Here is a 42,041-nt window from a genome sequence, read left to right as displayed (position 1 = left end):
ACTTGCTTCGCCAAGTCTACGGCTCGCGTTCTTCGGCTACGCCGAAGGTGCTGCGCACGGCCCCTCCAGGCACCTCCGCTCGGCCTCCTGAAGTCGCATTCTGCGGCGCCTGAAACAATGCGCATGAAGATCAAGAGCAAGAGTAGGAGCGGGCTTGCCCCGCGATACGATGTAGCTGATGCCCCGCAATCGCGGGGCAAGCCCGCTCCCACCGCTGCAGGGTTATTTACGCGCCTTGAGCACCACGAACTTGGGCGTCGCCGCCACTTGATCGACACCACGGAACAGGCGCGCCAGCTTGCTGTGATAACCCAGGTGGCGGTTGCCGACGATGTACAACGCGCCACCGACCACCAGGGCTTCGCGCGCCTGCTGGAACATGCGCCAGGCGAGGAAGTCGCCGACCACCTGTTGCTGGTGGAAGGGCGGGTTGCACAGCACCACATCCAGCGATTGCGCCGGCTGGCCGGCGAGGCCGTCGCCAGCCCTGACATCGACTTCACGATCACCCAGCGCCGCCTGCCAGTTCTCCAGCGCCGACTGGGTGGCCATGTAGGACTCGTCGACCAGGGTGTAGTGGGCTTGCGGGTTGGCCAGGGCGTTGGCGATGGCCAGCACGCCGTTGCCGCAACCAAGATCGGCTACCCGGGCCGAGCCCAGGCCGGTGGGCAGGTGCGGCAGGAATGCGCGGGTACCGATGTCCAGGCCTTCGCGGCAGAACACGTTGGCGTGGTTGAGCAGTTCCAGGCGCGGCGTATCCAGCTGATAGCGGGTCGGGTAGGGCGAGGTGAACGGCCCCTTGCCCTCGGCCGTGGCAATCAGCAGGCGGGCTTTCTTGCGGGCCAGTGAAGCCTGCACCGGGCCGATGTATTTTTCCAGCAGGTCGCCCGCCGCGCGCGGCAGGTGTTTGATCATCGCCCCGGCGATCACCTGGGCTCCCGGGGCCAGATGCCCCTGCAGGCGGATCAGTTGCTCTTCGAGCAGCGCCAGGGTCTTGGGCACGCGCACCAGGACCCGGTCGTAGGTGCCTTGCCAGGGGAGGCTGGCCGGTGTGAAAGGCACGGCGTCGAACGCCTGGCCGTTGCGCACCAGGTTTTTCTCCAGGCCCAGGCGGGCCAGGTGCGAGTCGCCGCTGCTGTGCACCGCGAGCTTGCCACTCAGGCTGATCGCCAGGGCACCGAAGCTGTCATTGAGCACCAGCACGCGGGTAGCGGGCGCCGGGGCCTGTTCGGCCAGGTGCTCCAGCAGGTATTCGTCGGCCGCATCGAAGGCTTGCAAGGGATCGTTGGCTTGCTCGGGCTGGCGGAGCAGGTCGAGTTCGGCGAAAGGGCTGGTCAGCAAAGGCATGGCGTAAGGCTCTGGGGCATGGGCACGCGGCGCATCTGGCGGGCGTTCTACAGGGCCGGGATTCTACAGGGCTTTGCCGGGCAGGGGTTATTCCAGCAGTCCGTTCATGGCGGCAATGGCAATGGCGCCGGCCTTGTTGCTGGTGTTCATCTTGGTGATGATGCTGCGAATGTGGAAATTCACCGTGCTCTGCGACAGGCTGAGGATGCAGGCGATGTCGGCGGCGGTCTTGCCGGCGGCCGACCACTTCAGCACTTCGGTTTCTCGGTCGGAGAGGTGGTAGGAGGGCGTGGCGCTGGCAAACTGTCGATCGAGCATCACGGTGTGCATCAGGTTGCACAACCAGATCGTCTGGCCCGCCTTGTCGTAGAATTCATCGAGCCCGACGGGGGTGTGGCTGCGAACCACGCTCAACATGCTCTGGTTATGGCGCGCGTCGTGGGCTGCCTGGCTCCAGCCGTGTCGAAGTCCATGGGAGCGCGCCTCCTCCCAGAACTGCGGTGTCTCTCGGAAGACTTCATCGTGCCAGAGAATCGGCAGCAGGGAGTGGTGGCAATGGGCGGCGATCGGGTCGATCTTCATGTAGTCGCCGCTCTGGTAGCGCTCATTCCAGGCTTCGGGGTAGTTGTTGTAGATCCTGACCTGCGGGCGCTGGGTAGCAACCTGCACGCGCATACCGAACGACAGGTATTCCATGTCCAGTTGTTGTACCAGGGAAACGGCTACGTCGAATAAACGGTGCTCGCAGGTTTCACTCAGCAACTGTTGTAGTTGTTCCTCTTTCCAATGAGGCATGGCGAAAATCTCGCGCTGAGGTGGGTCCATACTCCGATCAGGTGAATTGCATTGTAGGAAATGCCTGACAATTTTGTTGGGTTTTTTTGCTATAGATTTGTCAGTCTTTCTGTCAGACCTGTTCTTGATTTCGAAGCTGGGCAGATCGGCGCCGGGCGAAGCCATTACAATCCGGTGGTGTTTATCCCGGCCCGTTTGCGCGACACTGTGCGCATCTGATTTTTGGAGCACGTCATGACTGCCAGCGCTGAAAAGTTCACCCGCCAGACGTTGCTCGACGTCCAGCCGCTGACCCCCAGCCTGTTCAGCCTGCGCACCACTCGTGATCCGGGCTTCCGCTTCCGCTCCGGCCAGTTCGCCCGCCTGGGCGTGACCAAGGCCGATGGCAGTGTGGTCTGGCGCGCCTATTCGATGGTCTCGGCGCCCCATGACGAGCACCTGGATTTCTTTTCCATCGTCGTGCCGGGGGGCGAATTCACCAGTGAGCTGAGTCGCCTGAAGGAAGACGACAGCTTGCTGATCGATCGCCAGGCCTTCGGCTTCCTCACCCTCGATCGCTTCGTCGACGGGCGTGACCTGTGGTTGCTGGCCACCGGTACCGGCATCGCGCCGTTCGTGTCGATCCTGCAGGACTTCGAGGCCTGGGAGCGCTTCGACTCGATCAAGCTGGTGTACTCGGTACGCGAGGCGAAGGAGCTGGCCTACCTGGACCTGATCGCCGGCCTCGAACAACGCGACTACCTGGCCGAATACGCGGGCAAGTTGCAGTTCATACCGGTGGTCACCCGTGAACAGCACCCGGGCGCCCTCACCGAGCGCATCACCACCCTGATCGAGAATGGTGAACTGGAGCGCGCCGCGGGCCTGGCACTGACACCGGAGCACTCGCGGGTGATGCTCTGCGGCAATCCGCAGATGATCGATGACACCCGCCAGGTGCTCAAGCAGCGCGGCCTGAACCTGAGCCTGAGCCGCCGCCCGGGGCAGGTGGCGGTGGAAAACTACTGGTAGGAGCGGCGGTGCGACGATTCGACTTGCCCCGCGATTGCGGTGTGTCTGTCGCAACGCATCGCGGGACAAGCCCGCTCCTACAGGTGAATTCAGGGTTGCCGGTTCTGCGCCTTGAGCAGGTCGCGGATTTCGGTCAGCAGCACTTCTTCCTTGGTAGGGGCCGGTGGCTCGGCCGGGGCCGCCGCTTCTTCGCGCTTGAGGCGGTTGATCGCTTTCACACCCATGAAGATCGCGAAGGCGACGATCACGAAGTCCAGCACGGTCTGGATGAATTTGCCGTAGGCCAGCACCACGGCGGGTGCGTCGCCTTCGGCGGCCTTGAGGGTGACCGCCAGGTCACTGAAGTCCACGCCGCCGATCAGCAAACCGATCGGGGGCATCACCACATCGCCTACAAAGGACGAAACGATCTTGCCGAAGGCCGCGCCGATGATGATACCGACGGCCATGTCGACCACATTCCCTTTGACCGCGAAGGCCTTGAATTCACTGAGCACGCCCATGGTTTATTCCTTGTAACAGATGAGGTTGGTAAACGCAGTGTAAATCAGCTACGCGCTTCATGCGCCGCGCAGCGGCTACAGACCGCGGTTATATCGAATAGTTTTGTCGATTTGAGGGGCCGTGGAGGTTACCCGGGTCAGTTATCATGGTGCCTTTTTGCAGAGGACCGTCCCCATGGCCAAGGCCAAGCGCATGTACGGCTGCACCGAGTGCGGCGCGACCTTCCCCAAGTGGGCCGGGCAGTGCGGCGAGTGCGGTGCCTGGAACACCCTGGTCGAGACCGTGGTGGAAAGCGGTGGCGCCGCGGCGCCCAGCGGTCGCACCGGCTGGGCCGGGCAGCAGGCACAGATCAAGACCCTGGCTGAGGTCAGTGTCGAGGAAATTCCCCGCTTCACCACCGCCAGCGCCGAGCTGGACCGGGTGCTGGGCGGCGGTCTGGTTGACGGCTCGGTGGTGCTGATCGGGGGCGACCCGGGCATCGGCAAGTCGACCATCCTGCTGCAGACCCTGTGCGCCATTGCCTCGCGCATGCCGGCGCTGTACGTTACCGGCGAGGAGTCCCAGCAGCAGGTGGCGATGCGTGCACGGCGCCTGGGCCTGCCCCAGGACCAGCTGCGGGTGATGACCGAAACCTGCATCGAGGCGATCATCGCCACCGCCCGGGTGGAGAAGCCCAAGGTCATGGTCATCGACTCGATCCAGACGATCTTCACCGAGCAGTTGCAGTCGGCCCCCGGTGGCGTGTCCCAGGTGCGCGAAAGCGCCGCCTTGCTGGTGCGTTACGCCAAGCAGAGCGGCACGGCGATCTTCCTGGTCGGCCATGTCACCAAGGAGGGCGCGCTGGCAGGGCCGCGGGTGCTGGAGCACATGGTCGATACCGTGCTGTATTTCGAGGGCGAGTCCGATGGTCGTCTGCGCTTGCTGCGGGCGGTGAAGAACCGTTTTGGTGCGGTCAACGAACTGGGCGTGTTCGGCATGACCGATCGCGGGCTCAAGGAAGTCTCCAACCCCTCGGCGATCTTCCTCACCCGTGCCCAGGAGGAGGTGCCCGGCAGCGTGGTCATGGCCACCTGGGAGGGTACCCGGCCGATGCTGGTGGAAGTCCAGGCGCTGGTCGACGACAGCCACCTGTCCAACCCGCGCCGGGTGACCCTGGGCCTGGACCAGAATCGCCTGGCCATGCTGCTGGCGGTGCTGCATCGCCATGGCGGCATCCCGACCCACGACCAGGATGTGTTCCTCAACGTGGTGGGTGGGGTCAAGGTGCTGGAAACGGCCTCCGACCTGGCGCTGATGGCGGCAATCATGTCCAGCCTGCGCAACCGACCGCTGGACAATAGCCTGCTGGTGTTCGGTGAGGTCGGCCTGTCCGGCGAGGTGCGCCCGGTGCCCAGCGGCCAGGAGCGCCTGAAAGAGGCGGCCAAGCACGGCTTCAAGCGCGCCATCGTGCCCAAGGGCAACGCGCCCAAGGAAGCCCCGGCGGGCCTTCAGGTAATCGCCGTGACCCGGCTGGAGCAGGCCCTGGACGCCTTGTTCGAGTAACCGGCAACTAAAAAAGGGCCGATGCATGTGCATCGGCCCTTTTTCATTTACTACGGCTGACTCAGTGTTCGGCGGCGGCCGTCTGGCGCCTGGCCGGCGGGTTGTCCTCACTCTCGTCGAGCAGCGGTACCTCCTTGCCCTCGGCGTCGAACAGCTTGCCATCCTTGAAGTAGTCGCCATCACGCAGGGCCGAGATATCGGAATACTGGATGGTGCGTTCGTAGGCGGCGGCGAACACCGACTGCTGGTCGGAGTTACCGGTGGTGAAGTGGTTGAAGATCAGGTTGAGGAGAATGGCCATGATCGCCGCCGAGCTGATGCCGGAGTGGAAGATGGTCTCGAACCAGTTCGGGAAGTGGTGGTAGAAGTTCGGTGCGGCGATCGGGATCATGCCGAAGCCCAGCGAGGCGGCGACGATGATCAGGTTGACGTTGTTCTTGTAGCTGACCTTGGACAGGGTGCGGATACCGCTGGCAGCCACGGTGCCGAACAGCACGATGCCGGCGCCACCCAGTACCGGGGTCGGCACGGCGGCGATGACCCGGCCCATGATCGGCAGCAGGCCGAGCACCACCAGGATGACCCCGCCGGTGGCGACCACGTAGCGGCTCTTGACCCCGGTCACGGCCACCAGGCCGACGTTCTGGGCGAAGGCGCTCTGGGTGAAGGAGCCGAAGATCGGCGCCAGGATGCTCGACGCCATGTCGGCGCGCAGGCCGTTGCCCAGGCGCTTGGAGTCGACCTTGGTGTCGATGATCTCGCCCACCGCGAGGATGTCCGCCGAGGTTTCCACCAGGGTCACCATGATCACGATGCACATGGACAGGATCGCGGCGATGTGGAAGGTCGGCATGCCGAAGTGGAAAGGCGTCGGGAAGGCCACCAGCGGGCCTTCGGCGACCTTGCTGAAGTCGGTCATGCCCAGGGCCCAGGCGATCAGGGTACCGACCACCATGGCCAGGAGGATCGACAGGCGCGAGATGGTGGCGCTGCCCAGCTTGCTCAGCAGCAGGACGATGGCGAAGGTCATGGCGGCCAGGCCGATGTTGGCCATGCTGCCGAAGTCCGGCGCCTGGCTGTTGCCGCCCATCACCCAGCGTGCGGCGACCGGCATCAGGGTCAGGCCGATGGTGGTGATGACGATACCGGTCACCAGGGGTGGAAAGAACTTGGTGATGCGCGAGAACACCGGGGTGATCAGCAAACCGATCAACGAGGCTGCCATGACCGCGCCCAGTACGCCGGGCATGCCGCCGCCACTCTCGTTGCTGAGGATCGCGCCCATGGTCGCCACCCCGGCAAACGAAACCCCTTGCACCAGCGGCAACTGGCAGCCGAAGAACGGCAGGCCGAGGGTTTGCAACAGGGTGGCCAGGCCACCGGCAAACAGTGACGCGGCGATCAACAGGCCGATGTCCGCAGGCGTCAGCCCCGCTGCCTGCCCGAGAATCAGGGGTACGGCGACAATGCCGCCATACATGGTCAGAACGTGTTGCAGGCCATACGCCAGGTTGGCGCCCAGGCCAAGGTTCTCGTCTTCGGGACGTGCTGCTGAAGACGTGCTAGAGGAGGACGTATTCATGAGGCGGGGTCTCTGTTTTATTGTTGTGGCGCTACTGTAGACAAGTCCTACATCCCGACGCTAGAAGAATTGTATACAATTTTTAGATCGGCGTAGGAACAGTATGACAGCCAGTTTGGGTGCCAGGCTGGATGCAGTTATCGTTCCAACGTGCGCACGCAGGCCTCGCAAGGCTGCGTGAAAACTGACGAGAGGGGTAAAAAAGCTGTCCGAATGGACAGAAACGTGACGAGGAGGAAAGTAGGTAGGGGGCTAACTTATTTTATTCTTCGATCAATTCGCGCAGTTCACGCATCATTTTGGGGTCGTCGGCCAGGTTGAGCTCCACAAGGCGGCGCAAATGGCACGATGAATCGAGATCGGTGTGCAGGCACACAAAACCCAGGCGGTTGCCTTCCTCATGGCGCAATTCCACCTGCATCCACAGCGTTACCTGCTCCCCGAGGTGGACGAGGGCCTCGAAATCCTGGGTCAGGTCGGGGTCCCAGGGTTGCGGACATTTGATCAGCAAGCCCTTGAGGGACAGGTCAATCAGCTCGACCGGCCAGCACCGATCGCCCTGGCGCAGTTCGGTGGGGCTATCGAAGGCAATACGCTGGAAACGTCGACGTTCTTGATGGTCGCTCATGATCGGGCACTCCGGGGTTCTTCCTGACTATAGCTCAGGCCTTGCCAAGGACTGCGCAAGGGCGCATAAGGACTGTTGTGCGTACCGCGTTGAAGGCTCTAGACCAACGTGGGGGCTGGTCTTTCCTGCCAGTATCGCTAGACTTCAAGGGCTGTCTTTCATCCATTAGTGGAAGCAAACCATGAACAACAATAATAGCCTGCTACGCCACATTCCGTGGCTGGCGCTGGCAGTCATCGGGGCCTGCGCGCTGGGTGTGGTCGCCCTGCGTCGTGGCGAGGCCATCAACGCCTTGTGGATCGTGGTCGCGGCGGTGGCCATCTACCTGGTCGCCTATCGCTACTACAGCCTGTTCATCGCCACCAAGGTGATGCAGCTGGACCCCCGTCGGGCCACCCCGGCGGTGCTCAACAACGATGGTCTGGACTACGTGCCGACCAACAAGCACATCCTCTTCGGTCACCACTTTGCCGCCATCGCGGGCGCCGGCCCCCTGGTCGGTCCGGTGCTGGCCGCACAGATGGGCTACCTGCCGGGCACGCTCTGGCTGATTGCCGGCGTGGTGCTGGCCGGTGCGGTGCAGGACTTCATGGTCCTGTTCCTGTCCACCCGTCGCAACGGTCGCTCCCTGGGCGACATGGTGCGTGAGGAAATGGGCCGGATCCCGGGCACCATCGCCCTGTTCGGTTGCTTCCTGATCATGATCATCATCCTCGCGGTGCTGGCGCTGATCGTGGTCAAGGCCCTGGCCGAAAGCCCGTGGGGCATGTTCACGGTCATGGCGACCATTCCGATCGCGATGTTCATGGGCATCTACATGCGCTACATCCGCCCGGGCCGCATTGGCGAGATCTCGGTGATGGGCGTGGTGCTGTTGCTGCTGTCGATCTGGCTGGGGGGCCAGGTTGCCGCAGATCCGGTCTGGGGCCCGGCGTTCACCTTCACCGGCGTGCAGATCACCTGGATGCTGGTGGGCTACGGCTTTGTCGCCGCGGTACTGCCGGTGTGGCTGGTGCTGGCACCACGGGACTACCTGTCGACCTTCCTCAAGATCGGCACCATCGTCGGCCTGGCCATCGGTATCCTGATCATCGCGCCAGAGCTGAAAATGCCGGCGCTGACCCAGTTCACCGACGGCACCGGCCCGGTCTGGAAGGGCACCCTGTTCCCGTTCCTGTTCATTACCATCGCCTGTGGCGCGGTCTCGGGCTTCCACGCCCTGATCTCCTCGGGTACAACGCCCAAGCTGCTGGACAACGAAACCAACGCCCGTTACATCGGTTACGGCGGCATGCTGATGGAGTCCTTCGTGGCGATCATGGCCATGGTTGCCGCCTCGGTGATCGAGCCGGGCGTGTACTTCGCCATGAACAGCCCGGCCGCGGTGGTCGGCGCCGACGTCGTGTCGGTGGCCCAGACCGTCAGCAACTGGGGCTTCACCATCACCCCGGACGCCCTTGAAGCGGTGGCCAAGGACATCGGCGAGCACACCATCCTGGCCCGTGCCGGCGGTGCGCCGACCCTGGCGGTGGGTATCGCGCAGATCCTGCACCAGGTGCTGCCGGGTGAGAACACCATGGCCTTCTGGTACCACTTCGCGATCCTGTTCGAGGCGCTGTTCATCCTCACCGCAGTGGACGCCGGTACCCGTGCCGGTCGCTTCATGCTCCAGGACCTGCTGGGCAGCTTCATTCCGGCCCTCAAGCGTACCGAGTCGTGGGGCGCCAACCTGCTCGCCACCGGCGGCTGCGTGGCCCTCTGGGGTTACCTGCTGTACCAGGGCGTGATCGATCCGCTGGGCGGCATCAACACCCTGTGGCCGCTGTTCGGTATCTCCAACCAGATGCTGGCCGGTATCGCCCTGATGCTCGGCACCGTGGTCCTGATCAAGATGAAGCGCCAGCAGTACATCTGGGTCACCTTGTTGCCTGCGGTGTGGCTGCTGATCTGCACCACCACTGCCGGTTTCATCAAGCTGTTCGACCCGAACCCGGCCGTCGGCTTCCTGGCCCTGGCCAACAAGTACAGCGTGGCGCTCGACGCCGGGCAGGTACTGGCGCCGGCCAAGGACATGGGGCAGATGCAGCACGTGATCTTCAACGCCTATACCAACGCCGGCCTGACGGTTCTGTTCCTGTTCGTGGTGTTCAGCATCCTGTTCTTCGCCCTCAAGGTCGGCGTCGCCGCCCTGGGCAAGAAAGAGCGCACCGACAAGGAAACCCCGTTCCAGGCGCTGCCGGACGCGTAAACCAGGAGTACAGCCGTCATGTTCAACGACCTCGGTCGACTGGGTAAGTACCTGGGGCAGGCAGCCCGCCTGATGGTCGGCATGCCCGACTACGACACTTATGTCGAGCACATGCAGACCAAGCACCCGGACAAGCCGGTGATGAGCTACGAGGCGTTCTTTCGCGAGCGCCAGGAAGCCCGTTACGGTGGCAAGGGTGGGCCCAAGTGCTGTTGAACCACAGCTACTGACGGCGCTTTAACCTGTGGGAGCCCGGCTTGCCGTGCTCCCACAGTCATTTTCAGTTGAGGAGATTTTCGTTTGCACGCGCCCATTCCCGTCACAGTGCTCAGCGGTTTCCTGGGGGCCGGCAAGACCACCTTGCTGCGCCACATACTCAAGGCCGAGCATGGCCTGAAGATCGCCGTGATCGAAAACGAATTCAGCGATGCCGGCATCGACACCCAGCTGCTGGGCGATGAGCCGGTGCAGGTCATGACCCTGGCCAACGGCTGCGTCTGCTGCAGCATCCACACCGACCTGACAAAGGCCCTGTTCCTGTTGCTCGAACGCCTGGACAGCGGCGAGATCGCCTTCGACCGGCTGGTGATCGAGTGCACCGGCCTTGCCGACCCCGCGCCGGTGGCGCAGACCTTTTTCATCGACGAGGAACTGCGCGAGCGCTATATCCTCGACGGCATCATCACCCTGGTCGATGCCGCGCACGCCGACCAGCACCTGACCCAGGCCATCGCCCAGGCCCAGGTGGGGTTTGCCGACCGCCTGCTGGTGAGCAAGACCGACCTGGTCGATGCCGCCAGCTTCCAGGCCCTGAGCGAACGTCTGGGAAGGATCAACCGCCGGGCGCCGATCCGGGTGGTCGAGCACGGCCGCATCGAGCTGTCCGAGCTGCTCGATGTGCGTGGCTTCAACCTCAATGCCGACCTTGGCGGTGGCTTGAGCCTGCGTCCGGTCAGCACGCCCGCCACCCCCGACCGGATCTCCAGCCTGGTGCTGCGCAGCGAAGTGCCGCTGGATATCGACCGGCTCAGCGACTTCATGAACCAGTTGCTGGAGGAGCATGGCAAGCAGCTGCTGCGCTACAAGGGCGTGCTCAACATTGCCGGCGAAGAGCGGCGGCTGGTGTTCCAGGGCGTGTTGAAGCTGTATGGCTTTGACTGGGATACCGAGTGGCAAACCGGTGAGGCGCGGGAGAGTGTGATGGTGTTTATTGCCGACGAGTTGCCGGAGGCGAAGATACGGGAGGGCTTTGAGGCTTTGTCGCAAGCGTAGCCCGCTTGTGCCTTGAGGGGAGGGGCGAAGCCCTTGTGGGAGCCGGCGAAGCCTGCGATCGACTGCGCAGCAGTCGCAGTAGTTAGCCAGATGGCTCAGGAGGCGGCGGTTCTACGACCGCTTTGCGGTCGATCGCAGGCTTCGCCAGCTCCCACAAGGACAGTTGCTCCTGCAGGCGATGCGCTCCAGGCACATACAAAAAAGCCCGGCTCAAGAGCCGGGCTTTTTCATCTCACCGAACTGAAATCAGTTGCCGTACACCGGCAGCTTCTTGCAGATCGCCTTGACCTTCTCGCGAACGGCATCGATCACCGCTTCGTTGTTCAGGTCAGCCAGGATGTCGCAGATCCAGCCGGCCAGTTCTTTACACTCGGCCTCTTTGAAGCCGCGAGTGGTCACAGCCGGGGTGCCGAAGCGCAGGCCGGAGGTGACGAACGGGGAGCGTGGGTCGTTCGGTACGGAGTTCTTGTTGACGGTGATGAAGGCCTTGCCCAGGGCGGCGTCGGCGTCCTTACCGGAGATTTCCTGCTTGATCAGCGACAGCAGGAACAGGTGGTTCTGGGTACCGCCGGACACCACGTCGAAACCGCGCTCGATGAACACGCCGGCCATGGCCTGGGCGTTTTTCACCACTTGTTGCTGGTAGGCCTTGAACTCAGGCTGCAGTGCTTCCTTGAAGCAGATGGCCTTGGCGGCGATCACGTGCTCCAGCGGGCCACCCTGGGCGCCCGGGAATACCGCAGAGTTCAGTTTCTTCTCGATGTCGGCGTTGGCACGGGCCAGGATCAGGCCGCCACGTGGACCGCGCAGGGTCTTGTGGGTGGTGGTGGTAACCACGTCGGCGAATGGCACCGGGTTCGGGTACACGCCAGCGGCGACCAGGCCGGCAACGTGGGCCATGTCGACGAACAGGTAGGCACCGACCTTGTCGGCGATTTCGCGGAAGCGGGCGAAGTCCAGGACTTGCGAGTAGGCCGAGAAACCGGCAACGATCATCTTCGGCTTGTGCTCGACGGCCAGGCGCTCGACTTCGTCGTAGTCGATCAGGCCGTTGGCGTCGATGCCGTACTGGATGGCGTTGTACAGTTTGCCCGACGAGCTCACGGCAGCGCCGTGGGTCAGGTGGCCACCGTGGGCCAGGCTCATGCCCAGGATGGTGTCACCGGCCGACAGCAGGGCCAGGTAGACGGCGCTGTTGGCCTGGGAACCAGCGTGCGGCTGGACGTTGGCGTAGTCGGCGCCGAACAGTTCCTTGGCGCGGTCGATGGCCAGTTGCTCGACGACGTCGACGTACTCGCAACCACCGTAGTAGCGCTTGCCCGGGTAGCCTTCGGCGTATTTGTTGGTCAGAACCGAACCCTGGGCTTCCATGACGGCCGGGCTGGTGTAGTTTTCCGAAGCAATCAGCTCGATGTGCTCTTCCTGACGCTGGGCTTCTTGCTCCATAGCGGCAAAGAGATCGGCGTCGTACTTGGCAATGGTCAAATCACGGCTGAACATGGCGGTCCTCAAGGATCGTGCTGAAATAGGCCGGCATTCTACCTCATCAGCTTTTGTCTGGCATATGAAAGGGCGTCATGTCGCAGACAAGTGGGCTTCATTCTGAGATAGGTGGCGAATTTTCGCGCTGTAGGAGCGGGCTTGCCCCGCGATTGCGGCGGGACGGGCAATCGCGGGGCAAGTCGAGTCGTCGCGCCGCCGCTCCCACAGGTGATTACTCGAACATGAACAGCGTTTCGTTGCTGAACTGCGCCTCGAACTGGGTCGCCGGCATCGGCCGGCCGAACAGGTAGCCCTGCACCTCGTCGCAGCCGTGCTCACGGAGGAACTCCAGCTGCTCGTGGGTTTCCACGCCTTCGGCGATCACCGCCAGGTTCAGGCTGTGGGCCATGGCGATGATCGCCCGGGCGATCTGGGCATCCTGTTCGCCTTCGGGCAGGCCGTCGACGAAGGTGCGGTCGATCTTCAGCACATCGATGGGGAACTGCTTGAGGTAGTTGAGCGACGAATAGCCGGTGCCGAAGTCGTCCACCGCAATGCTCAGGCCGAGGTTCTTCAGGCTGTCGAGGATCACCATGGCTTCGTTGACCTCGCGCATCAGGATACTTTCGGTCAGCTCCAGCTCAAGGCACGCCGGCGGCAGGCCGGTGTCCTTGAGGATGGTGGCGATGCGTTCGCCCAGTTGGCCGTCGGAGAACTGCCGGGCCGAGATGTTCACCGACACCTTGGGCACCCGTACCTTGTCCTGATGCCAGGCCTTGAGCTGGCGGCAGGCTTCCTTGAGCACCCAGTCGCCGACATCCACCACCAGGCCCAGTTCTTCGATCACCGGAATGAAGTCGCCCGGCGGCACCAGCCCGCGCCGTGGATGGCGCCAGCGCAACAGGGCCTCGGCACCGGTCAGGCGCTTGCCGTCGCCGCTGAACTGCGGCTGGTAATAAAGAATGAACTCGTTCTGCTCCAGGGCATGGCGCAGGTCGCTTTCCAGTTCCAGGCGCTCCAGCGCACTGGCGTTCATGTCGGCCTGGTAGAACTGGAAGTTGTTCTTGCCGCGCTCCTTGGCGTGGTACATGGCGGTGTCGGCGTTCTTCATCAGCTGGCTGAGTTCGCTGCCGTCCTGCGGGCTCAGGGCGATACCGATACTGGCGGTGACGAAGAATTCGCGGTTTTCCAGGACGAAGGGGCGTACCAGGCTGGCCAGGATCTGCTCGGCGACATGGATGGCGCGGTTCAGGGCCATCTCGCGGCTGGCCCGGGGTTGCAGCAACAGGGTGAACTCGTCGCCGCCCATGCGCGCCACGGTGTCGTCGTTGTCGACGCAATCGAGCAGGCGCTCGGCCATGTCCTTGAGCATGCGGTCGCCCGCGGCATGGCCCAGGGAGTCGTTGATCGGCTTGAAGCGGTCCAGGTCGAGGAACATCAGCACCACCCAGGCCTTCTGCCGCTCGGCTTGTTGCAGGGCGGTGTGCAGGCGGTCCTGGAACAGGGAGCGGTTGGGCAGGTGGGTCAGGGCGTCGTAATAGGCCAGGCGATGAATGCGCTGCTCGCTGGCCTTGCGCTCGCTGATGTCGGTGAAGAAGCACACGTAACTGGCCAGGTCGCCTTCGTCGTCGAGCACGGCGGTAATGCCGACCCAGGCCGGGTAGTGTTCGCCGTTACGGCGCTTGAGCCAGACTTCGCCTTCCCAGGTGCCACGGTGGTTGAGCTGCTTGAGCACATAGCGCAGGTGGGCTTCCTGGTGCTCGTCCACCGTCAGCATGCCGGGCAACTGGTCGAGCACGTCGGCCACCGCGTGGCCACTGACGCGGCTGAAGGCCTCGTTGGCCTGGACGATGTAGCCGGCCGGGTCGGTGATCAGGATCGCCGAGGTCGAGTGCTCGAATACCGTGGCGGCCATGCGCAGGTCTTTCTCGGCGCGGCGCTGCTGGCTGATGTCGCGGCCGACGCCGAGGATGCCCTGGAAGCGTTCCTGCTCGTCCCAGACCAGCACCAGGCGCAGCTCGATGGGGATCTTGCGGCCGTCGGCGCGCAGGCAGTCGAAGAGAAACAGCTGGCTCGGCAATTGCGCACGCAGCTGCGCCAGTTGCTCGGGGTCGCTCATGGCCCGGTTGACCCGCTCGATCAGGGCGTAGATACCGGAAAGCTGCGCCGGGTTGGCGATGGTCGAGTTCCAGCCGTTGTCGAAGATCCACTGCACTTCGTAACCCAGCACCGACTGCACCGACGGGCTGACGTAGTTGAGTTGCAGCTGGTTGTCGGTGGAGAAAATCACGTCGCTGATGCTTTCGGCGAGCATGCGGTAGCGCTGTTCGCTGTCGCGCAGGGACTCGCTGGCCTCGATCTGGTCGGTGACGTCCTTGCCGACGCCGATGATCCGCGTGACCAGGCCATTGGCGTCGCGGGTCAGGGCCTGCTCGCGGATGTCGAAGCGCCGCCAGCTCAGGTCCTGGTGGCGGAAGCGCAACTGGCAATGCAGTTGTTCGGCATGGCCGCAATCGCGCTGCTGGCGGCGCATCTGGCGGTACAGTTCGGCGTCCTCGGGGTGCAGGAGGATCTCCCAGAAGCGTTCGCCCATCTGCGCCAGGCGCGCACGGTCATAGCCCAGGGTCTGGCCCAGGTTGCGGTTGCTGAAGATCATCCGCTGGCTTTGCACGTCCTGGACATACAACTGGTCGGGGACCGTGCGCACCACGTCCGACCAGAAGCTCTCGCGTTCGAGCAGCGACAGTTCGACCTGCTTGCGGCTGGTGATGTCACTGATGCTCAGGATCACCGCCTGGTAGTCGCGGCGCTGCTCGGGGAATTTGACCATCAGCCACAGGTGCAGGTGCTGGCCGTCGGCGACGGGCAGGCGGACCTCCAGCTCAAGTTGGGACTGATGGTCCAGCACCGCTTCGAGCAATTGCACGCCGATGCCTTCGATAGCGTTGTCGGAACCCTCGATCAGGCGTTGCCAGGCGCTGTTACAGCAATTCACCCCCAGCAGTTCGAGGGCCACCTGGTTGACCTCGGTGACCTTCAGCTCCTGCAACAGGGTACGGCGCAGCGGCAGGTCGTAGGCCAGGCGCTGCTGCAGGGCCTGGCGACTGCGCAGGCGATGGCGCTCCAGTTGCCCCGGCAGGCCGGAGAGGTCGAGCACGCACAGGGCAACCCCGGTGCCTTCGAAGATGTCGTGATAGCGCCGGCGGCTTTCATGCAGCATGCGATGGCGCCTGCGCATGTTGATCAGCGCCAGCAGCGGGAGCAGGGCGCAGACCAGGCCGAGCAGGCACTTGCCGATCAGCGCTGGCAGCAGTCGCTCGCGGGCCTGCCCGGCATCGAACAGGCCACGCAGTTGCCAGCTGCTGTTGTCGAGGAACGCCAGCATGACGCTTTGCAGCGGCTCGTCACTGCCTTGGGTGGGCTGGTGGCGATTGATGACTTCACCGGTGCGGCTGTTTTCCAGCAACCACAACGGATGGTTGGGGCGGTCCAGGTGCGAGGTCAGTTCGGTGTAGTAGCCGGGTCCCAGGCGCAGCAGCCAGTAGCCGGGATGGTCGCCGCTCTGGCGCAGCAACAGATAGATGTGCCGGTTGTCCGGGCTATTGCTGAAGAAATGGTCGCGGCCCTGGTTGAGCCGCAGCAACTCGTCCAGGGCGCTGCGGTCCGGGGTGGTGCCCAGGCTGTCGACCTGCACGGCACCGTCGGCGTCGAGCCAGGCCAGGCTTTGCAGGGCCGGCAGCTGCGCCTGCAGGTGAGCCAGGATGTCGGGCACCTGCGCAGGCTCCGGCGACGAGCGGTAGGGCAGCATCCGGTTCTGCGCTACCTGCGCCTTGAGCGCCATGTTCAGGGTCATGTGGTCGGCCAGTTCGGCACTGGCATTGAGGCTGTGCCGATGCTGGTCGGCCTGGGTATGCCGATACTGGTCGACCAGTTGCCAGAGCAGCAGGCCGAGCAACAGCAAAACCAGCAGGGCCAGGGCGCTTTTCAGGGAGCCGCGCAATAGCGAGCCGGACGCGCTGGACGGTGTGCGCAAGGGTGTCGGCTGATTGAGATCGGTCAAACGGTGGTCCTGCGGTATGACGGGATGGCAGGTTTAGAGCTGCTGGCTGGCAAATGCCGCGGTCCTGGCGGCGGCTCCGGTGACGCATCATAAGGCCGACGCCCGAAGGGCGGCTAGCATGCCCGCAAACGTGGCAAAGTGCCAGCCCTGTTCGTCGGCGGTTTGCCCAACAAGGCGCATTACGGTAGCTTTGGCCCTTTCCTGGAAGCTGCGGCTTCCTTCATCTGCATCACACCCATTATTTCGTCTCTGACGCTAGGTTTTTCCATGGCTCAATACGTCTATACCATGCATCGGCTGGGCAAGGTTGTCCCGCCGAAGCGGGAAATCTTGAAGAACATCTCCCTGTCGTTTTTCCCGGGCGCCAAGATCGGCGTGCTGGGCCTGAACGGCTCGGGTAAATCCACCTTGCTCAAGATCATGGCAGGCGTGGACACCGAGTTCGACGGCGAAGCCCGGCCGATGCCGGAGCTGAATATCGGCTACCTGCCGCAGGAACCACAGCTCGATCCGACCAAGACCGTGCGTGAAGTGGTCGAGGAAGCGGTCAGCGTGATCAAGGACGCCCAGGCGCGTCTGGACGAGGTCTACGCCGCCTACGCCGAGCCGGATGCCGACTTCGACAAGCTGGCCGCCGAGCAGGCCAAGCTGGAAGCCATCCTGCAGGCCGCCGACGGTCACAACCTGGAGCGCCAGCTGGAAGTCGCCGCCGACGCGCTGCGCCTGCCGGCCTGGGAGGCCAAGGTCGAGCACCTGTCCGGTGGTGAGAAGCGCCGCGTGGCCCTGTGCCGCCTGCTGCTGTCGGCCCCCGACATGCTCCTGCTGGACGAACCGACCAACCACCTGGACGCCGATTCCGTCGCCTGGCTCGAGCACTTCCTGCACGACTTCCCGGGCACCGTGGTCGCCATTACCCACGACCGTTACTTCCTCGACAACGTCGCCGGCTGGATTCTCGAGCTCGACCGCGGCGCCGGTATCCCGTACGAAGGCAACTACTCCGGCTGGCTGGAAGCCAAGTCCGAGCGTCTGGCCCAGGAATCCAAGCAGCAGTCGGCCCATGAAAAGGCCATGAAGGAAGAGCTGGAGTGGGTGCGCAAAGGCGCCAAGGCCCGCCAGTCCAAGTCCAAGGCTCGTCTGCAACGCTTCGAGGAAATGCAGTCGCAGGAATTCCAGAAGCGCAGCGAAACCAACGAGATCTACATCCCGGCCGGTCCGCGCCTGGGTGACAAGGTCATCGAGTTCAAGAACGTCACCAAGGGCTACGGCGACCGCGTCCTGATCGACAACCTGTCGTTCAGCATGCCAAAAGGTGCGATCGTCGGCGTGATCGGTGGTAACGGTGCCGGTAAATCGACCCTGTTCCGCATGCTGATGGGCAAGGAGCAACCGGACTCGGGCAGCATCGAGATCGGCGAAACCGTGCAACTGGCCTGCGTCGACCAGAGCCGCGAAGACCTGGACGGCAACAAGACCGTGTTCCAGCAGATCTCCGACGGTTCCGACCAGCTGCGTATCGGTACCTACGAGATTCCGTCGCGTACCTACGTCGGCCGATTCAACTTCAAAGGTGGCGACCAGCAGAAGTTCGTCAAGGACCTCTCCGGTGGTGAGCGTGGCCGCCTGCACTTGGCCCTGACCCTCAAGGAAGGCGCCAACGTCCTGCTGCTCGACGAACCGTCCAACGACCTGGACGTGGAAACCCTGCGTTCGCTGGAGGAAGCCCTGCTGGACTTCCCGGGCGCCGCCATCGTGATCTCTCACGATCGCTGGTTCCTGGACCGCGTGGCTACCCACATCCTGGCGTACGAAGACGATTCGCAAGCGGTGTTCTTCGAAGGCAACTACACCGAGTACGAAGCCGATCGCAAGAAGCGCCTGGGCGAAGCGGCTGCCCAGCCGCACCGGGTACGGCACAAAAAACTGGCATGACCTGCCGGGTTTTGCACTGAAACGGGGCCTTCGGGCCCCGTTTTTTTGCCTGGGTATTGTGTTGGCCATATCGCAGGCTACGCCAGCTCCCACAAGGTTTTCTGTGGGAGCTGGCGTAGCCTGCGATGCTTTTCAATTTGTATACACTTATACAAATGCACCGTTTAATTTCATAAAAACGACATATTGCCCTGTCGCGGTGCGAGCAGTTCTTGGTAAAGTCTGGAAAAAACACAAAGTCCAACTCTATCTGGTGAATGTCTAAATGCTCGAATCCGTCGAAGACTTCCTCGCGCGCCTCAAACAACGCGACCCTGCCCAACCCGAATTTCACCAGGCTGTCGAAGAGGTGCTGCGTAGCCTCTGGCCATTCCTGGAAGCCAACCCGCATTACCTCAAGGCCGGCATTCTCGAACGCATGGTCGAGCCTGAGCGGGCGATCCTGTTCCGCGTCTCGTGGATGGACGATGCCGGCAAGGTCCAGGTCAACCGCGGCTACCGCATCCAGATGAGCAGCGCCATCGGCCCGTACAAGGGCGGCCTGCGTTTCCACCCGTCGGTGAACCTGGGCGTGCTCAAGTTCCTGGCCTTCGAGCAGGTGTTCAAGAACTCCCTGACCTCGCTGCCCATGGGTGGCGGCAAAGGCGGTTCGGACTTCGATCCCAAGGGCAAGAGCGATGCCGAAGTCATGCGCTTCTGCCAGGCCTTCATGAGCGAGCTGTATCGCCACATCGGTGCCGACCTCGACGTACCGGCCGGTGATATCGGCGTGGGCGCCCGCGAAATCGGCTACATGTTCGGCCAGTACAAGCGCCTGGCCAACGAGTTCACCTCGGTGCTGACCGGCAAGGGCATGACCTACGGCGGCAGCCTGATCCGTCCGGAAGCCACCGGCTACGGCTGCGTGTACTTCGCCGAAGAAATGCTCAAGCGCCAGGACAAGCGTATCGACGGTAGCCGCGTGGCCATCTCCGGCTCCGGCAACGTGGCCCAGTACGCGGCGCGCAAGGTCATGGACCTGGGCGGCAAGGTGATCTCGCTGTCCGACTCCGAAGGCACCCTGTTCTGCGAAGCGGGCCTGACCGACGAGCAGTGGGATGCGCTGATGGAGCTCAAGAACGTCCAGCGCGGTCGCATCAGCGAACTGGCCGAGCGTTTCGGCCTGGAATTCCGCAAGGGCGAGCGCCCCTGGAACCTGCCGTGCGACATCGCCCTGCCATGCGCGACCCAGAACGAGCTGGACGCCGAAGACGCCCGCACCCTGCTGCGCAACGGCTGCATCTGCGTGGCCGAAGGGGCGAACATGCCGACCACCCTGGAGGCTGTGGATATCTTTATCGATGCGGGCATCCTGTTCGCGCCGGGCAAGGCCTCCAACGCCGGCGGTGTTGCGGTGAGTGGCCTGGAAATGTCGCAGAACGCCATGCGCCTGCTGTGGACCGCCGGCGAAGTGGACAGCAAGCTGCACAACATCATGCAGTCGATCCACCATGCCTGCGTGCACTACGGTGAGGAAAACGGCCGCATCAACTACGTCAAGGGTGCCAACATCGCCGGCTTCGTGAAAGTCGCCGACGCCATGCTGGCCCAGGGCGTGGTCTAAACCTCGGGTGTGATGGCGACGATCTCGATCGACTGATCCCCTGCCGGTCGTCGCCACAGCACTTCATCCCCGGGCGCTGCACCCAGCAGCGCCCGACCCAGGGGTGATCCCCAGTTGATCAGGCCATGGGCGGCATCGGCCTGGTCTTCACCGACCAGTTGCACCTGATGCTGCCGGTTCTGTTCATCGATATAGGTCACCCGGCTACCGATCTGCACCTTGTCCGTGGCACTCGCCCTGGGCACCACCTGGGCGCTCTGCAGGCGGGCGCTGAAATAGCGCAGGTCGCGTTCGCTGTCCGCCAGGCGCTGCTTGTCGGCCTGCTCGCCCTGGGCTTGCAGTTCGGTGCGCAAGGCATTGAGCTCGGCGACCCGCTGTTGCAGCTGGGCCAGGCCCTGGGCGGTGACGTAGTTGGGCTGCTCGCTGACCCTGCGCTCCACCGGCTGGTCGGCCTGGGCGGCGGCCTGGTCTTCGTTGACGAATGCTCGGCTCATGAAGGTCTCCTTTCACTGAAGACCATACTGACATGCCGGCAGTTGCCTGGGCTGCCCGTTTGCGACCTATTTGCGTCGGTAGGCGCGGGCGGTGTCACGGTCCTTTTCTTCCTGCCACTGTTCGTCGCGTTCATCCCAGTGGCGGGCGCGGTAGTCCTGCAGGTCCTGGTTCTCCTGCATGGCGTGGCACTGGCGGAAGCCGTCGTCCCAGCCGGTCTCGTACTGGCGGTTGTGCAGATAGCGCGGAACGTCCTTGCGAAAGTCTCCCTCCATCACCCCGGCGGCCTGGCGCCCGCTGCTGCAGCCGTCCTGGAAACCGTCGGCATAGGCCGGCGGGTAGCCTTGGTTGATCAATTGTTCGTGGGTCGATTCGCAACCCGTGAGTGTACCCATTACCACCAACAGCCAGCCAAACCACCGCATGTCCAGACTCTCCGCGTGCCAGGGAAAGTCTAGGGGGTGGTTTGTCGCTGCTTTGTCAAAATGATGTGATCGGCACCTTGCGTTACTGCGGGGGCTGTGGGAGCGGGCTTGCCCCGCGATTGCGTACAGTCAGACCTAGAGCATCGCGGGGCAAGCCCGCTCCCACAGTGAAGCCCTCAGTAGTGATACCACTTGAGCTCCAGCATCACCTCGTTCTGCGCCGACGCCAACTGGCTGAACTCACGCTTCGCACTCAGGCGCAGCCCCAGGTTCTGCGACAGTTCCCACTGCTGGTTCAGGCTCAGGCTGCGGCGCACCTCGCCATTGGTGAAGTAGTCGCCCTTGGCTTCCAGGCTCAGGTTGCCCAACGGGTTTCGCCACAACAGGCCGGTGTTGAAACCGGCGGCCGGGGCGATGAACTGGGCGAAGTCGTTGTTGTGCTCGACCCGCACGGTCCCCAGGGCAAAGCCGAGCATGCCGTCGGCCAGTTGCCAGGTACCGCCGGCACCGCCATTGACGTGGCTGACCAGCACATCGTCCTCGTGCTTGCCGAGCACCCGTTCAAGACCACCGGTTACCTGCCACGACCAGGGCTGCAGCAGGTCGTTGCGCGGGGTCAGCGAGCGGATGGTGGCCAGGTCCAGGCGCTGCACCTGCCAGTCGTTGGTCTCGTACTGGCGCAGCTTGAGCTGGAGGATTTCGATCTGCGCCCCCAGCGGGAAGCCATAGGCATTGTCGTTGAGGTCGTGATAGGCCATGCGCAGGCCGTACTCGGCAAAGGCACGGTCTTCGCGGCTACCCACGCCCAGTTGCCAGGTGCGCGACTGATGGCCATCCTCGGGCAGGCCGGGGCGTTCGATGTCCAGTGCCGGCGGCGGATTGCGGTTGATCGCCCGCAACAATTCGAAGCTGCGTTTGCTGCGCGCCGGGTCACGTTCCTGGCCGTTGGCCCGGTAGCGTTCCAGGCGGTAGGCGGCGTCCTGGATCAGCGCCTGGCGCTCGCGTGGCCGGGCGATGAATCCGGGGCTCTGCAACTGCGCCGTATCGGCACTGAGTGCCAGCACCTGCTGCTGCTCTTCCTGGCTCAGGGGCTTGGCACGTTCAAGTAGCTCGCGTTCTCGCGAGGGGCGATAGTCGATGCGTTCGACCAGCCCCGCCTGCTTGACCGCCTTGACCGTGTCGGTAGGGATCGCTGTCAGCGGGAACTGTGAGGTCAGGTCCAGGCTTGGGCGGGCCACTTGCAGCAGCTCCAGCAGGCGGTAGGAGCAGTTTTCATCGAAGAAGAAGTAGTCGAACTGGATCTGCTTGAGCTCCCAGACGTGTTCGACCATGCGCCCGGTTTCTTCCGGGGTCAGGTTCAACTGGTATTCCCACAGATCGCGGTTTTCCAGGCTGCGGTATTCGGAGAGCTTTTCCTGGTAGGGCACCAGCGCGAACAGCCCGGGGTAGCCGCCCATGAGGCCTTTCCAGGCGTAGAGAATGCTGTTGTCGTTGCCTTCGATATAGGCACCGAAGTTGATCGCGTAGCTGAGCAGGGTGGTCCCGTTGCGCTGCACGTCGGCCTGGTCGATACGCAGCAGGGTATGGCCGAACATCGACGAGGGACTGTTGAGGTAGGCGGCCGGGAAGATCATCGCCGCGCTGTGCGGCGCGATATCCTTGAACCACTGGGTGTATTGCGTGCAGTCCGGCGCAGGCAGGTCATCGAGCTGCAGTTGCTCGCGCAGCCAGCGGGTGCGCGCCGGGAACACGCATTGGGCATGCTGGTCGCCCAGGCTTGCCGGCGCATACAGGGCCTGGACAGTGGCGCGCAGTTCCTGGTCGGGGTGGTGGGCACCGTCTTCGGCGAGGAAGAAGCGCCGGTCATCCACATAGCTGCGCCAGCCGCCGAGCTTGGCGGTTTCGTAGTGCCCAAGGGCGATCCAGTAACGGTCGGCGGCCAGTTGCGCAAGGCGCACATCATCGAGCGAGGGCGCAGCCTGTAGCGGGGCACAGGCACAGAGCGCCAGGTAGGCAAAGCGTTTGAGCATGTCGGGCAACTACGTCTGAATGATGCCGATAGAGGCAGGAAACAACCCGCCCCCGCGCGGGGACGGGCGGACCGGACTTAAGCCTCGGTAGCGTATTTGGCCAGGCGTGGATCGCCTTTCAGTACGGCCAGGGTGTTGCTGTGGACATCTTCTGCGGTGACGTCCGCGGTCTTGAAGATTTCCTGGAAGTGCTGGTGAGTGACGGCGGCGAAGTGGGCGCGGTCTTGCGGGGCGACACCGAGCACCACGGCATAGGTGGTCAAGGCTTCGCCCTGGCCTTTGGCCATGTCTTCGGAGAGCTCGTTCATCATGCCGTTCATGGCGAACCAGGATTTGCCGCCATAGGTCAGCGACGCGTTGGTCGAGCAGCCGTTGGTGCCCGAGGTCATGCCGAAGGTGGCGTTGCCGGAAGTACCGTTGGTGGTGGACGCAAGGAAGTGGGCCGGTGTGCCGCGCTGGCCCTCGAACAGCATGTTGCCCCAGCCGCAGTCCGGTCCGCCGGGCGCCTGGGCCATGGCATTGAGGGAAACCGCGGTGAACAGAGTACCCAGAAGAATCCGTTTCATAGCAATGTTCTCGTTCTAATCGTGCAAACCAAAGGTCAGGGTTGTCTGGCATCGCTGTCGCAGCGTGCCAGGGGCGGGTCGGTGTATACCCAGCCGCGCAGGTTGGAGTTTAGGCACGATCTAAGGCTTGCGTGATTAATTGCCAAAAATTGCTTGAAAAAGTTGACGTAGAGCGGGTTTTGGACACTGCGACATATTGTAGCGATGAGCCTTGCAAGGCGCGGCCGGGCGGCGCCAGAATGCTTTCATCTGCCCCGCCGAAGTAAGGAAGCCCGATGCCCGATCCTGTCGCTGCGAGCCTGCGTCTTGCGCCAGAAGCCTTGACCCGGCCGTTTTCCGCCGAACAGTTCGCTTTTTCCACCACCAATGATCTGGAGCCTTTTCGCGGTGTGCTTGGCCAGGAACGTGCCGTCGAAGCCTTGCAGTTCGGCGTCGCCATGCCACGTCCCGGTTACAACGTATTTGTCATGGGCGAGCCCGGCACCGGGCGTTTCTCGTTCGTCAAACGCTACCTCAAGGCCGAAGGCAAGCGCCTGCAAACGCCGTCGGACTGGGTCTATGTCAATAACTTCGAAGAGCCTCGCGAGCCGCGGGCCCTGGAATTACCGCCCGGCAGCGCGGGTGTGTTCGCCAGCGACATCGGTCACCTGATCGACAACCTGGTCGCAACCTTTCCCGCGGTGTTCGAGCACCCCTCCTACCAGCAGAAGAAGAGCGCCATCGACCGCGCTTTCAACCAGCGCTACGACCGTGCCCTGGATGTGATCGAGCGGGCCTCGCTGGAAAAAGACGTGGCCCTGTACCGCGACAGCAGCAACGTCGCGTTCACCCCGATGCTCGACGGCAAGGCCCTGGACGAAGCCGAGTTCGGCCAGTTGCCGGAGTCCGAGCGCGAGCGCTTCCACGAGGACATCGCCGCTCTGGAAGAGCGCCTCAATGAGGAGCTGGCGAGCCTGCCGCAATGGAAGCGTGAGTCGAGCAACCAGCTGCGTCAGCTCAATGAAGAAACCATCACTCTGGCGTTGCAGCCATTGCTGGCACCGCTGTCAGAAAAATACGCAGAAAACGCCGAAGTCTGCGCCTACCTGCAGTCCATGCAGGTCAACCTGCTGCGCACCGTGGTCGAGCAGCTGGTCGATGACAGCAAGGTCGACGCGGTGGCGCGCAAGCTGCTCGAAGAGCAGTACGCACCCAGCCTGGTGGTCGGCCACCATGCCAGTGGCGGTGCGCCGGTGGTGTTCGAGCCGCACCCGACCTACGACAACCTGTTCGGCCGAATCGAATACAGCACCGACCAGGGCGCGCTGTACACCTCCTACCGGCAGTTGCGCCCTGGTGCCCTGCATCGGGCCAATGGCGGCTTCCTGATCCTTGAAGCGGAGAAGATGCTCGGCGAACCCTTCGTCTGGGATGCGCTCAAGCGCGCGCTGCAGTCGCGCAAGCTGAAGATGGAGTCGCCGCTGGGCGAGCTGGGCCGGGTAGCGACCGTGTCGCTGACGCCGCAGATGATCCCGCTGCAGATCAAGGTCATCATCATCGGCGCCCGCCAGCTGTATTACGCGCTGCAGGACCACGACCCGGACTTCCAGGAGATGTTCCGGGTGCTGGTGGACTTCGATGAAGACATCCCGATGGTCGACGAGAGCCTGGAGCAGTTCGCCCAGTTGCTCAAGACCCGCACCAGCGAGGAGGGCATGGCGCCCCTGAGCGCCGATGCGGTGGCACGCCTGGCGACCTACAGCGCGCGCCTGGCCGAACACCAGGGGCGGTTGTCGGCGCGTATTGGCGACCTGTTCCAGCTGGTCAGCGAAGCGGATTTCATCCGCCACCTGGCCAATGACGAAATGACCGATGCCGGTCATATCGAGCGGGCGCTCAAGGCCAAGGCCACCCGCACCGGGCGGGTGTCGGCGCGGATCCTCGACGACATGCTGGCCGGGATCATCCTCATCGATACTGAAGGCGCGGCGGTGGGCAAGTGCAACGGCCTGACGGTGCTGGAGGTCGGTGACTCGGCCTTCGGCGTGCCGGCACGAATTTCCGCCACGGTCTATCCCGGCGGCAGCGGCATCGTCGATATCGAGCGTGAGGTCAATCTCGGCCAGCCGATCCACTCCAAGGGGGTGATGATCCTCACCGGCTACCTGGGCAGTCGCTATGCCCAGGAATTCCCCCTGGCGATTTCGGCGAGCATCGCCCTGGAGCAGTCCTACGGCTACGTGGACGGCGACAGTGCGTCGCTGGGCGAGGCCTGCACCCTGATCTCGGCGCTGTCGAAGACACCGCTCAAGCAGTGCTTCGCCATTACCGGTTCGATCAACCAGTTCGGCGAAGTGCAGGCGGTCGGTGGGGTCAACGAGAAGATCGAGGGCTTCTTCCGCCTCTGCGAGGCCCGGGGCCTGACTGGCGAGCAGGGAGCAATCATCCCGCGCGCCAACGTTGCCACCCTGATGCTCGATGAGCGGGTGCTGCAGGCGGTGCGTGCCGGCATGTTCCATGTCTACGCGGTGAGCCAGGCCGACGAGGCGCTGAGCCTGCTGGTCGGCGAACCGGCGGGTGAGCCGGATGCCGACGGGCAGTTCCCCGAGGGCAGCGTCAACGCCCGGGTGGTGGAGCGTCTGCGGGTGATCGCCGAGATGATCGGCGAAGAAGAGCTCAAGGAGGCCGAGAAGGAGCACGCCGAACAGCCTCTGGCCCAGGTCAAGCTGTCCTGAGTCAAATTATCGGCGTCCCGGCGGCCTTGACCACCGGGCGCCGGTTTTTCTACACCCGGGTGGATTTCTTCTATTCTTCAATTCAGGGAGCGTAGCAACCACAGGAGTGAATCAGCCTTGCCTGCAGGGCTGAAACACAGGGTTTACCGAGGATCGTCGCCATGCCGCGCAGCCTCAGCCTCACCCGCCAATGCCTGGGCCTGGTGACCCGCATTGAATGCAGCATCCGCCCACTGGCCGGCGACAACGGCATGTGGACCCTGCTGTTCGCCGCCGGCATGGCTGGCGAACAACCTTCCGCCATCAAGGCCCAGGGGCCGTTCCATGGACCCTTCGTGGCCGAGTCGGTGCTCAACGCCATTGTCGATAGCCTGACCCTGCACGGTTACCAGCTGGCCGACGATCCGCAGATCTGGAGCGTGCACCTGCAGGCCCAGCTGCGCCGGGTCAATGGTGAGCGTGTCCATCACGTCGGCGACATTCAGTTCCACCCGGAAACCTGACGCCTCCGGGGGCCTGATCATCGCGCCTGTGGCAGCGTGCCACGGGCTTTTCCTGTCATGACTGGCTGTTATACTCGCGCTCGCTTTTTTGCCACCTGACGGGTTTTCAATGGAACGTTTTATCGAAAATGCGATGTATGCCTCGCGCTGGCTGCTCGCGCCGATCTATTTTGGCCTGTCGTTGGGCCTGCTGGCACTGGCACTGAAGTTCTTCCAGGAGATCTTCCACGTCCTGCCCAACATCTTCTCCCTGGCCGAGGCCGACCTGATCCTGGTGATCCTGTCGCTGATCGACATGGCCCTGGTCGGTGGCTTGCTGGTGATGGTGATGATCTCCGGCTACGAGAACTTCGTCTCGCAGCTGGACATCGACGAAGACAAGGAAAAGCTCAACTGGCTGGGCAAGATGGACTCGTCTTCGCTGAAGATGAAAGTCGCTGCCTCCATCGTGGCGATCTCCTCGATCCACCTGCTGCGGGTGTTCATGGATGCGCGCAACATCGAGACCGAATACCTGATGTGGTACGTGATCATCCACATGACCTTCGTGGTCTCGGCCTTCGCCATGGGGTACCTGGACAAGCTGACCAAGCACTGATCGTCCGCCAGGCGCGTTAAATCACCGCCCGTCCGTTGCAAAACGGACGGGCGGTTGTGTTTCTGCCTTGTGCTTTGCGCAGTGCTGTAGAAAAAATGAGCAGTCACTCGAAGTGCCAGTAACGAGGTGTCGCAATGAACCTGCACGAACTGAACACCGAGGCCAAGGCCGGTCATGTCGAAGAGCTCAACCTGATCGCCATCGAAGGCGGCGACTACATTCTCGAAGCCCGGGTCAAAGGCCACGCCTACCCATTGTCGGATCCCCGTGGAAAGCGTCTGCAAGTGCACTCGGTGGTCGATGCACAGCGCTTGCTCAGTGGTTTGCCTGCGGTGCCGCTGCACCTGGTGCACTGGTCGATGGACGACGAGATGTGCGGCGGCAGCAACGCCGGTGACGGCGACATGAAGATACCGATGCCGCGCCGTTCCGCCTGGTAGCTGATCTGCCTCGTCGCAGTGTGCTAGGCTGCTCGCCCTTTTCATAAAGGGCGCGGTTGTCGTGCGCCCTGCTGCGGAGCAAGCAAATGTCCGAAATCAATCTGTCTACCGACGAAACTCGCGTCAGCTACGGCATCGGCCGCCAGCTGGGTGGCCAACTGCGTGACAACCCGCCACCGGGCGTGAGCCTGGAAGCGATCCTGGCCGGCCTGACCGACGCCTTCAATGGCCAGGACAGCCGCGTCAGCGAAGAAGACCTGTCGGCCAGCTTCAAGGTCATCCGCGAAATCATGCAGGCCGAAGCCGCTGCCAAGGCCGAAGCGGCCGCTGGCGCCGGTAAAGCTTTCCTGGCTGAAAACGCCAAGCGTGACGGCATCACCACCCTGGCCTCGGGTCTGCAATTCGAAGTCCTGACCGCAGGTGAAGGCGCCAAGCCAAGCCGCGAAGACAGCGTGCGCACCCACTACCATGGCACCCTGATCGACGGCACCGTGTTCGACAGCTCCTACGAGCGCGGCCAGCCGGCCGAGTTCCCGGTCAGCGGCGTGATCGCCGGCTGGACCGAAGCCCTGCAACTGATGAACGCCGGTAGCAAATGGCGCCTGTACGTGCCGAGCGAGCTGGCTTACGGCGCCCAGGGCGTTGGCAGCATCCCGCCGCACAGCGTGCTGGTGTTCGACGTCGAGCTGCTGGACGTTCTGTAATACCTGTCGCGGGGCAAGCCCGCTCCCACAGGGTCATCTGTGGGAGCGGGCTTGCCCCGCGATGCTTTCAATGCCACTCGGCTCCCCCGGGGCGCAACGCCCGGGCATAGCAGAACAGGAACAGGTTCCTCACCAGTTCCTTGAGCACGACCGGCTCGCTTGAATTCAAACCATTGAGATCCAGGTCACCCTGGTCGCGCAGTTCGTCCAGTGCTTCTTCTTCAAGCACGGCACACACCTCGCCGGTTTCCCGGTGCAGGATGCGCAGGTACGGATGGGGGCGGTCAAGCCAGGCGTCTATCAGATAAGTCATGGCTATTCTCCTTGGAAGCGCCCAATGAGAATAATTCTTATTATCAAAATAGCAAGGGCCTATTGGCAAAAAAATGCCGGAGGGTGCAGCGTGCCGTTCCGAGGCTGGCGGCCAGCCCCGGAACCACAGAAGTCAGACCTTGCGGACGAACTCCGACTTCAGCTTCATCGGGCCGATGCCGTCGATCTTGCAGTCGATGTCGTGGTCGCCATCGCACAGACGGATATTCTTGACCTTGGTGCCGACCTTGACCACCAGCGAGGTGCCCTTGACCTTCAGGTCCTTGATCACGGTGATGGTGTCGCCGTCCTGCAGGACGTTGCCCACCGCATCCTTCTTCACCGTCTCGTCGCTGGTCGCTTCGGCTTCACCGCTGGCCGACCACTCGTGGGCGCACTCGGGGCAGACCAGCTGGGTGCCGTCTTCGTAGGTGTATTCGGAGTTGCATTTGGGGCAGGGTGGCAAAGTGCTCACTGGGGTTCCTCAAGACAAGCGGGTACAAAACCTACATTGTATAGGGTTTTGTTGCGAGAGGGGGAATGCAATCGCGGGGCAAGCCCGCTCCCACAGGGTCAACTGCTGTGGGAGCGGGCTTGCCCCGCGATAGGGGAGGTGACGTATCAGTGGGTACGAGCGACCGCGAACTCGCTCAGCTCCACCAGGGCATCGCGGTATTCGCTGGCCGGCAGCACGTCCAGGCAGGCGATGGCGCGGGCCACGTAGTCGCGGGCGAGCTGGGCGGTGTAGTCCAGCGAACCTGAGGCTTCGACCGCGGCGCGGATGCTTTCCAGGTCCTCGATGCCGCCTTTCTGGATCGCCTGGCGGACCAGGGCGGCCTGTTCGGCGGTGCCTTCGCGCATGGTGTAGATCAGCGGCAGGGTCGGCTTGCCTTCGGCCAGGTCGTCGCCGACGTTCTTGCCCAGGGTCTGGGCATCGCCCTTGTAGTCGAGCAGGTCGTCGACCAGCTGGAAGGCCACGCCCAGGTGGTCGCCGAAGGTGCGCAGGGCCTCGCGCTGCTCGGGGGTGGCCCCGGCCAGGGCGGCGGCACTGTGGGTCGAGGCTTCGAACAGCATGGCGGTCTTGCCGCGAATGACGTCCATGTAGACTTCTTCGGTGGTGCTGGCGTCGCGTACCTTGGACAACTGCAGGACTTCGCCCTCGGCGATGACCCGGGTGGCCTTGGAAAGGATCTGCATGACCGGCATCGAGCCCAGTTCGACCATCATTTCGAACGAGCGCGAATAGAGGAAGTCGCCGACCAGTACGCTCGGCGCATTGCCCCACAGCGCGTTGGCGGTGGAACGGCCACGGCGCATGCCGGACATGTCGACCACGTCGTCGTGCAGCAGGGTGGCGGTGTGCAAAAATTCGATGGTGGCAGCCAGCAGGCGCACGTCGTCGCCTTCGCGGCCCAGGGCCTTGCCACACAACAGAACCAGCAGCGGGCGCAGGCGCTTGCCGCCGGCCGACGTGATGTAATCGCCGATTTTCGATACCAGCGGTACACGCGAAGTCAGCTGTTTCTTGATAATCTCGTCAACGGCGCTGAAGTCATCCGCTACCGCGCGGTAGAAAGCTTGGGGTTGCATCGGCCACAGGTGCTCCATAAAGGTTGCGCGGCATGCTAGGTCGCGGGTCCCGGCGTGTCAAGGCGCGGTCCCGGCGGGCCGGGGTCGGGACTTGCAAGGGCGGCGTGGCTTGCGTACAATCGCGCACCCTGAACTTCCTGGGCAGCACCTGCCTTACGCAATTGCACTGGGCCGTTCCAGCCCTATGCAGCCATGCCAGCCAATACTCTTCCTATAAAGAGCTGGGTGAGCAGGATTATCGGAGAAATACCATGTACGCAGTAATTGTTACCGGTGGCAAGCAGTACAAAGTCGCCGAAGGTGAATACCTGAAAATCGAAAAACTGGAAGTCGCCACTGGCGAATCCGTTACTTTCGACCGCGTTCTGTTGGTTGCCAATGGCGACGACGTGAACATCGGCGCTCCAGTCGTTGCTGGTGCCAAAGTTGTTGCTGAAGTGATCTCGCAAGGTCGTCACGACAAAGTGCGCATCATCAAGTTCCGTCGCCGTAAGCACCACATGAAGCGTATGGGCCACCGCCAGTGGTTCACCGAAATCAAGATCACCGGTATTTCGGCTTAATCGCCAAAATCCCATTTCTGGAGAATTGAACCATGGCACACAAAAAAGCTGGTGGTAGTACCCGTAACGGTCGCGACTCAGAAGCCAAACGCCTTGGCGTGAAGATGTATGGCGGCCAGGCTATCGTTCCTGGCAACATCATCGTGCGTCAGCGCGGCACCCAATTCCACGCTGGCTACGGCGTTGGCATGGGCAAGGATCACACCCTGTTCGCCAAGATCGCGGGTAAGATCAAGTTCGAAGTAAAAGGCGAGTTCAATCGTCGTTACGTGAGCGTCGTTGCCGAGTAATCGCGCGATCGCTGGAAAAGCCCTGTCTTGCGACGGGGCTTTTTCGTTTGTGGGGTGAGTCTCTTGCAAAGCTGTTTGTATGGGCTGCCGGCGTGGGTTGTTACTGTCGTGACGGGGCCGCCGCGCTCATTTTTGCAAGAGCCTTATGTCTTTGAGTCATTCAGCTCGTCCAGCTGACGAGAGGCGGTTTTTATGAAGTTTGTTGACGAAGTATCGATCCGGGTCAAAGCCGGTGACGGCGGTAACGGTTGCATGAGCTTCCGCCGCGAAAAATTCATCGAGAACGGTGGTCCCAACGGCGGTGACGGTGGCGACGGCGGCTCGGTGTTCATGGTTGCCGACGAGAACCTCAATACCCTGGTCGACTACCGCTACACCCGTCATTTCGAAGCCCAGCGCGGCTCCAATGGCGGCAGCACCGACTGCACCGGCAAGAAGGGCGACGACCTGATCCTGCGCGTGCCGGTCGGCACCACGGTGATCGACGCCGCCACCCAGGAAGTCATCGGCGACCTGGTCACCCCTGGCCAGAAACTGATGGTGGTCCAGGGCGGCTGGCACGGCCTGGGCAACACCCGTTTCAAATCCAGTACCAACCGGGCGCCACGCCAGACCACGCCGGGCAAGCCGGGCGAGCAGCGTGACCTGAAGCTGGAAATGAAAGTGCTGGCCGACGTCGGCCTGCTGGGCCTGCCGAACGCCGGCAAGAGTACCTTCATCCGCTCGGTATCGGCCGCCAAGCCGAAAGTCGCCGACTACCCGTTCACCACCCTGGTGCCGAACCTGGGCGTGGTCAGCGTCGACCGCTGGAAGAGCTTCGTCATTGCCGACATTCCCGGCCTGATCGAAGGCGCCTCCGAAGGTGCCGGCCTGGGTATCCGCTTCCTCAAGCACCTGGCGCGTACCCGCATTCTGCTGCACCTGGTCGACATGGCCCCGCTGGACGAAAGCAGCCCGGCCGATGCCGCTGAAGTGATCGTCAACGAGCTGACCCAGTTCAGCCCGTCGCTGGCCGAGCGTGAGCGCTGGCTGGTACTGAACAAGTCGGACATGGTCATGGACGACGAGCGCGACGAGCGCGTCAAGGAAGTGGTCGAGCGCCTGCAGTGGGAAGGTCCGGTCTACGTGATCTCGGCCATCTCCAAACAGGGCACCGAGCAGCTCAGCCGCGACATCATGCGCTACCTCGAAGACCGCGCCGACCGCCTGGCCAACGATCCGGCCTACGCCGAAGAGCTGGCCGAGCTCGACCAGCGCATCGAAGACGAGGCCCGTGCCCAGCTGCAGGCCCTGGACGATGCCCGCGCCCTGCGCCGCAGCGGCGTGAAGAGCGTGCACGACATCGGCGACGATGATGACGACGATTGGGATGATGACGACGAAGACGGTCCGGAAATCATTTACGTGCGCGACTGACGCGTTGCAGTACACTAAACGCCGCTCTGATGAGCGGCGTTTTAGTATCTAAAGATCTATATAGGTTGGAAGAAGATGCGGAGCAAGGTGACGGGTGCGCAGCGCTGGGTCGTGAAAATCGGTAGTGCCCTGCTGACAGCGGATGGCAAGGGCCTGGATCGTGCGGCCATGGGTGTCTGGGTCGAGCAGATGGTGGCGTTGCATGAAGCGGGTGTCGAATTGGTGCTGGTGTCGTCCGGGGCGGTGGCCGCGGGCATGAGCCGCCTGGGCTGGGCCAAGCGACCGAGTGCGATGAACGAGCTGCAGGCTGCTGCCTCGATCGGCCAGATGGGCCTGGTGCAGGCCTGGGAGTCGAGCTTTGCCGAGCATGGCCGGCACACGGCGCAGATTCTTCTGACCCACGACGACCTGTCGGACCGCAAGCGTTACCTCAATGCCCGCAGCACCCTGCGCACCCTGGTGGAGCTGGGCGTGGTGCCGGTGATCAACGAGAACGACACCGTGGTCACCGACGAGATCCGTTTCGGCGACAACGACACCCTGGCGGCCCTGGTGGCCAACCTGGTGGAAGCCGACCTGCTGGTGATCCTCACCGACCGTGACGGCATGTTCGACGCCGACCCGCGCAACAACCCTGATGCCCAGCTGATCTACGAAGCCCGTGCCGACGATCCGGCCCTGGATGCGGTGGCCGGTGGCACCGGTGGCGCCCTGGGCCGTGGCGGCATGCAGACCAAGCTGCGCGCCGCGCGCCTGGCCGCCCGTTCCGGCGCCCACACCATCATCGTCGGCGGGCGCCTGGAGCGCGTGCTCGACCGCCTCAAGGCCGGTGAGCGCCTGGGCACCCTGCTGTCGCCCGAGCGCGGCATGCTGGCGGCGCGCAAGCAGTGGCTGGCCGGCCACCTGCAGACCCGTGGCACCCTGGTGCTCGACGATGGCGCGGTGAAGGCCTTGCGCAGCGACAACAAGAGCCTGCTGCCGGTCGGGGTCAAGACCGTGCAGGGCAGCTTCCGCCGTGGCGAGATGGTGGTCTGCGTCGGCCCGGACGGCCTGGAAGTGGCCCGCGGCCTGGCCAACTACAGCGCCCTGGAAGCGCAGAAGATCATCGGCCAGTCCTCCGAAGCCATCGAAGGCCTGCTGGGCTACAGCGCAGAGCCTGAGCTGGTGCACCGTGACAACCTGATTCTGGTCTGATCTGAGGAAACTGCCGTGTTCAAAGGGATAGTTGCAGCGGCGCTGCTGGCCTTGCCAGTGCTGGCGTCGGCCGAGGAAATCGGTCAGGTGTCGACCGTGTTCAAGTTCGTCGGGCCGAACGACCGCATCGTGGTCGAGGCATTCGACGATCCGAAGGTGGAAGGGGTGACCTGCTACCTGTCGCGGGCCAAGACCGGTGGCGTGAAGGGCGGCCTGGGCCTGGCCGAGGACCGCGCCGAAGCCTCGATCGCTTGTCGCCAGGTGGGGCCGATTCGTTTCAAGGAACAGCTCAAGGACGGTGACGAGGTGTTCAAGGAGCGCACCTCGCTGGTGTTCAAGACCATGCAGGTGGTGCGCTTTCTCGACAAGAAGCGCAACACCCTGGTCTACCTGGTGTACTCGGACCGGCTGATCGAAGGCAGTCCGCAGAATGCGGTGACGGCGATTCCGATCTTGCCATGGCCGCAGCAGTGATACAGGGCTGAATGCATCGCGGGGCAAGCCCGCTCCTACAGGTGTCATAAAACCCTGTGGGAGCGGGCTTGCCCCGCGATAACCTCGCCATCACCTCAGGCCGAGGTTTCTTCCTCGGCTTCTTCGCGCACCACCGCCTTCACTTCATCGCGACGGCTGATGAACTTCCAGTCCGCCTCGTCGATGTAGATGCCGTTCGGCCCGCTACCGCCTTCCAGGTCGATCGCCACCCGCGCCGACACCTGCGGCTTCACGCTCGCCAGGATCGGTACGAAGCCCAGCTGCAGGCTGGTTTCCAGCAGCGCCGCCTGGTTGCGTTCGTCGATGTCGGCCGCTTCGTCCAGGTAGTACGGCAGGCGCACACGGCCGGCCAGGTCGCGGTCCATCAGGTGCAGCAACAGGTACATGTTGGTCAGCGCCTTGATGGTCATGGTGGTGCCGTTGGACGCCGCGCCATCGATGTCGGTGTGGATCACCGGCTGGCCACCGACCTTGGTGATCTCGAAGGCCAATTCGAACAGGTCCTTCAGGCCCAGCTGGTTGTGGTTGGCCGCCACCAGCCGTGCCAGGTACTCCTTGGCCTCTTCGTTCTTGTTGTCCTGCTCGGCGCTCTGGGTCAGGTCGAACACCGACAGGGTCTCGCCTTCCTCGTACTGGCCGGCGCTGTGGATGATCTGGTCGATGTGCTTGAGCGCTTCCTTGTTCGGCGCCAGGACGATGCGGAAGCTCTCCAGGTTGGAGACCTGGCGCTTGTTGATCTCGCGGTTGAACAGCGCCAGCTGGTGTTCGAGGCTGTCGTAGTCGCTGCGGATGTTGCGCAGGGTCCGGGCGATGTCGGTGACCGCCGCACGGCGCGCCTTGCCCAGGGTCAGGGCTTCTTCGGTGCGGTGCGAGTAGGCGTTGATCAGCAGCTGCAGGCGGCGCTCCATGTCGTCTTCGCTGTCGAACTTGGCCACGCCCTTGAGGCGCACCTGGGCGTACAGCGCCTCGATCTGGCCGTCGACGCGCAGCAGGCCTTGCCAGCTGTCCTGGTAGTCGTTGAGCAGCGGCAGCAGGTTGTCCATGGAGTCGTCCACCGGCTCCATGAACGGCGTGCCGAACGGCAGGTCGGCAGGCAGCAGCTGGCGACGGCGCAGGGCGTCGTCGAGAGTGCGCTGCTTGGCTTCCATGTCAGCGATCTGCCGGCCGACCAGTTGCAGCTTGGCCGACAGCTGCTGGACGCGCTCGGTGAAGGCATCGCTGGAACGCTTGAGCTCGTCCTGGGCGGCTTCCATCTGCGCCAGCTGCTCGAGCTTGTCGCCTTCCTCGGCGGACAGGGTCTGGGTGCGGCGGAAGTCTTCCAGGGCCTTCTGCGCATCCAGTACCTGCTGGTACAGGGCTTCGGTCTGGGTCTTGCTCGCGGCGCGGTCGGCGGCCACGGCCTGCTGGGTCTTGAGCTGCTTGAGCTCTTTTTCCAGGCGCTCCTTCTGGTCGCGCAGGGCGGCGCGGTCGGCCAGGGCCTGCAGGGCCGGCGGCTCGATGTGCGAAAGGTCGATGGACAGGCCCGGGGCTTCGAAACGCTCGCCCTTGAAGCCGTCGAGCACCGCTTCCAGTGATTTCACCCACAGGTCGCTGTCATCCAGCTCGATGCCGCGGTCGCCCAGCGGCAGGCTGAACAGGGCGCCGTTGAACAGGCGCATCAGGCGCTCGACGTCCTGCTGGGAGAACTCTTCGCGCAGGCGCGCATAGCTGTTGTTGTCGGCGTGGTCGAGTTGCTGCTTGACCGACTTGAGGCGCTTTTCCAGCTCGCGCAGACGCTCTTCCAGATCCTCCGCGCTGAACTGGCGCGACTGGGCCAGTGCGCCGGCCAGTTCGTCGTGGGCGTCCTTGGCGGCCAGCAGTTGCTGCTCCAGGACCTTGACGTCATCGATCAGGGCAAAGCGGTGCTTGAGCACCGACAGCTCGCCCAGCCAGCGCTGTACGCCAGTGATCTCGCGTTCCAGGCGCATCAGCTCCTGGGTGCCGCCACGCTGGTCGTTCTGCAGGTGGTCCTGTTCGTTCTTGTAGTGCTCGGCCTGGATCACCAGCTCCTCTTTACGGGCGCTGGCGTAGTCTTGCCAGGTGCCCAGCAGCGAGTCGAGCAAGGGCGACAGGCGATGCAGCTTGCCGCGCAGGATGTCGCGCTGGATCACGCCGTTGGCCAGGGCCTCTACCAGAGGGCCGGCGGCAACCAGGGAGTTGTAGTCCTGCTCCATGCGGCGCACGTCGCGGAAGGCTTCTTCGCAGGCGGCGATGTAGTCGACGCTGCCCGAGCGCAGGCTGTGCTCGAAGGCATCGAGGAACAGCTGCTTGAGCTTGGCCGCGGTGATCTCGCGCATGTGCAGCAGGTTGATGAACAGTGCGCGGAAGGTCTTCAGGCTCTGCTCGCTGGTGGAGCGCAGCGGGATCAGGGTCAGGTCCAGCGGGATCGAGGTGTGGCCACCGACCAGCAGGCGGCGCAGTTCGTCGGGCTTGAGCTCGTAGGCTTTCAGGCCGTTGCGCTCAAGGTTGTTGAACAGCTCTTTCTGGCGCAGGCAGGTGTCGTTCTTCTGGTAGTGACCCAGGTCCAGCTCGCCGGCATAGGCGAAGAACTGGTGACCGAAGCCGCCACCCGGGCCGCGGCCGACCACACCGATCACGTGCGGGCCGTGGGGCAGGTTGACTTCGCAGAGGATGTAGCTGGTGTCGCTGGCAAAGTAGAAGCGCCGCGACTGCTCCAGGCTGTACTTGCCGAAACTCATATCGGACATGCGCGCCAGGATCGGGAACTGCAGGGCGTTGATCGAGGCACTCTTGCCCAGGTTGTTGGCACCGTAGACCGACAGCGGGTGTTCCAGGGGGAACAGGCCAAGGCTGTAGCCAGCGGTGTTGAGCAGTGCGAAGCGGCGGATGCCGTAGCGTTCCTGGCTCATGCGTCAATCTCCTGTTGCTCTTCGGCAATGGCCCGGGCCAGGGCCTCTTCTTCGCTTTCCTCGAACGGTGTGAGGTCAAGCGGGTCGTCGGTGCGGTTCAGCTCCTCGGGGCTTTCTTCCTCGACCAGCACCGGCGCCGGCAGCGGCAAGGCGCTGTGCAGGCTGGCGGCCAGGTCGCGGTCCTGCTGGACCGACAGGCAGACATCGAGGAAGCGGTGCATCGGCGGCAGGAAGCGGTAGATGCCGTTCTCTTCATGGGCAAAGCCGAGCTGGGTCATGCGGCGCATGATCTTTTCTTCCAGCTCGTCGGGGGTCTGGACCTCGGCCTGGATAAACAGGTCGCGATATTTTTCCAGCATCGACGGCAGTTCGTCGCGGCCGAGGCTGCCGCCGTCGAGCACCGACATCGGGTCGCGGCCCTGGTCGGCCAGGTGCTCGACCAGGATGAAAGTGAACAGCGCCAGGCGCTGGGCGGTCTTGTTGACCTGGGCGGCGGCCTGCTCGGGGACGAAGTAGTAGAAGCCACGGGTGTCGCACACCAGCTCGAAGCCCAGGGCCTTGAACAGGCCGCGGTACTGGTCCTGGAAGTTCGACAGCTGGGCGTACAGCTCGGGGTCGCGGCGGCTGATGTGGAAGCCCTTGAACAGCTCGCGGAAGATCGGCGCGAGCTGGGACAGTTCGGAAAGATCAAGATGCATGGGCAGGGCTCGCAATAGGCTCAGGCGAAGGTTCGCGGCTGGATGTCAGGGCGAAGGAACGCAAGCTGACCAGGTGTTCGCGGGTGATGTAATCGCGGCGTTCGAGGCGCTCGCGGGCAAAGCGCTTTTCCCGCGACAGGCGCGAGAACCAGTACAAGAGCTCGTCGGTGGCGCCTTCGGGCTCCTGCTCCAGCAGCCAGACCATCAGGTCCGGCAGGGGCAGGGCGCCTTCGCAGCGTTCGAGCATTTCCTTGACCGTGCGCGGCGCGCGCGGCGCATCGCCCCGGTTGCTCTTGTGGGCCTTGGGGAACTGCGCAGGCTTGGGCTCGAAGCGGGCCAGGGCATAGACGTAGGCCTCGACCTGGCTGGCGCTGCCGAGGAAGGTGCTTTGCGGTCGGGTAAACAGCGGCATGGCCGCCTGGGGCACGGCGTCCAGGCCCTTGCGGCGGATCACCGAGAGGGCCAGGGCGGCGCCACGGGTCACGGCGTTGTGCCGGCGGGCTTCCTCACGCAGCGGCAGCAGCAGTTCGCGGGCATGGCGCAGGGTCAGCTGGGCGCTGGTCTGCATCTCGAGGATGCGCGCATGGGTGCGCAGCAGCATGTCGTCGTCGACCAGGTGGCCCAGGCGCGCCTGCTCGCCCAACAGGCGCAGCAGCACGGTCTCGACCTTGCGCACGCCCTGTTCGAAGGCGCCGTCGGCGTTGACCAGCTGGATCATCGGCTCGACATACTCGTCCCAGGTCGCCAGGACTTCGGCGTAACGCTGGCGCAGGGGAATCTGCCGGTCGCTGGTCTTGGCCCGTTCGGCCACGGCGACCAGGGCCTGTTCGTCGTTGTCGAGTTTCTTCAGGACATCGCGCACGCGCATGTCGAGCAGGCGCAGCTGGCGTGCCAGGTCGTTGCTGTCGCGCGTTTCGAAGGCGTCCTGGATGTGCCCGGCCAGGCGCTCCAGGTGGCGCAGGTAGGCTTCGATCTCCAGGCACAGGCCCAGGCGGTGTTCGCGGCGCAGGTAGGCGAGGAAGTCGTGGATCTGCGCGTTGAGCTCGAAACGGTTGGGGCTTTTCGCCACCGGCACCAGGATATCCAGGCGGATCCAGACGTCGAGCAGGCTGGTGATGTCCTGGGGCGTGCTCTCCAACTGCTGGTTGGCCAGTTGCAGGCGCAGCTCGGCGAGGCTCAGGGTGCCCCCGTCGAAGCGTTCGCACAACGGCTCAAGCAAGGCCCAGTGTTCGGCTAGGGCGCGCAGGACGCGCTTGGGTTCGATCATTGGCGGGTCGACTCGTTGCCAAATAAAAGCGCCGATTGTACTGCATCAGGTGGCTGTCGATTCACCCCCTGATCGTTTCAACGGGCATCCGGGCGGATTTGTGCCGATCAACAGCGGCAGCGAACGGCGAACAGCGGTAGAATGTCGCCCCTGACTTATCCACAGATGACCGATCCTTGTTAGTCGAGTCCCGCCGCCGCGCTTACCTCAACGCCATGCAAGTGGTGCACTGGCTGCCGCGTACCGAACTGCCGTTCGCCGCCCCGTCGCGCCCGGAGCTGTTGCTACCGCTGGCGCCGGAGGTTGTGCCCGAGTTCGACGCGCCGCAGGCGCTGCCTGCCCAGGCGCCGGCCAGTGCGCCGGTGGCGCGCAGTGGCGAGCGACCGAAGATCGAGATCCCGCGCCCGGGCAGCACGCCCAAGGTTGCCGCCGCGCCTGCGCAGGAGGCCGAGAAGGCACCTGCGCCCGCCAGGCCCGCACCGGTGCCGCCGCCGCGATTCGCCCTGCAATTGCTGCGTGCCGGCAGTTGCCTGTTGCTGGTGGAGCTTGCCACCGGCCAGCCGTTCCAGAGCCGCGATCCGTCCTACCTGCTGCTCAAGGACATGCTCCGCGCCGCCGGCCTGCCGGACAGCCCGCAGATCATCGGCGAGCCGGTGCGCTGGCCATTGCTGGTGCGCGGCAATCTCGACCAGGGGCCGCAGGCGGCGACCGACTTCGTCCAGGGCTTTATCCAGGCCCGGCTGGAGGAGTCGCCGTGCACCTGTCTGTGGCTGATCGGCCTGCCGGCCGTGCGTTTTGCCGGCGAGGCGGATGCCGAAAGTTATTACCGCGAGTTGCCGGTCGAGGGCCTGGGCGCTGCCTGGGCCTTGCCTGGCCTCGAACTGTTGATGGACGAGCCGCAACGCAAGGCGGATGTCTGGAAAGCCATGCGCCGGCTGATGGCGCGCTGGAAACCAAGTGATGAGTGACTCGATCAGTTTCCGCCGGATGACCGAGGCGGATCTGGATGCCGTACTGAAGATCGAATATGCCGCCTTCAGTCACCCCTGGACCCGCGGGATTTTCCTCGACGGGCTCAAGTCGTATGAAATCTGGCTGATGTTCGATGGCCAGCAGCAGGTGGGCCATGGTGTGATCAATGTGATCATCGACGAGGCGCACCTGCTCAATATCACCATCAAGCCGGAAAGCCAGGGCCAGGGCCTGGGCCTGAGGCTGCTGGAGCAACTGATGAAGCGCGCCTACGAGCTCAATGGTCGCGAATGCTTCCTGGAAGTGCGCGCCAGCAACCAGTCCGCCTATCGTCTGTATGAGCGTTACGGTTTCAATGAGATCGGTCGTCGCCGCGACTACTACCCGGTTGCCGGTGGCCGTGAAGACGCCCTGGTCATGGCCTGTACCCTGATCGAATAGTCCTCCATGAGGCTTGAACATGCACGATCTACAAGAACTGATCGATAACAACGCGCGCTGGGCCGATGCGATCAAGCAGCGCGATCCGGACTTCTTCGCCAAGCTCGCCCGCCAGCAGACCCCGGAGTTCCTCTGGATCGGCTGCTCGGATGCGCGGGTGCCGGCCAACGAGATCGTCGGCATGCTGCCGGGCGACCTGTTCGTGCACCGCAACGTGGCCAACGTGGTACTGCACACCGACCTCAACTGCCTGTCGGTGATCCAGTACGCGGTGGATGTGCTCAAGGTCCAACATATCCTGGTGACCGGCCACTACGGCTGCGGCGGCGTGCGCGCGGCCATGCAGGACCGCCAGCTGGGCCTGATCGATGGCTGGCTGCGCTCGATTCGCGACCTGTACTACGAAAAACGCGTGGAACTGGCGAAGCTGGCGACCGAGGAAGAGCGGGTCGACCGCTTGTGCGAGCTCAATGTCATCCAGCAGGTGGCCAATGTCGGTCACACCACCATCGTCCAGAACGCCTGGCACCGTGGCCAGAGCCTGTCGGTGCATGGCTGCATCTACGGCATCAAGGATGGCCGCTGGAAGAGCCTGAATGCGACCATCAGCGGCCTGGACCAGTTGCCGCCGCAGTACCGTCTGCGCCCGCAGGATTGACCTGCTTCCTGTAGGAGCGGGCTTGCCCCGCGATTGCGGTTTGTCAGTGGCATCACATCGCGGGGCAAGCCCGCTCCCACAGGTATGTTGCACCTGCAGTGGTGGGTCAGTTTTTCTGTAGCTGGCGCAGCGCTCGCGTCACCGCTGCGCTATTGCACTTGGCCCCGGCCTGCTCCGGCGTCATGTTGCGGATGCTGCGAAAATACAGCTCGCAGGACTGCTTCTTCGCCGTTACCTGCCATTTCTGCGTGCAGGCCGTGAGGGTCGCCCGGGCGTCGGCCATCGAGTTGCGGCCCATGCCCGCCTGCCAGCAGGCGGCGCTCAGGTCCTGGCCCATCATCTTCAGGCCGGCCTGGTCGGCCTTGTCCTGATCGCCGCCGTGGTTGTTCTTGTCGGCCGCATACCAGATCGCGCTCGGGTGATTGGCGCCCAGCACCGGCACCCGTTGCTCCGGCTGTGGGCTGATGCTGACCAGTCCTAAAACGTTGACCTTCGGACCGTACTGCTGCTGCACCCAGCTGCGTACCGGTGAGCCGAAGGCGACCATGGGCAGCGAGCCGCCGCTGGCGCTGCGGGTAACCTCCTGGACCATGCGCAGCTGGTATTCCCTGAAGTAGCCATAGACGCCTTCCAGGTCCTTGCCGGCGCTGGCCGGGGCGGCGATGGGGGCGATGTCGACGATGGTCTGGAAGGCCGGTGTCTGGTCGGCGGGCACGCCGTTGACGGTGAGCAGGCTCGCCCAGCGCTCGGTGGTGTTG

General features: G+C 63.6%; 38 protein-coding genes (1 of these 38 only partly in view). 20 read left to right on the top strand and 18 right to left on the bottom strand.

The window, feature by feature from the left end; translation table 11 throughout:
• Nucleotides 1-222 precede the first annotated feature (222 nt).
• Together M2D63_RS07235 and M2D63_RS07230 are read right to left on the bottom strand one after the other, a co-directional pair.
• The gene (locus M2D63_RS07235) at nucleotides 223-1,347 is read right to left on the bottom strand and encodes a methyltransferase (protein WP_285862155.1); all 1,125 of its coding nucleotides are present in this window, start codon (nucleotides 1,345-1,347) and stop codon (nucleotides 223-225) included.
• Nucleotides 1,348-1,434: 87 nt separating this feature from the next.
• The gene (locus tag M2D63_RS07230) at nucleotides 1,435-2,142 is read right to left on the bottom strand and encodes an autoinducer binding domain-containing protein (RefSeq protein WP_285862154.1); all 708 of its coding nucleotides are present in this window, start codon (nucleotides 2,140-2,142) and stop codon (nucleotides 1,435-1,437) included.
• Nucleotides 2,143-2,376: 234 nt separating this feature from the next.
• Here M2D63_RS07230 and M2D63_RS07225 point away from each other — a divergent pair, with 234 nt between their 5' ends.
• Complete coding sequence (locus tag M2D63_RS07225; RefSeq protein ID WP_285862153.1) at nucleotides 2,377-3,153, top strand: ferredoxin--NADP reductase; 777 nt, start codon at nucleotides 2,377-2,379, stop codon at nucleotides 3,151-3,153.
• A gap of 89 nt (nucleotides 3,154-3,242) precedes the next feature.
• Here the strand turns inward: M2D63_RS07225 and mscL are convergent, their stop codons facing one another.
• On the bottom strand, nucleotides 3,243-3,656 hold the full coding sequence (mscL, locus tag M2D63_RS07220) for a large-conductance mechanosensitive channel protein MscL (protein ID WP_285862152.1): 414 nt from the start codon (nucleotides 3,654-3,656) through the stop codon (nucleotides 3,243-3,245).
• 175 nt (nucleotides 3,657-3,831) lie between these two features.
• Here mscL and radA point away from each other — a divergent pair, with 175 nt between their 5' ends.
• Nucleotides 3,832-5,199: a DNA repair protein RadA gene (radA, locus tag M2D63_RS07215; protein WP_285862151.1), complete on the top strand. Its 1,368-nt coding sequence runs from the start codon at nucleotides 3,832-3,834 to the stop codon at nucleotides 5,197-5,199.
• Between the two features lie 61 nt (nucleotides 5,200-5,260).
• On the opposite strand, the gene M2D63_RS07210 is transcribed toward radA, so the two are convergent.
• Nucleotides 5,261-6,781 (bottom strand): nucleobase:cation symporter-2 family protein, encoded by a 1,521-nt coding sequence (locus M2D63_RS07210; protein ID WP_285862149.1) that lies wholly within the window; start codon nucleotides 6,779-6,781, stop codon nucleotides 5,261-5,263.
• Between the two features lie 262 nt (nucleotides 6,782-7,043).
• Nucleotides 7,044-7,409, bottom strand: a complete 366-nt coding sequence (locus M2D63_RS07205) for a PilZ domain-containing protein (RefSeq protein WP_285862148.1) — start codon at nucleotides 7,407-7,409, stop codon at nucleotides 7,044-7,046.
• Nucleotides 7,410-7,590: 181 nt separating this feature from the next.
• Between M2D63_RS07205 and M2D63_RS07200 the strand changes: the two genes are divergently transcribed.
• The 3 genes from M2D63_RS07200 (at nucleotide 7,591) to yjiA (ending at nucleotide 10,929) form a co-directional block, all read left to right on the top strand.
• Entirely contained in the window at nucleotides 7,591-9,657 is a 2,067-nt protein-coding gene (locus M2D63_RS07200) for a carbon starvation CstA family protein (protein ID WP_285862147.1), read from the top strand.
• Between the two features lie 18 nt (nucleotides 9,658-9,675).
• Nucleotides 9,676-9,873 carry a YbdD/YjiX family protein gene (locus tag M2D63_RS07195; RefSeq protein WP_065759275.1) on the top strand — a complete coding sequence of 66 codons (198 nt, stop codon included), beginning with the start codon at nucleotides 9,676-9,678 and terminating at the stop codon, nucleotides 9,871-9,873.
• An 84-nt stretch (nucleotides 9,874-9,957) separates the two neighbouring features.
• The gene (gene yjiA, locus M2D63_RS07190; RefSeq protein ID WP_285862146.1) at nucleotides 9,958-10,929 is read left to right on the top strand and encodes a GTPase; all 972 of its coding nucleotides are present in this window, start codon (nucleotides 9,958-9,960) and stop codon (nucleotides 10,927-10,929) included.
• Nucleotides 10,930-11,175: 246 nt separating this feature from the next.
• On the opposite strand, the gene glyA is transcribed toward yjiA, so the two are convergent.
• Nucleotides 11,176-12,429 (bottom strand): serine hydroxymethyltransferase, encoded by a 1,254-nt coding sequence (gene glyA / locus M2D63_RS07185; RefSeq protein WP_285862145.1) that lies wholly within the window; start codon nucleotides 12,427-12,429, stop codon nucleotides 11,176-11,178.
• A 214-nt stretch (nucleotides 12,430-12,643) separates the two neighbouring features.
• Entirely contained in the window at nucleotides 12,644-16,471 is a 3,828-nt protein-coding gene (locus M2D63_RS07180; RefSeq protein ID WP_285862144.1) for a bifunctional diguanylate cyclase/phosphodiesterase, read from the bottom strand.
• Nucleotides 16,472-16,738: 267 nt separating this feature from the next.
• Between M2D63_RS07180 and ettA the strand changes: the two genes are divergently transcribed.
• Complete coding sequence (gene ettA, locus M2D63_RS07175; protein WP_285862143.1) at nucleotides 16,739-18,403, top strand: energy-dependent translational throttle protein EttA; 1,665 nt, start codon at nucleotides 16,739-16,741, stop codon at nucleotides 18,401-18,403.
• A 265-nt stretch (nucleotides 18,404-18,668) separates the two neighbouring features.
• The gene (gene gdhA, locus M2D63_RS07170; RefSeq protein WP_285862142.1) at nucleotides 18,669-20,006 is read left to right on the top strand and encodes an NADP-specific glutamate dehydrogenase; all 1,338 of its coding nucleotides are present in this window, start codon (nucleotides 18,669-18,671) and stop codon (nucleotides 20,004-20,006) included.
• On the opposite strand, the gene M2D63_RS07165 is transcribed toward gdhA, so the two are convergent.
• The 4 genes from M2D63_RS07165 to M2D63_RS07150 form a co-directional block, all read right to left on the bottom strand.
• Nucleotides 20,003-20,500 carry a GreA/GreB family elongation factor gene (locus tag M2D63_RS07165; RefSeq protein ID WP_285862141.1) on the bottom strand — a complete coding sequence of 166 codons (498 nt, stop codon included), beginning with the start codon at nucleotides 20,498-20,500 and terminating at the stop codon, nucleotides 20,003-20,005. The genes gdhA and M2D63_RS07165 overlap by 4 nt on opposite strands.
• Nucleotides 20,501-20,566: 66 nt before the next feature.
• Nucleotides 20,567-20,929 (bottom strand): hypothetical protein, encoded by a 363-nt coding sequence (locus tag M2D63_RS07160; RefSeq protein ID WP_285862158.1) that lies wholly within the window; start codon nucleotides 20,927-20,929, stop codon nucleotides 20,567-20,569.
• Between the two features lie 170 nt (nucleotides 20,930-21,099).
• Nucleotides 21,100-22,953, bottom strand: a complete 1,854-nt coding sequence (locus M2D63_RS07155; RefSeq protein ID WP_285862140.1) for a DUF4105 domain-containing protein — start codon at nucleotides 22,951-22,953, stop codon at nucleotides 21,100-21,102.
• A 77-nt stretch (nucleotides 22,954-23,030) separates the two neighbouring features.
• Entirely contained in the window at nucleotides 23,031-23,519 is a 489-nt protein-coding gene (locus tag M2D63_RS07150; RefSeq protein WP_285862139.1) for a DUF3015 domain-containing protein, read from the bottom strand.
• A 275-nt stretch (nucleotides 23,520-23,794) separates the two neighbouring features.
• Between M2D63_RS07150 and M2D63_RS07145 the strand changes: the two genes are divergently transcribed.
• The 5 genes from M2D63_RS07145 to M2D63_RS07125 all read left to right on the top strand — a co-directional run bounded on the left by M2D63_RS07145 (nucleotide 23,795) and on the right by M2D63_RS07125 (nucleotide 28,478).
• Nucleotides 23,795-26,233 carry a Lon protease family protein gene (locus tag M2D63_RS07145; RefSeq protein ID WP_285862138.1) on the top strand — a complete coding sequence of 813 codons (2,439 nt, stop codon included), beginning with the start codon at nucleotides 23,795-23,797 and terminating at the stop codon, nucleotides 26,231-26,233.
• Between the two features lie 161 nt (nucleotides 26,234-26,394).
• Nucleotides 26,395-26,736, top strand: coding sequence for a hypothetical protein (locus tag M2D63_RS07140; RefSeq protein ID WP_285862137.1), 342 nt, complete (start codon nucleotides 26,395-26,397; stop codon nucleotides 26,734-26,736).
• A gap of 109 nt (nucleotides 26,737-26,845) precedes the next feature.
• Nucleotides 26,846-27,334, top strand: coding sequence for a TIGR00645 family protein (locus M2D63_RS07135; RefSeq protein ID WP_285862136.1), 489 nt, complete (start codon nucleotides 26,846-26,848; stop codon nucleotides 27,332-27,334).
• Between the two features lie 134 nt (nucleotides 27,335-27,468).
• Entirely contained in the window at nucleotides 27,469-27,774 is a 306-nt protein-coding gene (locus tag M2D63_RS07130) for a DUF6482 family protein (protein WP_285862135.1), read from the top strand.
• Nucleotides 27,775-27,860: 86 nt separating this feature from the next.
• Nucleotides 27,861-28,478, top strand: a complete 618-nt coding sequence (locus M2D63_RS07125) for an FKBP-type peptidyl-prolyl cis-trans isomerase (RefSeq protein ID WP_285862134.1) — start codon at nucleotides 27,861-27,863, stop codon at nucleotides 28,476-28,478.
• A 67-nt stretch (nucleotides 28,479-28,545) separates the two neighbouring features.
• Here M2D63_RS07125 and M2D63_RS07120 read toward each other — a convergent pair whose 3' ends face one another.
• From M2D63_RS07120 to M2D63_RS07110, 3 genes are all read right to left on the bottom strand, one after another.
• A complete protein-coding gene (locus M2D63_RS07120) occupies nucleotides 28,546-28,791 on the bottom strand; it encodes a hypothetical protein (protein WP_285862133.1) in 246 nt (81 codons plus the stop codon).
• Nucleotides 28,792-28,923: 132 nt separating this feature from the next.
• Nucleotides 28,924-29,265 carry a zinc ribbon domain-containing protein YjdM gene (locus M2D63_RS07115; RefSeq protein WP_285862132.1) on the bottom strand — a complete coding sequence of 114 codons (342 nt, stop codon included), beginning with the start codon at nucleotides 29,263-29,265 and terminating at the stop codon, nucleotides 28,924-28,926.
• Nucleotides 29,266-29,411: 146 nt separating this feature from the next.
• Complete coding sequence (locus M2D63_RS07110; protein ID WP_285862131.1) at nucleotides 29,412-30,380, bottom strand: polyprenyl synthetase family protein; 969 nt, start codon at nucleotides 30,378-30,380, stop codon at nucleotides 29,412-29,414.
• 251 nt (nucleotides 30,381-30,631) lie between these two features.
• On the opposite strand from M2D63_RS07110, the gene rplU reads away from it, so the two are divergent.
• The 5 genes from rplU (at nucleotide 30,632) to M2D63_RS07085 (ending at nucleotide 34,317) form a co-directional block, all read left to right on the top strand.
• Complete coding sequence (gene rplU, locus M2D63_RS07105) at nucleotides 30,632-30,943, top strand: 50S ribosomal protein L21 (RefSeq protein WP_038614793.1); 312 nt, start codon at nucleotides 30,632-30,634, stop codon at nucleotides 30,941-30,943.
• 32 nt (nucleotides 30,944-30,975) lie between these two features.
• Nucleotides 30,976-31,233 carry a 50S ribosomal protein L27 gene (gene rpmA, locus M2D63_RS07100; protein ID WP_133215291.1) on the top strand — a complete coding sequence of 86 codons (258 nt, stop codon included), beginning with the start codon at nucleotides 30,976-30,978 and terminating at the stop codon, nucleotides 31,231-31,233.
• Nucleotides 31,234-31,425: 192 nt separating this feature from the next.
• Nucleotides 31,426-32,649 (top strand): Obg family GTPase CgtA, encoded by a 1,224-nt coding sequence (gene cgtA / locus M2D63_RS07095; protein ID WP_285862130.1) that lies wholly within the window; start codon nucleotides 31,426-31,428, stop codon nucleotides 32,647-32,649.
• Between the two features lie 75 nt (nucleotides 32,650-32,724).
• Nucleotides 32,725-33,843 (top strand): glutamate 5-kinase, encoded by a 1,119-nt coding sequence (proB, locus tag M2D63_RS07090; protein WP_285862129.1) that lies wholly within the window; start codon nucleotides 32,725-32,727, stop codon nucleotides 33,841-33,843.
• A 15-nt stretch (nucleotides 33,844-33,858) separates the two neighbouring features.
• Nucleotides 33,859-34,317, top strand: coding sequence for a CreA family protein (locus tag M2D63_RS07085; protein WP_285862128.1), 459 nt, complete (start codon nucleotides 33,859-33,861; stop codon nucleotides 34,315-34,317).
• Nucleotides 34,318-34,412: 95 nt separating this feature from the next.
• Here the strand turns inward: M2D63_RS07085 and mksF are convergent, their stop codons facing one another.
• Genes mksF through mksB form a run of 3 tightly spaced genes read right to left on the bottom strand, consistent with a single transcriptional unit; the run spans nucleotide 34,413 to nucleotide 39,212 of the window.
• Nucleotides 34,413-37,247 (bottom strand): Mks condensin complex protein MksF, encoded by a 2,835-nt coding sequence (gene mksF, locus M2D63_RS07080; RefSeq protein ID WP_285862126.1) that lies wholly within the window; start codon nucleotides 37,245-37,247, stop codon nucleotides 34,413-34,415.
• Nucleotides 37,244-37,945 (bottom strand): Mks condensin complex protein MksE, encoded by a 702-nt coding sequence (gene mksE / locus M2D63_RS07075; RefSeq protein ID WP_285862124.1) that lies wholly within the window; start codon nucleotides 37,943-37,945, stop codon nucleotides 37,244-37,246. Before mksE ends, mksF begins: the two co-directional genes overlap by 4 nt.
• On the bottom strand, nucleotides 37,935-39,212 hold the full coding sequence (gene mksB / locus M2D63_RS07070) for an Mks condensin complex protein MksB (protein ID WP_285862122.1): 1,278 nt from the start codon (nucleotides 39,210-39,212) through the stop codon (nucleotides 37,935-37,937). The genes mksE and mksB overlap by 11 nt, the downstream gene beginning before the upstream one ends.
• A gap of 176 nt (nucleotides 39,213-39,388) precedes the next feature.
• Between mksB and M2D63_RS07065 the strand changes: the two genes are divergently transcribed.
• Genes M2D63_RS07065 through can form a run of 3 tightly spaced genes read left to right on the top strand, consistent with a single transcriptional unit; the run spans nucleotide 39,389 to nucleotide 41,283 of the window.
• Nucleotides 39,389-40,180 carry an energy transducer TonB gene (locus M2D63_RS07065; protein ID WP_285862120.1) on the top strand — a complete coding sequence of 264 codons (792 nt, stop codon included), beginning with the start codon at nucleotides 39,389-39,391 and terminating at the stop codon, nucleotides 40,178-40,180.
• A complete protein-coding gene (rimI, locus tag M2D63_RS07060; RefSeq protein ID WP_285862118.1) occupies nucleotides 40,173-40,625 on the top strand; it encodes a ribosomal protein S18-alanine N-acetyltransferase in 453 nt (150 codons plus the stop codon). Before M2D63_RS07065 ends, rimI begins: the two co-directional genes overlap by 8 nt.
• A 19-nt stretch (nucleotides 40,626-40,644) precedes the next feature.
• Nucleotides 40,645-41,283 (top strand): carbonate dehydratase, encoded by a 639-nt coding sequence (gene can, locus M2D63_RS07055; protein WP_285862116.1) that lies wholly within the window; start codon nucleotides 40,645-40,647, stop codon nucleotides 41,281-41,283.
• A gap of 106 nt (nucleotides 41,284-41,389) precedes the next feature.
• Here the strand turns inward: can and M2D63_RS07050 are convergent, their stop codons facing one another.
• Nucleotides 41,390-42,041 carry the 3' portion of a hypothetical protein gene (locus M2D63_RS07050; protein WP_285862115.1) on the bottom strand. 488 nt of this gene lie beyond the right edge of the window, so only the last 652 of its 1,140 coding nucleotides appear in the window; its start codon lies beyond the right edge, outside the window — the gene reads right to left on this strand; it ends in the stop codon at nucleotides 41,390-41,392.

It is taken from the genome of Pseudomonas sp. BJa5, assembly GCF_030272875.2.
Lineage (GTDB): Bacteria > Pseudomonadota > Gammaproteobacteria > Pseudomonadales > Pseudomonadaceae > Aquipseudomonas.
Note: the sequence above shows the minus strand (reverse complement) of the source record. Positions and strands in the feature narration are given on the sequence as shown.

Excerpts from the sequence above, each read along its gene's own strand:
- mksF (WP_285862126.1), bottom strand. The coding sequence starts at position 37,247 with ATGAGCCAGGAACGCTACGGCATCCGCCGCTTCGCACTGCTCAACACC.
- rplU (WP_038614793.1), top strand. The coding sequence starts at position 30,632 with ATGTACGCAGTAATTGTTACCGGTGGCAAGCAGTACAAAGTCGCCGAA.
- M2D63_RS07145 (WP_285862138.1), top strand. The coding sequence starts at position 23,795 with ATGCCCGATCCTGTCGCTGCGAGCCTGCGTCTTGCGCCAGAAGCCTTG.
- can (WP_285862116.1), top strand. The coding sequence starts at position 40,645 with ATGCACGATCTACAAGAACTGATCGATAACAACGCGCGCTGGGCCGAT.
- M2D63_RS07165 (WP_285862141.1), bottom strand. The coding sequence starts at position 20,500 with ATGAGCCGAGCATTCGTCAACGAAGACCAGGCCGCCGCCCAGGCCGAC.
- cgtA (WP_285862130.1), top strand. The coding sequence starts at position 31,426 with ATGAAGTTTGTTGACGAAGTATCGATCCGGGTCAAAGCCGGTGACGGC.
- M2D63_RS07210 (WP_285862149.1), bottom strand. The coding sequence starts at position 6,781 with ATGAATACGTCCTCCTCTAGCACGTCTTCAGCAGCACGTCCCGAAGAC.
- M2D63_RS07125 (WP_285862134.1), top strand. The coding sequence starts at position 27,861 with ATGTCCGAAATCAATCTGTCTACCGACGAAACTCGCGTCAGCTACGGC.
- M2D63_RS07135 (WP_285862136.1), top strand. The coding sequence starts at position 26,846 with ATGGAACGTTTTATCGAAAATGCGATGTATGCCTCGCGCTGGCTGCTC.
- rimI (WP_285862118.1), top strand. The coding sequence starts at position 40,173 with ATGAGTGACTCGATCAGTTTCCGCCGGATGACCGAGGCGGATCTGGAT.
- M2D63_RS07205 (WP_285862148.1), bottom strand. The coding sequence starts at position 7,409 with ATGAGCGACCATCAAGAACGTCGACGTTTCCAGCGTATTGCCTTCGAT.
- mscL (WP_285862152.1), bottom strand. The coding sequence starts at position 3,656 with ATGGGCGTGCTCAGTGAATTCAAGGCCTTCGCGGTCAAAGGGAATGTG.
- M2D63_RS07110 (WP_285862131.1), bottom strand. The coding sequence starts at position 30,380 with ATGCAACCCCAAGCTTTCTACCGCGCGGTAGCGGATGACTTCAGCGCC.
- mksE (WP_285862124.1), bottom strand. The coding sequence starts at position 37,945 with ATGCATCTTGATCTTTCCGAACTGTCCCAGCTCGCGCCGATCTTCCGC.
- M2D63_RS07150 (WP_285862139.1), bottom strand. The coding sequence starts at position 23,519 with ATGAAACGGATTCTTCTGGGTACTCTGTTCACCGCGGTTTCCCTCAAT.
- ettA (WP_285862143.1), top strand. The coding sequence starts at position 16,739 with ATGGCTCAATACGTCTATACCATGCATCGGCTGGGCAAGGTTGTCCCG.
- radA (WP_285862151.1), top strand. The coding sequence starts at position 3,832 with ATGGCCAAGGCCAAGCGCATGTACGGCTGCACCGAGTGCGGCGCGACC.
- gdhA (WP_285862142.1), top strand. The coding sequence starts at position 18,669 with ATGCTCGAATCCGTCGAAGACTTCCTCGCGCGCCTCAAACAACGCGAC.
- M2D63_RS07195 (WP_065759275.1), top strand. The coding sequence starts at position 9,676 with ATGTTCAACGACCTCGGTCGACTGGGTAAGTACCTGGGGCAGGCAGCC.
- proB (WP_285862129.1), top strand. The coding sequence starts at position 32,725 with ATGCGGAGCAAGGTGACGGGTGCGCAGCGCTGGGTCGTGAAAATCGGT.
- glyA (WP_285862145.1), bottom strand. The coding sequence starts at position 12,429 with ATGTTCAGCCGTGATTTGACCATTGCCAAGTACGACGCCGATCTCTTT.
- mksB (WP_285862122.1), bottom strand. The coding sequence starts at position 39,212 with ATGATCGAACCCAAGCGCGTCCTGCGCGCCCTAGCCGAACACTGGGCC.
- M2D63_RS07230 (WP_285862154.1), bottom strand. The coding sequence starts at position 2,142 with ATGCCTCATTGGAAAGAGGAACAACTACAACAGTTGCTGAGTGAAACC.
- M2D63_RS07235 (WP_285862155.1), bottom strand. The coding sequence starts at position 1,347 with ATGCCTTTGCTGACCAGCCCTTTCGCCGAACTCGACCTGCTCCGCCAG.
- M2D63_RS07225 (WP_285862153.1), top strand. The coding sequence starts at position 2,377 with ATGACTGCCAGCGCTGAAAAGTTCACCCGCCAGACGTTGCTCGACGTC.
- M2D63_RS07140 (WP_285862137.1), top strand. The coding sequence starts at position 26,395 with ATGCCGCGCAGCCTCAGCCTCACCCGCCAATGCCTGGGCCTGGTGACC.
- M2D63_RS07130 (WP_285862135.1), top strand. The coding sequence starts at position 27,469 with ATGAACCTGCACGAACTGAACACCGAGGCCAAGGCCGGTCATGTCGAA.
- M2D63_RS07200 (WP_285862147.1), top strand. The coding sequence starts at position 7,591 with ATGAACAACAATAATAGCCTGCTACGCCACATTCCGTGGCTGGCGCTG.
- M2D63_RS07155 (WP_285862140.1), bottom strand. The coding sequence starts at position 22,953 with ATGCTCAAACGCTTTGCCTACCTGGCGCTCTGTGCCTGTGCCCCGCTA.
- M2D63_RS07120 (WP_285862133.1), bottom strand. The coding sequence starts at position 28,791 with ATGACTTATCTGATAGACGCCTGGCTTGACCGCCCCCATCCGTACCTG.
- rpmA (WP_133215291.1), top strand. The coding sequence starts at position 30,976 with ATGGCACACAAAAAAGCTGGTGGTAGTACCCGTAACGGTCGCGACTCA.